Source organism: Desulfuromonas sp. (assembly GCA_002869615.1).
Taxonomy (GTDB): domain Bacteria; phylum Desulfobacterota; class Desulfuromonadia; order Desulfuromonadales; family UBA2294; genus BM707.
This window is the reverse complement of sequence record PKUH01000091.1, coordinates 1-56,573: the sequence shown is the minus strand read 5'-3', so window position 1 is coordinate 56,573 and position 56,573 is coordinate 1. Positions and strand designations below refer to the sequence as shown.

60 protein-coding genes are annotated in these 56,573 nt (G+C 52.2%); 41 read left to right on the top strand and 19 right to left on the bottom strand.

What is annotated here, in order from left to right:
- Positions 1-192: 192 nt before the first annotated feature.
- From C0623_08945 to C0623_08935, 3 genes are all read right to left on the bottom strand, one after another.
- Positions 193-783 (bottom strand): DNA-binding response regulator, encoded by a 591-nt coding sequence (locus C0623_08945; GenBank protein PLX99615.1) that lies wholly within the window; start codon positions 781-783, stop codon positions 193-195.
- Between the two features lie 186 nt (positions 784-969).
- Complete coding sequence (locus tag C0623_08940) at positions 970-2,229, bottom strand: MFS transporter (protein ID PLX99614.1); 1,260 nt, start codon at positions 2,227-2,229, stop codon at positions 970-972.
- Entirely contained in the window at positions 2,199-3,011 is an 813-nt protein-coding gene (locus tag C0623_08935; GenBank protein ID PLX99675.1) for a zinc ABC transporter substrate-binding protein, read from the bottom strand. The genes C0623_08940 and C0623_08935 overlap by 31 nt, the downstream gene beginning before the upstream one ends.
- 206 nt (positions 3,012-3,217) lie before the next feature.
- Here C0623_08935 and C0623_08930 point away from each other — a divergent pair, with 206 nt between their 5' ends.
- Together C0623_08930 and C0623_08925 are read left to right on the top strand one after the other, a co-directional pair.
- Positions 3,218-3,952, top strand: coding sequence for a zinc ABC transporter ATP-binding protein ZnuC (locus tag C0623_08930; protein PLX99613.1), 735 nt, complete (start codon positions 3,218-3,220; stop codon positions 3,950-3,952).
- 15 nt (positions 3,953-3,967) lie between these two features.
- A complete protein-coding gene (locus C0623_08925) occupies positions 3,968-4,762 on the top strand; it encodes a hypothetical protein (GenBank protein ID PLX99612.1) in 795 nt (264 codons plus the stop codon).
- Between the two features lie 11 nt (positions 4,763-4,773).
- Here the strand turns inward: C0623_08925 and C0623_08920 are convergent, their stop codons facing one another.
- Positions 4,774-5,844, bottom strand: coding sequence for a sensor domain-containing diguanylate cyclase (locus C0623_08920; GenBank protein PLX99611.1), 1,071 nt, complete (start codon positions 5,842-5,844; stop codon positions 4,774-4,776).
- A 129-nt stretch (positions 5,845-5,973) separates the two neighbouring features.
- On the opposite strand from C0623_08920, the gene C0623_08915 reads away from it, so the two are divergent.
- The gene (locus C0623_08915) at positions 5,974-6,552 is read left to right on the top strand and encodes a flavodoxin family protein (GenBank protein ID PLX99610.1); all 579 of its coding nucleotides are present in this window, start codon (positions 5,974-5,976) and stop codon (positions 6,550-6,552) included.
- A gap of 210 nt (positions 6,553-6,762) precedes the next feature.
- On the opposite strand, the gene C0623_08910 is transcribed toward C0623_08915, so the two are convergent.
- Together C0623_08910 and C0623_08905 are read right to left on the bottom strand one after the other, a co-directional pair.
- Positions 6,763-7,143: a hypothetical protein gene (locus C0623_08910; GenBank protein ID PLX99609.1), complete on the bottom strand. Its 381-nt coding sequence runs from the start codon at positions 7,141-7,143 to the stop codon at positions 6,763-6,765.
- Between the two features lie 18 nt (positions 7,144-7,161).
- Positions 7,162-7,404, bottom strand: coding sequence for a hypothetical protein (locus C0623_08905; protein PLX99608.1), 243 nt, complete (start codon positions 7,402-7,404; stop codon positions 7,162-7,164).
- A 232-nt stretch (positions 7,405-7,636) separates the two neighbouring features.
- Between C0623_08905 and C0623_08900 the strand changes: the two genes are divergently transcribed.
- On the top strand, positions 7,637-8,122 hold the full coding sequence (locus C0623_08900) for a hypothetical protein (protein ID PLX99607.1): 486 nt from the start codon (positions 7,637-7,639) through the stop codon (positions 8,120-8,122).
- 72 nt (positions 8,123-8,194) lie between these two features.
- Positions 8,195-8,632, top strand: coding sequence for a hypothetical protein (locus tag C0623_08895; protein ID PLX99606.1), 438 nt, complete (start codon positions 8,195-8,197; stop codon positions 8,630-8,632).
- A gap of 38 nt (positions 8,633-8,670) precedes the next feature.
- On the opposite strand, the gene C0623_08890 is transcribed toward C0623_08895, so the two are convergent.
- Positions 8,671-10,197 (bottom strand): hypothetical protein, encoded by a 1,527-nt coding sequence (locus C0623_08890; protein PLX99605.1) that lies wholly within the window; start codon positions 10,195-10,197, stop codon positions 8,671-8,673.
- Positions 10,198-10,297: 100 nt separating this feature from the next.
- On the opposite strand from C0623_08890, the gene C0623_08885 reads away from it, so the two are divergent.
- From C0623_08885 to C0623_08855, 7 genes are all read left to right on the top strand, one after another.
- A complete protein-coding gene (locus C0623_08885) occupies positions 10,298-11,686 on the top strand; it encodes a sigma-54-dependent Fis family transcriptional regulator (GenBank protein ID PLX99674.1) in 1,389 nt (462 codons plus the stop codon).
- Between the two features lie 231 nt (positions 11,687-11,917).
- Positions 11,918-12,364, top strand: coding sequence for a molecular chaperone (locus tag C0623_08880; protein ID PLX99604.1), 447 nt, complete (start codon positions 11,918-11,920; stop codon positions 12,362-12,364).
- Between the two features lie 33 nt (positions 12,365-12,397).
- Positions 12,398-12,790: a hypothetical protein gene (locus tag C0623_08875; GenBank protein ID PLX99603.1), complete on the top strand. Its 393-nt coding sequence runs from the start codon at positions 12,398-12,400 to the stop codon at positions 12,788-12,790.
- Between the two features lie 74 nt (positions 12,791-12,864).
- Complete coding sequence (gene clpB, locus C0623_08870; protein ID PLX99602.1) at positions 12,865-15,492, top strand: ATP-dependent chaperone ClpB; 2,628 nt, start codon at positions 12,865-12,867, stop codon at positions 15,490-15,492.
- Positions 15,493-15,575: 83 nt separating this feature from the next.
- Positions 15,576-15,851 (top strand): thioredoxin family protein, encoded by a 276-nt coding sequence (locus tag C0623_08865; GenBank protein ID PLX99601.1) that lies wholly within the window; start codon positions 15,576-15,578, stop codon positions 15,849-15,851.
- 108 nt (positions 15,852-15,959) lie between these two features.
- Entirely contained in the window at positions 15,960-17,318 is a 1,359-nt protein-coding gene (locus tag C0623_08860) for a hypothetical protein (GenBank protein PLX99600.1), read from the top strand.
- Positions 17,319-17,587: 269 nt separating this feature from the next.
- A complete protein-coding gene (locus C0623_08855; GenBank protein ID PLX99599.1) occupies positions 17,588-17,791 on the top strand; it encodes a hypothetical protein in 204 nt (67 codons plus the stop codon).
- Positions 17,792-17,934: 143 nt separating this feature from the next.
- On the opposite strand, the gene C0623_08850 is transcribed toward C0623_08855, so the two are convergent.
- The 6 genes from C0623_08850 to C0623_08825 all read right to left on the bottom strand — a co-directional run bounded on the left by C0623_08850 (position 17,935) and on the right by C0623_08825 (position 25,496).
- Positions 17,935-20,835, bottom strand: a complete 2,901-nt coding sequence (locus C0623_08850; protein PLX99598.1) for a hypothetical protein — start codon at positions 20,833-20,835, stop codon at positions 17,935-17,937.
- Positions 20,836-21,188: 353 nt separating this feature from the next.
- Positions 21,189-21,404, bottom strand: a complete 216-nt coding sequence (locus tag C0623_08845) for a hypothetical protein (GenBank protein PLX99597.1) — start codon at positions 21,402-21,404, stop codon at positions 21,189-21,191.
- Between the two features lie 22 nt (positions 21,405-21,426).
- Positions 21,427-21,639, bottom strand: coding sequence for a hypothetical protein (locus C0623_08840; protein ID PLX99596.1), 213 nt, complete (start codon positions 21,637-21,639; stop codon positions 21,427-21,429).
- 185 nt (positions 21,640-21,824) lie between these two features.
- A complete protein-coding gene (locus C0623_08835) occupies positions 21,825-23,690 on the bottom strand; it encodes a hypothetical protein (GenBank protein PLX99595.1) in 1,866 nt (621 codons plus the stop codon).
- A 99-nt stretch (positions 23,691-23,789) separates the two neighbouring features.
- A complete protein-coding gene (locus tag C0623_08830; protein ID PLX99594.1) occupies positions 23,790-24,917 on the bottom strand; it encodes a hypothetical protein in 1,128 nt (375 codons plus the stop codon).
- 3 nt (positions 24,918-24,920) lie between these two features.
- Positions 24,921-25,496: a hypothetical protein gene (locus tag C0623_08825; GenBank protein ID PLX99593.1), complete on the bottom strand. Its 576-nt coding sequence runs from the start codon at positions 25,494-25,496 to the stop codon at positions 24,921-24,923.
- Between the two features lie 210 nt (positions 25,497-25,706).
- Here C0623_08825 and glmU point away from each other — a divergent pair, with 210 nt between their 5' ends.
- The 18 genes from glmU (at position 25,707) to C0623_08735 (ending at position 40,818) form a co-directional block, all read left to right on the top strand.
- Complete coding sequence (gene glmU, locus C0623_08820) at positions 25,707-27,035, top strand: bifunctional UDP-N-acetylglucosamine diphosphorylase/glucosamine-1-phosphate N-acetyltransferase GlmU (GenBank protein PLX99592.1); 1,329 nt, start codon at positions 25,707-25,709, stop codon at positions 27,033-27,035.
- A gap of 112 nt (positions 27,036-27,147) precedes the next feature.
- A complete protein-coding gene (gene glmS / locus C0623_08815) occupies positions 27,148-28,977 on the top strand; it encodes a glutamine--fructose-6-phosphate transaminase (isomerizing) (GenBank protein PLX99591.1) in 1,830 nt (609 codons plus the stop codon).
- 242 nt (positions 28,978-29,219) lie between these two features.
- Positions 29,220-29,720 (top strand): GNAT family N-acetyltransferase, encoded by a 501-nt coding sequence (locus C0623_08810; GenBank protein ID PLX99673.1) that lies wholly within the window; start codon positions 29,220-29,222, stop codon positions 29,718-29,720.
- A gap of 2 nt (positions 29,721-29,722) precedes the next feature.
- Positions 29,723-30,844: an acetylornithine deacetylase gene (locus C0623_08805; GenBank protein PLX99590.1), complete on the top strand. Its 1,122-nt coding sequence runs from the start codon at positions 29,723-29,725 to the stop codon at positions 30,842-30,844.
- A 242-nt stretch (positions 30,845-31,086) separates the two neighbouring features.
- Positions 31,087-31,929, top strand: coding sequence for a hypothetical protein (locus tag C0623_08800; GenBank protein ID PLX99589.1), 843 nt, complete (start codon positions 31,087-31,089; stop codon positions 31,927-31,929).
- Between the two features lie 6 nt (positions 31,930-31,935).
- The gene (locus tag C0623_08795) at positions 31,936-32,592 is read left to right on the top strand and encodes a hypothetical protein (GenBank protein PLX99588.1); all 657 of its coding nucleotides are present in this window, start codon (positions 31,936-31,938) and stop codon (positions 32,590-32,592) included.
- Positions 32,582-33,532 (top strand): MCE family protein, encoded by a 951-nt coding sequence (locus C0623_08790; GenBank protein PLX99587.1) that lies wholly within the window; start codon positions 32,582-32,584, stop codon positions 33,530-33,532. Before C0623_08795 ends, C0623_08790 begins: the two co-directional genes overlap by 11 nt.
- Positions 33,525-34,430, top strand: a complete 906-nt coding sequence (locus C0623_08785) for a hypothetical protein (protein PLX99586.1) — start codon at positions 33,525-33,527, stop codon at positions 34,428-34,430. Before C0623_08790 ends, C0623_08785 begins: the two co-directional genes overlap by 8 nt.
- 202 nt (positions 34,431-34,632) lie before the next feature.
- Positions 34,633-34,794 carry a hypothetical protein gene (locus C0623_08780; protein ID PLX99672.1) on the top strand — a complete coding sequence of 54 codons (162 nt, stop codon included), beginning with the start codon at positions 34,633-34,635 and terminating at the stop codon, positions 34,792-34,794.
- Between the two features lie 232 nt (positions 34,795-35,026).
- Positions 35,027-35,842: a ZIP family metal transporter gene (locus tag C0623_08775; protein PLX99585.1), complete on the top strand. Its 816-nt coding sequence runs from the start codon at positions 35,027-35,029 to the stop codon at positions 35,840-35,842.
- A 16-nt stretch (positions 35,843-35,858) separates the two neighbouring features.
- Complete coding sequence (locus C0623_08770; GenBank protein ID PLX99671.1) at positions 35,859-36,251, top strand: rhodanese; 393 nt, start codon at positions 35,859-35,861, stop codon at positions 36,249-36,251.
- A gap of 265 nt (positions 36,252-36,516) precedes the next feature.
- A complete protein-coding gene (locus tag C0623_08765) occupies positions 36,517-36,717 on the top strand; it encodes a cold-shock protein (protein PLX99584.1) in 201 nt (66 codons plus the stop codon).
- A 572-nt stretch (positions 36,718-37,289) separates the two neighbouring features.
- Positions 37,290-37,718, top strand: coding sequence for a hypothetical protein (locus C0623_08760; GenBank protein ID PLX99583.1), 429 nt, complete (start codon positions 37,290-37,292; stop codon positions 37,716-37,718).
- Positions 37,719-37,746: 28 nt separating this feature from the next.
- The gene (locus C0623_08755; GenBank protein PLX99582.1) at positions 37,747-38,121 is read left to right on the top strand and encodes a DUF423 domain-containing protein; all 375 of its coding nucleotides are present in this window, start codon (positions 37,747-37,749) and stop codon (positions 38,119-38,121) included.
- Positions 38,122-38,133: 12 nt separating this feature from the next.
- Positions 38,134-39,156 (top strand): low-specificity L-threonine aldolase, encoded by a 1,023-nt coding sequence (locus C0623_08750; protein ID PLX99581.1) that lies wholly within the window; start codon positions 38,134-38,136, stop codon positions 39,154-39,156.
- Positions 39,157-39,449: 293 nt separating this feature from the next.
- The gene (locus tag C0623_08745; protein ID PLX99580.1) at positions 39,450-39,899 is read left to right on the top strand and encodes a hypothetical protein; all 450 of its coding nucleotides are present in this window, start codon (positions 39,450-39,452) and stop codon (positions 39,897-39,899) included.
- Entirely contained in the window at positions 39,899-40,114 is a 216-nt protein-coding gene (locus C0623_08740; GenBank protein PLX99579.1) for an RND transporter, read from the top strand. The genes C0623_08745 and C0623_08740 overlap by 1 nt, the downstream gene beginning before the upstream one ends.
- Before the next feature lie 80 nt (positions 40,115-40,194).
- Complete coding sequence (locus C0623_08735; GenBank protein ID PLX99578.1) at positions 40,195-40,818, top strand: hypothetical protein; 624 nt, start codon at positions 40,195-40,197, stop codon at positions 40,816-40,818.
- A 1-nt stretch (position 40,819) separates the two neighbouring features.
- Here C0623_08735 and C0623_08730 read toward each other — a convergent pair whose 3' ends face one another.
- Positions 40,820-41,305 (bottom strand): YajQ family cyclic di-GMP-binding protein, encoded by a 486-nt coding sequence (locus tag C0623_08730; protein ID PLX99577.1) that lies wholly within the window; start codon positions 41,303-41,305, stop codon positions 40,820-40,822.
- Between the two features lie 478 nt (positions 41,306-41,783).
- On the opposite strand from C0623_08730, the gene C0623_08725 reads away from it, so the two are divergent.
- The 4 genes from C0623_08725 to C0623_08710 all read left to right on the top strand — a co-directional run bounded on the left by C0623_08725 (position 41,784) and on the right by C0623_08710 (position 44,444).
- Positions 41,784-42,416 (top strand): hypothetical protein, encoded by a 633-nt coding sequence (locus C0623_08725; protein ID PLX99576.1) that lies wholly within the window; start codon positions 41,784-41,786, stop codon positions 42,414-42,416.
- A 13-nt stretch (positions 42,417-42,429) separates the two neighbouring features.
- Positions 42,430-42,840, top strand: coding sequence for a hypothetical protein (locus C0623_08720; GenBank protein PLX99575.1), 411 nt, complete (start codon positions 42,430-42,432; stop codon positions 42,838-42,840).
- Between the two features lie 63 nt (positions 42,841-42,903).
- The gene (locus C0623_08715; GenBank protein ID PLX99574.1) at positions 42,904-44,025 is read left to right on the top strand and encodes a hypothetical protein; all 1,122 of its coding nucleotides are present in this window, start codon (positions 42,904-42,906) and stop codon (positions 44,023-44,025) included.
- A 17-nt stretch (positions 44,026-44,042) separates the two neighbouring features.
- Positions 44,043-44,444: a DUF2177 domain-containing protein gene (locus tag C0623_08710; GenBank protein PLX99573.1), complete on the top strand. Its 402-nt coding sequence runs from the start codon at positions 44,043-44,045 to the stop codon at positions 44,442-44,444.
- 5 nt (positions 44,445-44,449) lie between these two features.
- Here C0623_08710 and C0623_08705 read toward each other — a convergent pair whose 3' ends face one another.
- The 4 genes from C0623_08705 to C0623_08690 are packed head-to-tail and all read right to left on the bottom strand — an operon-like array spanning position 44,450 to position 49,022.
- On the bottom strand, positions 44,450-44,992 hold the full coding sequence (locus tag C0623_08705) for a DUF2878 domain-containing protein (GenBank protein ID PLX99572.1): 543 nt from the start codon (positions 44,990-44,992) through the stop codon (positions 44,450-44,452).
- A gap of 4 nt (positions 44,993-44,996) precedes the next feature.
- A complete protein-coding gene (locus C0623_08700; GenBank protein ID PLX99571.1) occupies positions 44,997-46,967 on the bottom strand; it encodes a DUF1365 domain-containing protein in 1,971 nt (656 codons plus the stop codon).
- A complete protein-coding gene (locus C0623_08695; protein ID PLX99570.1) occupies positions 46,964-48,232 on the bottom strand; it encodes an amine oxidase in 1,269 nt (422 codons plus the stop codon). The genes C0623_08700 and C0623_08695 overlap by 4 nt, the downstream gene beginning before the upstream one ends.
- A gap of 1 nt (position 48,233) precedes the next feature.
- Complete coding sequence (locus C0623_08690) at positions 48,234-49,022, bottom strand: steroid 5-alpha reductase (protein PLX99569.1); 789 nt, start codon at positions 49,020-49,022, stop codon at positions 48,234-48,236.
- A 125-nt stretch (positions 49,023-49,147) separates the two neighbouring features.
- Here C0623_08690 and C0623_08685 point away from each other — a divergent pair, with 125 nt between their 5' ends.
- From C0623_08685 to C0623_08675, 3 genes are read left to right on the top strand one after another with little or no spacing between them, the layout of a single operon-like run.
- Complete coding sequence (locus C0623_08685; GenBank protein ID PLX99568.1) at positions 49,148-49,801, top strand: hypothetical protein; 654 nt, start codon at positions 49,148-49,150, stop codon at positions 49,799-49,801.
- A 36-nt stretch (positions 49,802-49,837) separates the two neighbouring features.
- The gene (locus tag C0623_08680; protein ID PLX99567.1) at positions 49,838-50,032 is read left to right on the top strand and encodes a hypothetical protein; all 195 of its coding nucleotides are present in this window, start codon (positions 49,838-49,840) and stop codon (positions 50,030-50,032) included.
- 9 nt (positions 50,033-50,041) lie between these two features.
- Complete coding sequence (locus C0623_08675) at positions 50,042-50,317, top strand: hypothetical protein (GenBank protein PLX99566.1); 276 nt, start codon at positions 50,042-50,044, stop codon at positions 50,315-50,317.
- A gap of 50 nt (positions 50,318-50,367) precedes the next feature.
- Here the strand turns inward: C0623_08675 and C0623_08670 are convergent, their stop codons facing one another.
- Positions 50,368-50,619, bottom strand: coding sequence for a hypothetical protein (locus tag C0623_08670; GenBank protein PLX99565.1), 252 nt, complete (start codon positions 50,617-50,619; stop codon positions 50,368-50,370).
- A gap of 181 nt (positions 50,620-50,800) precedes the next feature.
- Between C0623_08670 and C0623_08665 the strand changes: the two genes are divergently transcribed.
- From C0623_08665 to C0623_08650, 4 genes are all read left to right on the top strand, one after another.
- Positions 50,801-51,208: a pyridoxamine 5'-phosphate oxidase gene (locus C0623_08665; GenBank protein PLX99564.1), complete on the top strand. Its 408-nt coding sequence runs from the start codon at positions 50,801-50,803 to the stop codon at positions 51,206-51,208.
- Between the two features lie 30 nt (positions 51,209-51,238).
- Positions 51,239-51,901, top strand: coding sequence for a hemolysin D (locus C0623_08660; protein PLX99563.1), 663 nt, complete (start codon positions 51,239-51,241; stop codon positions 51,899-51,901).
- Between the two features lie 535 nt (positions 51,902-52,436).
- Entirely contained in the window at positions 52,437-54,146 is a 1,710-nt protein-coding gene (locus tag C0623_08655; protein PLX99670.1) for a chloride channel protein, read from the top strand.
- Positions 54,139-56,331, top strand: coding sequence for an ATP-dependent DNA helicase PcrA (locus C0623_08650; protein PLX99669.1), 2,193 nt, complete (start codon positions 54,139-54,141; stop codon positions 56,329-56,331). The genes C0623_08655 and C0623_08650 overlap by 8 nt, the downstream gene beginning before the upstream one ends.
- The last annotated feature ends 242 nt before the right edge of the window (positions 56,332-56,573 follow it).

The window sequence follows — 56,573 nt, the reverse complement described above, 5'->3', positions numbered from 1 at the left end:
CTGATGCCTGCCTCCAGCCAATCTGGAAACATGCAACTATTATTAGCAAGTATTAACCAACGGGAGTCGTCCACAATCGGTCGTTCGGATTAAATTCTGGTGTAATTGTCAGCGGTCGGGGATAACCCGATCGGATGAGATGATTAGATCAGGACGGTTACGGGTCGTAAGAAAGTATGAGATGAAGCTTTTCTAGAGATTATTCTTGGCCCAGAGGACAGCCTGGACTCGGCTGTTAACATCGATTTTATTGAATATATTGTGCAAATGGGTTTTGACGGTGTGTGGGCTGATAAATAATTTATCGGCAATAAGTTCATTCGATGCCCCGGTGGCCAGAAATTGGATAATCTCCATTTCACGGGCTGACAGTGGATTCTCTGCCGGTTCCGGCAGATCTCTTCCTATGTAACTCTCCTGCAAGCACTCAGACATGATGCGCCGTGATATCCATAACTCGCCTGAGTTGATGGCACAGATTCCATTCAGCAGGTCCTCTACGGAATCGTTCTGGTATAGGAGTCCGCGTACTCCGTGACGAAGGGCTTCTTTCTCAAGCTCATACGCGTGCACCATGTTGAAAAGGGCGAAGTAGTTGTGCGCGAGCGTTTTCCATGGACGGGAATTGAAAACGAAATCCAGATCGGTTCGATCAAGGTGCTGGGTATCGATCAGGATAATTTTTTGCCCGAGCGGAATGCCCTGGTTGCTGACTGGAACATCATCAAGGGTTTCTGCCTGGAACCCTTGCGCGGCCGTACTGGCTTCGATGAAGCGGGCCATGAGTTCTCTTTCGAAACGCAATGAACCAACGACATAGATGTGACGCCCGCGGTAGGGGCAACTGGCACATTTGCCGGTATTCTTCAATTCCACCTGAAACCTCACAGTTGTAAGAAACCAGCAATCGGATGCTTTGATTCAATGTTAGCACCGTCTAATGACAGCGCAAGGCCCGATCTGTAATATTTATGAGATTTTCTTGTTAAAGATTTTCCCGGCCAGGAACCAGATTGCCGCCAAAACCTGCAAGCCGACCATCACTCCGAAACCGGCTTGATATCCGGCAATGGCATACCCCCCACCGGCCTGTTCCGGCCAGAAGTCAATGATGACACCGATGCCCCACTGTGCGGAGAAAGCAGCCATGAAAACCATCAAGTTGAGGGTGGTGTTGACCCGGCCGATCAGCCGGGTTGGAAAATGCTGGGCCAAAACAGCGTAAGGAAGGATGCAGGCCGCCCCGAAAAAGCCGAACCAGAGCCAGTAGACAACCGTCAGGGAGGGGTGTGGAAAAAGCATCAGGATCTGTCCCCCGAGGAAGATGAGCATCCCGGTTGCGGCGACGATCTCCGGTTTGACGCCCCGCTTGATCAGGCGATCAGCGATTGCTCCCGACAACAGGTAGCCGAGAATCATCGCGATCGCGACGGTGGACAGAATACTGGCAACGCTACTACGATCATAACCGGCGACATCATGCAGCCAGGGACCGGACCAGAGCCCGTAGATCGAAAGATAGGCACCCTGCGCAGTAAATGCCCACGGTGCGATTCGCCAGAAGGTCGGGTTGGACAGGACCTTTCTGATTCCGTGCAACTGTTCGGAGAGTGTTTCACCACTTTGTGACCCCTCTTTTTCCGGAACAATCAGGAAAATTATCACCGCCGCAATCACGGTCATGATCGCAACGACGGTAAAGACGCCGCGCCAGTCGGTTATTGTCAGGGCCGCTTCGACCGGGGTTGTTGCGGCCAGGGCACCAAGGCCGCCGGAGATCATCTGGACGCCGTTGGCGAGAGGCAGTCGTTCCGGTGGGAACCAGATTGCAAAGGCTTTGAACGCCGCCATCAGGCAGGCCGAAACACCGAGGCCGATCAGGGCCCGACCGAACATCAGTCCGGAGAGTGAGTTTGACTGACTGAAAATAAAAGCACCGGCCGCCGCAACCAGCAACAGGGCGGCTTCGACCCGTCGTGGACCGAACCGATCGAGCAGCATGCCGAGGGGCAGTTGAAATAGGCCAAAGGAGAGCAGGTAGACCGAGGTCAGCAGGCCGAGACTGGCCGGGTCGAGGCCGATGTCGCTTGCCAGGTTCGGAGCAATAATAGCGTTGACGGTCCGGTAGAGGTAAGAGAGGAAGTAGCCGAGGGCGAAAGGGAGGAACACCCGTAGAAGATGGCTCAGGTTGCCGGGCTTCACTTGTTGTCCTTTGCCGGAGAGAGACAATTAACAAGACTGTCAGCCATTCTGACCATTAATTGAAAATAGAGTTCCGGGCCGGGTTCAAGGTCGGCGCCGAGTGGATCAAGAACACCAACCCTGACCGGGGTCCCCTCAGTCAGGGTCTCGACCAGTCGGGGTTCGAATTGTGGTTCGGTGAAAATGCAGCTGACCGATGAATTGATAATTCTGTTCCTTAATTGTGCCAGCCGCCGGGCTCCGGGGCGGCGATCAGGATCGACAGCCAATGCACCGATTGGCGTGAGCCGGAACGACTCTTCAAAGTACTGGTAGGCATCGTGGAACACAATATAATTTCTATTTGATAAAGATTCGAGCAGGGTTGTCAATCTTTTGGCAAGTGCGTCAATTCGGGCAATCAGGGCTGCATGGTTAGCGCGATAGATGCGACTGTTTTTCGGGTCAAGATTGAGTAACCGGGCAAGCACCGCATCAGCAATTGTTCTGGCATTATCGGGGCTCAGCCAGATGTGTGGATCCTTCTGGGCGTGGGCGTGTGAATGTTCGTTTTTCTCCGGCTCTTCCCAGGCACCACCCTCTCGGGCCGGCAAGATTTTTAGACGGTCGACATCGGTGAGCAGAGTCAGAACCGAGTCTCTGCGGGCGCGACTTTTGAGTGGCCTGTCGAGAAACGTTTCGAGTTCAGGTCCGATCCAGACAATCAATGCGGCGTTTTGCAGCGTTCGCATTTCGGAGGGACGCATGTTGTAGCCATGCGGCGACCCGCTGGCCGAAACAATCAATTCCGGCTGTCCGACCCCTCTCATGAGGCTACTGACCAGAGAATGTACCGGTTTGATGCTTACGGCGACCAGGGCCTCGGCTTGGGTGAGACGCGGCAACAGAAGAGTGCTGCTGAAAAGAATCAGCAACAGAAGCCGCCGCTTATGATAAAATCGTCGTATTTTCAAAATGTTTACCCCGCTGATCAGCCAGTTTTTGGATTCAGCATTATGCCACGGATTTTTGCAATATGACAGTTGCCGCTGAAAAAAAGAGTCTGCTGCGGACTGAAGGCATTTCGGTTGTATTTCAGCAGCGGCGGGTTCTGCACGAGGTTGATCTGCAGATCGAATCAGGTGAGGTCGTGACAATTATCGGGCCGAACGGCGCCGGTAAGACCACCCTGGTTCGGGTTGCTCTCGGTCTTCTGAAGCCGACATCAGGCAGCATTCATCTCGATCCCGTGATCAGGGTCGGTTATCTGCCGCAACGATTTGAGGTTGAGCCGACTTTGCCGATCAATGTTGACCGTTTCCTCAAGTTGACCGGTGTTAGCGATGGTCAGCGGATCCAGCAGGCGCTCGAAGAAGTTAATGCCGGTCGGTTGCTGAAGACTTCCTTGCAAAGCCTGTCGGGCGGCGAGCAACAGCGGGTTCTGCTGGCCCGGGCCCTGTTGCGTAATCCGGATCTCCTGGTCCTCGATGAGCCGGCCCAGGGGGTTGACCTGCATGGCCAGGTCGAATTCTTTTCACTCCTGGAAAAGCTTCGCTCTGAGCGGGGTTGCTCGGTGTTGATGGTGTCACACGATCTGCACCTGGTGATGGCCGCGACCGATCGGGTTATCTGTCTTAATACGCATGTCTGTTGCAAGGGGACGCCGGAAATGGTGACCCGGAATCCGGCTTTCATTGAGCTTTTCGGTGAGGAGGCAGCAAAGAATCTCGCTATTTATGCCCATGATCGGGGCCATCGGCACGAGTTGTGACCCCGGAGAGATCGCATGTTTGAAGATTTTTTTGTCCGGGCACTGCTCGGCGGAGTACTGATTGCAATTGTTGCGGCACCATTTGGCGTCTTTGTTGTGTGGCGCCGTCTCGCCTATTTTGGTGATACGCTCGCCCATTCGGCCCTGCTCGGTGTCGCTCTCGGCTATCTTCTGCATATCAACCTGAACTTTGGGGTGATCCTGGTTTGTCTGCTGGTCGCCTGCATGCTTTATCTCTTTCAGCAACAAAAAACGCTCGCCGTGGATACGGTACTCGGCATCCTGTCGCACAGCAGTTTATCGCTGGGCCTGGTTGTGCTGGCGCTGTTTGAAACGGTGCGGATTGACCTGATGGGATACCTGTTTGGTGATATTCTGGCGATCGGCAAAAGTGATCTGATCTGGATTGTTATCTGCGGCGGCATCGCCCTGGTGCTACTTTTCGTAATCTGGAAGCCGCTTTTGCTGATTTCGATTCATGAAGATCTGGCCCGGGTCGAGGGTGTCCGGGTCGACCTGGTCAAGCTGGCGTATGTCTGCCTGCTGGCCGTGCTGGTTGCCGTCATGATGAAAATTGTTGGTCTGGTTCTGGTGACCTCGCTCTTCATCATTCCGGCAGCGACGGCGCGCAAGTTGTCGCGCACACCCGAGATGATGGCGCTGCTGGCCGTTCTGTTCGGTAGCGTGGGGGTTGTCGCCGGTCTTTTCGGCTCCTACCTGCTCGATACGCCAGCTGGCCCCTCGATTGTCCTGGCAGCGACGGGTCTATTCGTTCTGGTGTTTATTGTTCCGGGCAATGAGCAGGCCTAGATGGTCGCAGGTCAGGCGCCGGCAACGCCATTGCGACCATTTTCCTTGACCGCGTACATAGCCTTGTCGGCGAGGCGGACCAGTTCGTTTTTATCGTCGGCGTCAACCGGGAAGGTTGCTACACCAAAACTGGCCGTCAGGTTGATCGGGGTTTCATCGTCGGCCTTGAAGGGGTTCTCGCGGATGATATCGAGAAGATCGCCGGCCATCTTGATTGCTCCCTCCTTGTCGGTGTTGGGGAGAAGCATGACAAATTCATCGCCGCCGTAACGGGCTGCGAGATTGACGCGACGGGTGTACTTTTTAACCAGGGCTCCGATTTCACTGAGAATACGGCTGCCGACAAGATGGCCGTGGGTATCGTTGACCGTTTTGAAGTAGTCGAGATCGAAAAAAACGATAGAGAGGAAGGTACCGTAACGTCGGGCCCGTTCAAGTTCGTAATCGATCAGTTCGTTGAAATGGCGTGAATTATAAAGCTCGGTCAGATCATCGGTGATAATCAGTTCATTGATCTTCTCAAAGTAGAGAGCGTTCTCGATGGCAATGGCAACATAATCAGAAATCGTTGTCAGAATCGGCAGATCATTTTTGGTAAAGGTCCCTTCCTCTTCGGAATTGATCAGCTCGATGACGCCGAGAATCCGGTTTTTGCTTTTCAGGGGAACGCAGATGATTGATTTGGTGCTGTAGGAGGTCGCTTCGTCGACCTGGGAAGAAAAGCGGCTGTCTTCATTGACATTCGGAATCAGCAGCGGCTCGCCATGTTCGGCGACCCAGCCGGCAATCCCTTCGCCCTTCTTCAGGCGTAGCCCCTTCAACCTCTCGGCGGCCGGTGAGACCGCGATCTCAAAGGTCATTTCGCCGGTTTTTTCATCAACAAGAAGCAGTGACCAGAGCTTCGAATGGAGCAGAAGACTGACCTTCTCCATGACAACGTTGAGGACATCCTCACGACTCAGGGTCGAAGTCAACGCCTTGCCGATTTCGACCAGGGTCGATAATTCTTCATTCCGGCGCTGGAGAGTGCCGAGAAGCTCCCTGTCTGTTTCTGCCATCATCTTTTGTTTGTCACTATTCATTGAAGGTATGATTGGCTAATGCATTCAAATAGGCTAATATTACAGTAAAATTGAGCAATTTACGAGAAAAAAGCAAGTTGCGTTACCGTATTTGGTATTGAATTAACAGGCACATACAGGGAGGTTGAAATGAAAGTCGTTGCATTTAATGGTTCTGCCCGCAAAAAGGGCAACACGTCAATTCTAGTGGGCAAGACATTTACGGAGCTCGAAAAAGAGGGGATCGAAACTGAAGAGGTGTCACTGGCCGGCAGCAAAATTCAAGGCTGCATCGCCTGCTACCGTTGTTTTGCAAGCAAGGACAAGCAGTGTGCGGTCAGCGGCGACATTGCCAATAGCTGTATCGATAAAATGGTTGAGGCCGATGGGATTATTCTTGCCTCTCCGACCTACTTTGCTGATATGACGCCGGAAATGAAGGCGCTCATTGATCGGTCCGGCATGGTTGCCCGGGCTAATGACAACATGTTGCGACGCAAGGTCGGAGCCGCGATTGTTGCCGTTCGCCGGGGCGGAGCGATCAATGCTTTTGACTCGCTGAATCATTTCTTCCTGATTGGTGAGATGATTGTACCCGGCTCGACCTATTGGAATATTGGCATCGGTCGTGAGATTGGTGATGTCGAAAAAGATGAGGAAGGGGTTCAGACCATGCAGGCGCTGGGGCGAAATATGGCATGGCTGCTCAAGGCGTTGCAGGGGGTGTGAAGACTGTACATTTGCACAGGTGCCGATCAATATTTCGGCATCAAATAAATACGGGTCGCCACGTGGTTACGGGCGACCCGTTTTGTTATATTACGATCAACAAGACTTCTTCTTCCAACCTTTTAACGCTCCTTTCATTTGGCGCGCTTTGCAGATCCCTCCTCTGCGGCGCGTCTTTTTTTGTCCGGATCATTCCGTCGGTACTCTGCGCTATTGCATGCTGTCGAGAATCTCCAGTATTGACTCCGGCTCGGGACGGTCGGTGTGATCGGGATAGGCCTTCGCATCACGGATTATGCCGTCCATATCGATAATGAACCGGGCCGGCAGCGGCAACTCCCACGCCGAATTGCTGTTGAATTTCTCAAGGTCGATGCCGAATTCCCGATAAATATCCTGAAGCTCCTTCGGCAGTTGCCAGGCCAGGTTGAATTTCCGGGCTGCATTGTTGTCCTGGTCGTGCAGAAGGTTGAAGCGGATATGGTTCTTCTGAACGATTTCCATCAGGTATTCCGGCTTCTGGGGTGAGGCTGCGACCAGGGTCGCGTTGCGATTGCGAATCTCTTCAATAATGTCCTGCAGAGCTGACAGCTCCGCTTTGCAGTAAGGTCACCAGCCGCCGCGATAAAAGTGCAGAACAAGTGGCCCCCGGCTGAGGATTTTTTTTGCATCGACCATGTCGCCATAAATATTCGGCAGTATGATCTCCGGTGCCGGACTGCCGGCTTGCGGTATTTTGTCAGCCAGTCCGGATGCGGCCAGATCATCTTTGCAGCGTTTCATGACCTCTGCGATCTCTTCCGGCGGGTTGGATTTTGCTTTGATTGCAGTCAGATGCTCTTGCAGGTACATGTTGATCACCTTTTTGTTGAGATTGTAAGAACCAAGCGTTCATCGATATTATATTTACAGTCGCGTAGCTGCGCAGAGATTTTTTGCACGCTTGCGCATTCATTAAAATGAGGATAACTGATTTATCGTAAGCGTCAACCGCTTTGGAATCACTTCACAGTTCAGTTTGGAAAATGTTAAGATATCTCTCGCTTTGAATAACCAGTGAATTCTTTAATCGGGTTGGGCAACTATGCACCGGGTTTTACTCTATAGATATCTGCCGTTGGTCCTTCTGGTTTTTTTCGTTTGCGGCTGTGCCGCACCCAAGTCAATTGCGCCGGCCGGCAGTGCGGAAAAATCGGTTGAACAGGCAAAGAAAATTGATAAAAAAAAGGCTGCGAAGAAAAAAGTTGCAAACAGCAAAAAACGCAAATCGGCAGTGGCCGAGAAAAAGAAAAAATCCCAAGAGGAACTGCCGGCGGCTGGGACAGTGTCAAGTATAGAGGAAGGCCCTGCTGTAGTCGGGCGAATGATGTATCACTACGATTATTATCCGGCGACCGAAGTCTATTTTGATACAATCCGGCATCTCTATTTTTATCAGGATAAAGGACGGTGGATGATGTCAGTTGCCTTGCCGGTTGCGTTTCAGACGGAAGGCACAAGCGTTCGCCTCAAATTGAAGACCAGTAAGCCCTATACGTTGCACCGGGAACATCGTAAACTCTATCCGTAGCAAGGATGCGGATCGTTCTTTAATTCGGTGCTCTCAAGCCCGATTGTTTAAAGTGGAAACAGGAGGTCGCTTATGCGAGTTGGATTGTGGAAACCGGTCGTTTTGGTTGTGGCGGCATCGTTTGTTGTCTCCGGATGTCTCCTGCCACCCGGGCCGCACCGGAGCGCCAGGGTTGTTGCTTCGCCACCGACGCCCGCCAAGTCGGGGCCGCCTGCGCATGCCAAGGCTTATGGTCACCGCAGCCGGTTTACTTATCATTATTACCCGGATGCCCGGGTCTATTTTGATACTGGCCGGGGGGCCTATTTCTTTCTCAGAAACGGTGTCTGGGAAATGTCGGCATCATTGCCGACACAGCTGCGAATTGATCTCGGCGCCAGGGTGACGTTGGATATGGATCTCGATCGACCTTATCTCAGGTTTGAAGAGCACAAGAAGAAATATCCGGGGAAAAAGAAGAAGCATAAGGTGAAAGGTAAGAAGAAAAAAAAGCATGAAAAGGATGATTGATCTGAGGCGGGACCGTCATGCGCTCCAGTTTTTTTCGGCTATTTGGTTACGGAGAAAGGCTGACCGTTCAGTGTCATTTTACGATTTTTGAATTCGAACAGGGCGCGATAGCTTTTCCCTTCGTCGACCAGGGCTCCCTGGCGAACCAGCTTCTCGATTTGTTCGGTTGCGGCCTCCGCTGTCATTTTTTCAAACTTTTCATCATCAACATCCCCGAGTTGCCCGGCTTCTCGAGCCGAATGCATTTGTCCTTTGATTGATGAAGAGAAGAGGTTAAGCAGCAGCGGCTTGCTGATCTGAATATCGGTATTGGCCAGAATCGCCCCGAGCAGGTCGTTTATACTGTTGATCCTGGCTCCGGGCTGATTCTCAAAAACCACTTTCCCCTTGCTCCAGAATTCACCGTTCGGGCTGCTCATGTTGAGATAGTTGAGTCTGATCTCGGGCGATTTTTTGATCAACTCCGGCAACGCTTCGGTGTAAATGGCAAAAACCTCGGCGGCTATTTTCTCTTCCGAGACGCTGGCGACATGACTTTGAATTGTTTGCAGCTTTTTTTGAACTTCAAGGATCGTTGCGGCATCGAGGCCGGCGAAGTCAAGCTCGAGCCCGAGCGGGCCATAGATCTGACCGGTCGAATTGATCTTTTCAATACCGATAGCGATGGAGTATGAGACGTTTTCGTTGTTCAGGCTGGCGGAATTGCGAAACTGAAAGTCGCTGAGTTCGGTCCGGCTCCGGCCGCTGCTGATACTGATGGCTTCGGTATCCAACGTTATGTTACCGAGAAGCAGCCCGCCAAAATCCTCAAAAATTCGATAAGTCGAATGGATTTTTTCAGTTTCGACCCGGCCGGTCTCGCTGGAAATCCTGATTTTTGGAATGACTGTTTCGCCGTTGATTTTTTTGATTGATTTGTCAATGGTTGCCTGACCGGTCAGGCCCTGCCATTCGAATGCAAGTTCGTTTTTGCCGCTGCCGAATGTTTTTGCAAATCCCGGGATGTGGTAGGTTGATGTTCCGTTGCCGGCAAAATCGAAGCGGGCCAGTTCAATCGAATCGTAAAGTTCGGGACAATTTTCGAACAGATTACCGATCAGGCCGCTCGGCGGGTTGTCATGATCGACCATCGTTTCGACCAGCGCCGACATCGGCGCGTAGTGGAACTCTCCATCGCTGCTCTTGCCGATCGGGAAAGGGCCGTGCCATATATTGTGACGCAGGTGGATTTGCTCAATGGTGCCACCAACGCTGGCAAGCGAGATAGTTGTTTTGACGGTTGAGCGGAACAGCTGGCGATCGTAATCAGTGATCGAAATCTGCATCTGTCCCAGGTCGGCAACACGATCAAGGATCTTCGGTAGCTCCGCTTCAATGACCCGTCCGACCTGAAAGCTGCCAGCAGTTACCACGGCGCCAATGAAAATCAGAATCAAAATGATTTTTTTCACGAAATCCTCACTTTGGATGGAGCCAGTTTTGCCACCCTTGCCTCTACCGAATAATAGAGAGGGAAATAAAAGTGTCAACAGATTTCTCGAAAATAAGAAAACATCGGATGGCAAGCTCTTGAACTTGTAATATTAAGAGGTTACATTGGAGGGAGTTTCGGTAAGGGGATTTTTTATGAACCAACCTGGTCATGCTCAAAGTTTGCCGGCCCTGATGCCGGACCTCGTCGCGGTCCGGCATCAGGGCGGTCTCTGGAAGATTCGACAGGTGTCTGAACTTTTGGCGACCGCCCTCGGGCAGACCCGGGATGATCTGGTCGGGGCCTCGTTGCGGGATTCCTTCCGGCGGGTTGCGCCGCCGCTTTGGGATCTTGCTGACGAGGTCGTTGCCTCCGAGAAGACCCTTGATGATGTTCCGGTTCGGTTTGATGTGTCCGATACCGACCTGTTGCTCGAGGTCGCTCCCGGCGGACTCTCCGATGATTATAAGAGCCCCCTGGTGGCGTTCCGGTTTTACCGCCGGCAGGCCGGCGGGGTTCGCGATGAAGTCCCCTCGCAGCGTTTCGGCCTGGTTGGCGGCAGTCCGGGGATTCTTGAAGTTTTTCGCAAAATTGGTCTTTATGCCGCTTCTGATGCCGCGGTGCTGGTCACCGGTGAAACCGGAACCGGCAAGGAGCTGGTTGCCAGGGCTCTGCACGACCAGGGTGAACGGCGGGCCGGACCGTTTGTTGCCGTTAATTGTTCTGCTATTTCGGATGAACTTCTTGAGTCGGAGCTGTTCGGGCATGAAAAGGGTGCCTTTACCGGTGCCCTGAAGGCGCATCGCGGCCGTTTCGAGCGGGCCGATGGCGGGACGATTTTTCTTGACGAAATCGGCGACATGCCGATTGCGACCCAGGTCAAGTTGCTGCGGGTTATCGAAACCGGAAAGATAGAGAGAGTCGGTTCCGAAAAGGAGCTGCCGGTCGATGTCAGGATCATCTGCGCGACCAATGTTCCCCTTGAAAGTGCAGTCGGGGCAGGGCGCTTTCGTTCCGATCTTTATCATCGGGTCGCCGTTTTGCGCATTCATCTGCCCCCATTGCGTCAACGCATGGATGATCTGGTCCCGCTGATTGAGCATTTCCTGTTCCTGTTCAATCAGAAGTATCACAAACAGATAAAGCGCCTGACTCCCGAGGCGGTGACCTTGCTTCAGTCTTATCTCTGGCCCGGCAATGTGCGTGAGCTGCGCAATGTTCTTGAGCGGGTTTTTGTCGAAGCCGATGCCGAGGTGATCGGTGCCCGGGCCTTTGCCGAATGGGTCCGGGAACGCCAGGACTTCAGTCCCGGTGACTGGGGAGTGGCGACCGAAATCCGCACAACGCCGCCGCCGGTTATAGCTGATTATGATCCTCGGCACGACCATGTTGAGGAACGAACGATACTCTCTTCTGCCGCCCGGCAGACCACTCAGCCGGCCAACCTGACGGCCGAAGCTATCCATTCGGCCTATCGTCAAGCCAATGGCAACCTGGCCGCAACCGCCCGCCTGCTCGGCGTGCATCGGGCGACCCTCTATCGCTACCTGCGTAAGCTGCAGCTGTCTCGCGAAGATTTGTAAACAGTAAACTTTTTTTGCAAGCCTCCCTTCCTTGCCGTAGTGTCGCAAGTGAATTAAGTGTCGCAAGTGTGCGACGCTTGTGACGTCTCATGTTTTTGTGAAAAATCAGCACTCATTCTCTATCTACCTGAATTTACGGATTATTCTTGTGAGAAGCAGTTGGCATGCCTTGTGATGTATACAGAGACAAAAGCGAAATTAAACAAACCATCACATCAAGGAGGTAACGTTATGACTAACTGGAATCTTTTTAGAGAAATGGACGTTTTGCGCAAGGAAATGGATGAGTTGTTCCGCGGCGTTGGCAGTAGCCCCTTGGAAACTGCTTTTTTGCCGGGGGTCGGAACTCAACGTTATCCTAAAATCAACCTGAGTGAAGATGCCGACAGCTACTATCTTGAGGCGTTGCTTCCCGGGGTTGAAGAGAAAGATATCGACCTGAGTGTTGCCGGCAATACCCTGACCCTTTCCGGTGAGCGGACTGAAGAAAAAAACGGCGATGGCCGAACCTGGCATCGACGTGAACGGGGCAGCGGCAAGTTCCTGCGGACCATCGAGCTTCCCTCTGATATCAATGGCAAAAAGGTTTCTGCCGAATACAGGAACGGTCTGCTGATCGTCACCATGGCCAAGGCTGAGTCGGCCAAGCCAAAAAAGATATCGATTGTCAGCCATTAAATGGAATTAAGGAAAAAGGAAAGGAGAAACATCATGAGTGAGAAATCAATGACCGTTCAAAATGAAAATAATGTTGTCAAGGAATCGACACGTGATCAGCAATATATCAACCCGGCTGTTGATATATTTGAAACCGAAGATGTCTTGACCCTGATTGCCGATATGCCGGGGGTAACCAAAGATCAACTTGAAATTGATATTGATCAGGGGATTTTAAGTATCGAGGCTGCTGCTGATCACGGCATAAAAGGAGAAGCCCTCTACCGTGAATTCCGCCCGAGTGGATACTATCGTCAATTTCGTCTGCTTGAAGACTTTGACGCGAGCAAGGCTGATGCCGAACTGAAGAATGGCGTGCTGACCTTGCGCCTGCCAAAAGCGGAAGCGGCCAAACCGAGAAAAATTGCGGTCAAATCGGTTCATTAAAGTAATAGAAAAAGGGCCGCCGGTCATTGCCAAGCGGCCCTTTTCTATTAGAATTAACATTAGAGAGGATTAACATGGACTTCAACAAGTTGACCCAGAAAAGCCAGGAAGCCTTTCAGAGCGCTCAGGAGATTTGTATGCGTCGCGGCCATCTTGAGGTTGATGGCGAACATCTGCTGTTGGCGCTCGTGCAGCAGGAAAACGGATTGATCCCGCGCCTGCTGCAGAAACTCGATGTCGATCCGACGGCCCTGGCCAAGCAGGTCGAACAGGCGCTCGACAAGATACCATCGGTTTCCGGTCCGGGTGTTGAGGCCGGTAAGATTTATGTCAGCCAACGCCTCAACCGACTGTTGATCGAGGCTCAGGAAGAGGCGAAGCAACTCAAGGATGAGTATGTCAGTGTCGAACACCTGCTGCTGGCGCTTGTTGACGAGGCCGGCAAAACGGTCTCCGGTCGCTTGTTGAAGGAACAGGCTGTCAGCAAGAATGTCCTGCTTAAAGCTCTGTCGGACGTTCGCGGGCATCAGCGGGTGACCAGCGCCGATCCTGAATCGACCTATGAAGCTCTTGAAAAATACGGACGTGATCTGGTCAATGAAGTGCGCAAAGGCAAGCTCGACCCGGTGATCGGCCGCGACGAGGAGATTCGCCGGGTTATCCGTATCCTTTCGCGAAAAACCAAGAACAACCCGGTGCTGATCGGTGAACCGGGGGTTGGTAAAACAGCCATCGTTGAAGGCCTGGCGCATCGGATTGTCCGTGGGGATGTGCCGGAAGGGCTGAAAAACAAGACCGTCTATGCCCTCGACATGGGGGCGCTGGTTGCCGGTGCCAAATACCGTGGCGAGTTTGAGGAGCGACTCAAGGCGGTTCTGAACGAGGTTCGTGAAAGTGATGGCCGGATTCTGCTCTTTATCGACGAACTTCACACGATTGTCGGCGCTGGCAAGGCGGAAGGCTCAATGGATGCCGGAAACATGCTCAAGCCGATGCTGGCCCGTGGAGAACTGCACTGTATCGGAGCGACGACTCTCGACGAATATCGCAAGTATATAGAAAAGGATGCGGCGCTGGAAAGACGCTTCCAGCCAGTGCTGGTCGATCAGCCAACGGTTGAGGATACGGTCAGTATTCTGCGCGGACTCAAGGAACGGTTCGAGGTCCATCACGGGGTGCGGATCCAGGATAGCGCCATCGTTTCGGCGGCGACGCTTTCGAACCGATATATCTCCGATCGCTTCCTGCCGGACAAGGCAATCGATCTGGTCGATGAGGCGTGCGCCATGATCCGGACCGAGATCGACTCGATGCCGCAGGAGCTTGATGGCGCCACCCGGCGCATTATGCAGCTTGAGATCGAAGAGGCGGCGCTGAAAAAAGAGAAGGATCGGGCGAGTAAACAGCGGCTTGAGACCTTACGCAAGGAGTTGGCCGATCTCCGGGCCGATACCGATGTATTGAAGACGCAATGGGAAAACGAGAAGAAATCAATCAGGAAACTCCAGGATCTGCGGGAAGAGATCGAGCAGGTTCGCCAGGAGATCGAAATCGCCGAACGTGATTATGATCTCAACCGGGCTGCTGAACTCAAACACGGTCGCCTGCCGCAGCTTGAACAGCAACTGCACGATTCCGAAGAGAGTGAGGATATCGAAAAGGCGACCAGGCTGGTCCGTGAAGAAGTGAGCGAGGATGAGATCGCTGAAATCATCTCCCGCTGGACCGGCATTCCGGTCAGTCGTCTGGTCGAGGGCGAACGGGAGAAGCTACTCAAACTCGATACCATCCTGCATCAACGGGTTATCGGGCAGGACGAGGCGGTGCAGCTGGTTGCCGATGCCGTGATCCGGGCCCGCGCCGGCATCAAGGATCCGAAGCGGCCGATCGGTTCGTTTATCTTCCTTGGTCCGACCGGTGTTGGCAAAACCGAACTGGCGCGGACACTGGCCGAATCATTGTTTGACTCTGAGGAGAACATGGTCCGGATCGACATGTCGGAATATATGGAAAAACATGCGGTCAGTCGCCTGATCGGGGCCCCTCCCGGCTACGTCGGTTTTGAGGAAGGCGGACAGTTGACCGAAGCTGTTCGGCGCAAGCCGTATTCGGTGATCCTGTTTGACGAAATCGAAAAAGCGCATCCCGAAGTGTTTAACGTGCTTTTACAGATTCTTGATGACGGCAGAGTGACCGACGCCCAGGGGCGAACCGTCGATTTTAAAAACACGGTGATCATCATGACCTCGAACATCGGCTCCGAATTCCTTCACGAAGGAATCGGCGATGATGGCAATATCAAGGAGGGTGCTCGCATCAGTGTAATGAATGGTCTGCGCAATCACTTTCGACCTGAATTCCTCAACCGGGTTGACGATGTCGTCTTGTTCAAGCCGCTGTCACGCCAGGAGATTGTCAACATTGTCGATCTTCAGGTTAGGGAACTGTCTGCCCGGCTGAAGCATCAGCAGCTCAAGCTGGAGTTGAGCAGTGAAGCAAAAAGATTCATCGCCGAAGCGGCTTACGATCCGGTCTATGGGGCCCGTCCCCTCAAACGCTATATTCAACATCAGCTCGAAACCCGGATTGGCCGCGCCATTGTTGCCGGCGAGGTCGCAGAGGGGGCAGTGGTCCGGGTTGTGGTTGACCAGGATGAACTGTCAGTCAGAATAGAAAACAGTCCCGAACGTGCGGCTGTTTGAAAAAAGGTGCAAATATCAGGAAAATGAGGTAAAATATTACCGAAAAGGTAATAAATCTTCTGGAGGCAGAACAGGAGAGAACCATGCGTATTGATATTATTTGCCGACCTGATAGCAATCAAAAATGCTATCTGGCTCTGAACAATGTTCGGACAGCGTTGGAAGCATTATCGATTGAAGCGGAAGTTCATCTCTATCGGGATCGAAAAAAAATGATTGATAACCGGGTTTATGTCACCCCGGCTGTGCTGATCGATGACGATCTGCGAATTTCTGGCCGCGTGCCGGAAGTCGTAGAGATCTGTGAAATGATCCGGGCCCGGCCGCATTACCGGCAGCGCCTTAAAGACGTCGCCTGAATCGATTCATAAATCGATACTTAAGCCCCCTTGCAAGGGGGCTTTACTTTTTCCTTCGGGTCGGTTAACTTCCTAGTACACTCCAAGCCAGATAGACCGTATTGAACTATGTCGAAAATTCTCCTTGTTGATGATGTCGAACTATTCCTCGAGCTTGAAAAATCACTGCTTGTTGAACTCGGGCATGAGATTTTTACGGCGATGTCAGGGGAAGAAGTTCTCGAGCGGATCGATTCGATTTCGCCGGACCTGATTCTGCTTGATCTCTATATGAGCGGCATCGACGGCGATGAAGTCTGTCGACGTCTGCGTAAAACTGCAAAGTGGAAAGCTCTGCCGATTGTTATGGTTACCGCCGCCGGACGGCGTAATGAAGTTGAAAAATGCCTGCAGTCCGGCTGCGATGATTATGTCACCAAACCTGTCAGCAAGCAGGAACTGATTGAAAAGGTTCAACGCCTCCTCGGCAAGGTCAAGGCCCGCAAAGCGCCGCGCGAGACAGTTGGCTTGCCGGTTCACCTTGAATGCGAAGCCTGGTCGGGCACCGTCTGGGCCCGCGATATCTCCCGCAACGGCATCTTCCTCGAAACAACCATCGAATTCAAAATTAATGATATCGTCAACGTCACCCTTGATCTTCCAGGTGACCGGCAGATGCTTCTGATCGGCAAGGTTGCCCGGCTGGCGACCGAGGATGAAGGGGGCTGCGGAATTTATATCGTTCATCATGAACCCGAGGGTGAGCCCTTTGCGACAGTTGTCGATGCGGTGACCGGTTCGTCCGGCAGCGGACCAGTCGAAATGCGGGATGAGTTAAAGAAGCTGCAGGATCAGAAGCAACGCCTGGAGTCCGACGGCGAGCATCTGCGCACCCGGATACGAGAGCTCGAAGAGGAGAACCTCGAATTTGCCAACCAGCTGGTTAAGATAGAGGATGTCAATAACAACCTGACCAATCTCTATGTTGCTTCGTCCCGCCTGCACTCGGTTCTGAACCAGGATCAGGTGGTCGCTATCATCAAGGAAATTATCATCAACTTTGTCGGCGCGGAAAAATTTGCATTACTCATGCGGCCGAAAGATACGGCCGGGCTCGATTTTTTGACCGGCGAAGGGTTCGACGAAGAAGAGTTCCCGCAGAATATAACGATTGAAGAGAATGAAATCTTCAGGAAGGTAATTGAGGAGAAGGATATTTACCTGATTGCCGGGTCGGTGATCGAGGGGTCGGATGATCCGCTCAAGCCGCTGGCCGCGATCCCCCTGGTTATCCATGGTGAAGTGACCGGCCTGCTGGTCATCTACCGGCTTCTGGTGCAAAAAGAAAAATTCGAAGCGATTGACTACCAGCTTTTTTCGATGATGGCCGAGCATGCGGCGACCGCCATTTTCTCTTCCAGCCTGTACGAGGAGTCGGAGCGGAAACGTGAAACCTACCGCGGCGTGATGGATCTGCTGCTTAAATAGAATTATCAGACATTGTGCAACAGACGGAGTCAGTTGAGACTGATCCCGTCTGTTGTTTTTCTGCCTTAAAAATCCTTAGTTGATCTAAGAAAAAGTTGCGAGAGGGTATATCCCCTAGGTCAGTATAGTTGTCGGGCAACTTGCGAAACTCATCGTCCGAGATGGCCGAAAGGTTTGATTCGGCACGCCGCCTGGTCGCATCTGTGCGGCTTCTGTAGTTTCAGCTTCTTCAAAACCTGGATGTTAATTTACTTGTTACTGATTATGATATGCCGAAAATGAATGGCATAGAGCTAGTGAAAACTGTTCGCCAAATGAAGGGGAAGAACTTTCTTCCGATCCTTCTGCTTTCATCAAATAAGGATGATAAACATAAAAAAGAAGCGAAGGGTCTGGGGGTCGCCGGATGGCTGGATAAGGTTTCTGATATGCAGAAATTGCCGAAGATGGTCAGACTGTTAATAGGCGCTTGATCCATGATGTTCAAAGTCTGGCTGCACCGGTTTTTCCCTACTCTACGTTCAGGAATTTTTGAACTGAAAAACTGACGATATGCAGGGGTTTCTCATGTAATTCTGCAATTTAAAAATGTCAAAAACATCCTGGCAGTGGTGGCTTATGAGAGAGGCTCTTTGGCAGGAAGGCATATCTTCATTTTTGTAAATTCACCTTCAATACTTTCTATATCGAAAACACCGTGATGCATGTTAACGATTTCGGAGACTATGGACAGGCCCAACCCGGAACCATCGACTGACGGTTTGGTTGTGTAAAAAGCATCTTTTGCCTTGGACAAGGTCTCCTGATTCATTCCGATACCGTTATCAAAAACTTCTACGCAAACAATCTCTTTGCCATCTTTTATTGCAGATGAACAAATGATCTTGATAGTTTTATCGTCCTTGATGTGCTCTTTAACTTTAAGTGCATAACAAGCGTTTTCCAGGAAATTAATGATGATTTGGATGAGATTCTGAGAATTCGCCTTGACTTCCGGCAACCCGTCGGGAATCTCGGTTTCCAAGATAATGTCTTGATTCTTGATTTTACTAGAGCTCAGAGTCAAGGCACTTTCAATGACTTCTTTGATTTGCACCTCTTGCATTTCTTTACGACTATCCTTGGAATAATGCAGTAAGTTTTTTGTGATTTTAGCTATACGGGCACCTTCGATTTCTATTCTTTTTGCCAGATCTATAACGTCATCGTTATTGCCCGCCTTCGATTTAATCAGGGCGGCACAGTTAATCACCCCGTTCACCGGGTTGTTGATTTCGTGTGCCACACCCGCAACGATCGTTCCTAATGCGACAAGTTGTGATGAACGTCTTTGCTCTTCCATCATCTTTTTATGCTCGGTAACATCATGAAAGAAACCAAGCAACACTTCCTGATCTTTCAAATGCAGCTTTGAAGCAACAATTTCAACATCCAAAATCCGGCCATCTTTGGTAGCCAACTGATCTTCCAGGGCCTTCCCATCCATGTCGGACTTGTGTGCCTCAAAGTTTTCAGAGTGTTCACCCTCACCGGGTTTCGCATGATGGAATTTTGATTGATGTTGGCCTATGATCTCTTCATAAGAGAAGCCGACAAGTTCCGAAAATTGTTTATTGCACGCTAGAATCTCGCCGCTTTCTGCATCAGCAACGGCAGTTGGATGAGGAGAACCTTCAAATAAAACGCGATAGTATTCTCTTTGGTCCTCTAAAGAATCCTGAACTCTTTTGCGGTCAATCAAGATTTGAACATTATCTAAAAAAGCCTTGAGCTGATCTATGTCATCCTGGGTATAGTCACCATCCTTGTTCGCTGTCGCAGCGACGGCGACAACTTTTCCGGAACTGAGTACTGGAATAGACAAAACTCTTTCCAGGGCAACATGCCCCTCAGGCGTTCCTGTTTTAAACTCACACTCTTGCTGATAATCATTTAAAACAAAAGGCTTCTTTGTACGAACCGCATTACCCCATATTCCGGATTGATCAATAGGAAATTTAATCGGTTGATTATGGATTTCACAGTCCTGCATGGCTTCATTCGACCAACTGTAAATGGTCATCACCTCTTCGTCCTGATCCAGGAAACCATAAAAACCGTAAGGGCTATAAGTCATCTTGACTATTTCTTGAAGCACGTTGTTGCAAATTTTTTGAAAGCTTTCACTGGTCAGCTTTGAAATATTCCACAAAGACTCTAGTCGACTTCTGGTTTGCTCCAATGCAATTTCCAGTTGTTTTTCTTTGTCGATTTTTTCTATTGAACCAATATAAAGAGGCGTGGATTCTTCAGTGCCAATAAGCTTGGTCGCATTCACACTGGCCCAAAACAGATGTCCGTCCCTGTGGATGCATTGCTTCTCGATTTTATAGCTTGACGTGACCCCTTCGGCCAAGTCCTTGAAAAGCCTTGCTTCCTCCTCGTGAAATTCCGGTGATGTTAAGTCAGCGAATGTTAATTGAGTCATTTCTTGTGATGAATAGCCGATTATGTCGGTGAAAGACTGATTGATTTTCAGGAATTTCCCACTGTCGTCACATAAGGCCATACCGATTGACAACTCATTAAAAATACGGCGGAAACGCTCTTCACTGAGCCGTGACTCTTTTTCGGCATTTTTGCGATCAGTAATCTCCTGAAATGCGGCGACAAAATGATCTGGTTGATACTGGTAAGCAACACAATCATACCAACGGTCATTATGTTGAAGGTATTGTTCAAAACGGATAGTCTTTCCTTCTCTGGCAACCTCTCCGAAGGTACCGATCCAGTCAAACGGGTCTTTTTCAATTCCGGGGAATGCCTCCGTGACCGTTTTGCCGCGTGGATCGACACCGGTAAGTTCCAGGTATTGCTCGTTTGCATCAATAAAGTAATAATCAACTGCTTTGCCGGTCTCATCATAGATCATGGAATGATAGGCAACGCCAATGGGACCATTTTCGAATAACGCTTTGAATTTCCACTCTGCTTCACGTAAGTGCTTTTCTGTTTTCTCTCGCTGCTTGAGAGACCATCCTTGTTCGGCGATCAGCCGGGTCATACTATGGATAAAATACAAATCTGTTCTGATTTTTTCTTCAGGTATAATCGGGACTTTACGCATGGCGGACAGATACGACTCTTCATCAAAGCCATACTTTCGCGCTTGATTTATAAAGTATTCTTCATCGGCCGGCTCTGTGAAAAGTTGCCCGACAAAAACATTACCCAGATGTTCGTGATCGATAACAATCGGCATGGCCGCGTCAATGAGCCCCATTGGGCAACGGTAGACAGCTAGGGCATCACCGTCATTAAGCTTGTTTTCAATATATCGATCACTATCTTTGCACTGTTTTTCAATGGCGGGATTTAATCTATGGAATTGGGTACAAATGTCCTGCCAGGACGTAGCGGTGAGAATGTTGCCTTGTTTGTCAATAATAGCAGAAGGAACTTTCTGGATTTCCTCCAGGCTGGCAAGAATGTCATTTAGTCTGGAGACATCAAGTATTTCTTTAAGAGAAAAAGACATCTGCCGACCCCCATCAAAAACTGTTCTTAATATGCAGGTATTTTATTTGTCAGAATATTCAAAAAAATTGAATCTGCCAATCCCGCCAAAACCTGCCACGGGCCAACAAATTGACACACCTTACGGTTGGTTCAAATCGTCAAAATAAAAAACCACACTGATTCCAGAGTGGTTTTAACAATCGTGCAAGCCCTCTGGCTCCAGATTCTTACAAACATACATAAATAAGTAGTGGCATTGTACTTGAAATAAAAAGAACGGTCAAACAGGGGATTTTATTTCCATAAACCTTCAACCTGGAAGGGCTGGAGCTTCTGCTGGTCGTGACTTGTAAGAACTGAGCCCTCCCTGAATTATTCAACTCCAGGGCTATTATCATCCAGGGCATTACGGGTTATAGCGGCGAGTTGATTTATGTCGATCGGTTTCATGCAGAATTCCCGGATACCGATTCTTTTTAATTCTTCTTTTGAAACCTTATTCGAGTCGCCACTGCAGAGAATAACCGGGATATCCGGCCTGATTTTCAACAGTTCTTCGGCCAAAGCCGATCCAGTCATCTCGGGCATCGTCTGGTCAGTAATAACCAGATCAAAATTCTCCGGTTTTGGTCACGATCATGTACTCGTAGATTTCAGGCACTTTACCCTGGAGAAGGTTATCCCACTGCTCGGTAAAGTAGAGGTTTCGATACAATTCTGAGCTTCCCGAGCGTGCCATATCTGTACTTGTCAGCTTGGCATTTTCTTCAGCCAATTCTTTTACTTTGAGCTCAAGCTCTTCGTAAGAGAGTTTGTCTTTCATTGAGAATCTCCTGAATACCCTCTATTTCATAGCTACATCTGGATAAAATAAAAAACAATAGAAAGCGCAGTATTTTGATCTTAAAAGACGGTCAAGTTAATGGTTGCCTTACTCGATTTCTGCTAATTCTAACCTGAGGCTGAAAGACCGCAGGGGCTCTAGCCCTGTGTTGTGGCAATTTTTATTCAGTCAACCGGCAAGAGTAATCCTTCGGCAACTGCAAAACTGACGATCTCTTCGCCGGCCTTTTGCGAAACGGCACCGGAAAAAATCTCCTCGGGGGTTCGGGCCCCATCACAATTTTCGAGCAGGGTCAGAAAATCCTCTTCAAGGGACTCGCAGAAGACATCGTCACCCCGTCGATAAAAAAGTGCGGTCGAACCGACCGGCCGGAACAGTTCGGAAAACTCCTCAAGATCGATCTCTTCCATTTCCAGCAAATCGACTATTTCGTAGGTAAAGGGCACCAGGCGAAGATGCGGCGAGCGCACCCAGATCTGGTGCCAGCAGTCACTGCTGGCAAGTTCTTCCGCTGGCGGCAGCAACTCATGCTCAAGCAGGGTTTCAGCGTAATGGAAATGGTAGCGGATCAGGTCGAGTGCAGCCGGAAACAACGCTTCGCGCCGATTGCGCATCAGTAAAAACTGGACGTAACCTTCCTGCATCGGCAGGATCTCTTCCGGGAGCCAGCTTTCGATATCGGTCAGGACCGAGCGATATATCCCCTGGTGCAACAACATCCAGTCGGCAAAGCCCTCGAGGAACGGAACCGGTTCCTTCCCGGTGATGTCAAGGATGGCACTAAAGAAGCCGACGGATCGGCCGAGATTGTAGAACAGGTTGGTCGCCGCGGCCAGAAGAGTCGCTTTTTCCAGCATATCCGGCGTCCAGGTTTCGCTGCTGCTGATCTCGTATGGCGGGGTGCTGGCGGCAAGCAGGTCGAAATCGTTCTTGTGTTGATAGAGCGGGGTCCCGGGCAGAACCGACAGCGGGAAAATATCGACCTGGTTCGGCTGCAGTGACAGGGCCGATTCAAGAGAGCTGCGGAACCCCGAAAGGTCATCGGTCGGCAGGCCGTAAATCAGGTCGACGCCGAATGTGACGCCGGCTTCAGACAGTATCTGCAGCCGTTCGAGGCAGAGATCGATATTGATTGCGCGGTGGATAGCCCGCAGCACCTGCGGATGGAAAGACTGCAAGCCGATCTGGATCGAACAGGGGAGTAACGCCAGCATCTGGATCATTTCTTCGTCGAGATAGTCGGCCTTGGCTTCGAGATGAAAATGGATATCGGGAACGGTTCCGGCTAGCAGCTGCAGCAGCTCCTTGCCCCGTTCTGGCGGGAAGTTGAAAGTTGAATCAAGAACCCAGATCCGGGCAACCCCGACCTTGTGGAAGAGTTCGAGTTCGGCGGCGAGCCTTGCGTACGGTAGTTTCTCGACCGTTTTGCTGCCGCGGCTGTCAAAACAGTAACTGCAGTCGAACCGGCAGCCGCGAGCCACTTCCCAGAGCAGCCCGCTGCCGGCTTGTGGTGTAAGGGTTCCGGTCAGCCATGGTGATTGCAAAGATTCCGGATCAGATGGCGCCCGATCCGGACCATCGACGATCTCGTGACCCTGCGGGCGGGATAATCCGGGGATCAGGCCGATGGTTTTTTTCTCGGCCAACTGGTCAACCAGTTCGACAAAGGTCGCTTCCCCTTCACCGCGGATTGCTGCATCGAGCTTCCCCTCGCGGATGACACCATGCGGATCGGCGGTCACTTCCGGTCCGCCGGCAATGACAGGAAGAGACGGTGCCTGTTGCTTTATCGTCTGACTGACTCCGAGCATGATGGAGCGGTTCCAGGTGTAAAGAGGCATCACGACGAGATCCGGCTTCGATTTCAGGATAGCCCGGATCATCCGTTCGGGCGGGTCGGAAGGGAAAAAATCGAGCAGGATGCATTCGAAATTGCGGCGATTGTGCAGCATCGCCGCCAGGCTGGCGGCGGCCAGCGGGGTTGCCTGGTGCGATTTTCGGACGTGCAATGTCGGGAAAACAATCTTCATGTTCACTCAGCCTTGCCGCTACGAGGTAGTTTGAACCTGAAAACAGAATCTGCAGGCGGCGCTGGCGCCAGCCGCACATCCAATTCGTACACTTCTACACTATAGCTCAATATCTACCGGTGGCGGACTATCTAGTCTTTCTGTCGATATTTTTACACCCTTTTTCCGGAAAATCGGCTCCAACTCGGCAAAACGGCTGCGCAGCTGGCTCAGGGTTGTCGTGTAGCCGTAGGCCATGATGTGGTTTCTGGCGTCCATGCTCATCGGGTTCTGGAAAAAAAGCATCGTTTCATCCCGTCCCGGTTCGAACAGGACTATTTCGACCTTGGGGTATTTGGCCCGGTAGTTTTCGACGGCGCTGGCGATATTCTCTTTCGCTTCAATGCGCCGGGACTGTTCCCAGGAGAAATTGAGGCCGAGGTCTGAAATACTTGAACAGCGCCCGTACGAGAGGTCAGGCAGGCACGCTTTCTCCGGGTCGTTGTCAATCGGAACACGCGGATTGATGACAATGATCAGTTCGGCGCCCTGCCTGATGGCGATGTCGAGATGTAAAACCTTACCGCTTGAGCCATCGATATAGTAGCTGTCGCCAATCTGGTATGGCCGGAAGAAGTAGGGGATTGCACAGGATGCGGTAATCGCCTGGCAGACATGAATGTCCCGGTGCCCCTCGCTGCCGAAAATCACCCGCTCACCCCGATCAAGGTCATAGGCAGGGATGAACAGCTCGGATTTCAAATCGTCAAAATGATCACGTACATTTTCCTGACGAAAAGCGTCGCAGAGGTATTTTTGCAGGGGATCGAGAGAAAACAGGCCGGCCGGGAATTGCTCCTGCAAAATATAGATAAAATCGTGCAGATTGAATCCCCATTTCTGTTTGCGGTGGTGCCGGATAATTTTAAACAGATTGCCGAACAGTTCGAAGCTGGCCATGACCGAGCTTTTGAAATCGAACGTATAGATATCCTGGCGTCGCCAGTTGAAAACCCGGCGTTCGTTTCGGGCAATGGTTTCGTACAGATCGGATGGGCGGATACGGTTGGCGACCAGGGTCGCTATGATCGAGCCGGCGCTGATGCCGAGATAGGTGTTAAAACGGTTGATGCTGAAGCTGCCGGAAAACATTTTATCGAGAGCTGTGAGCGTCCCGATTTCATAGGCCGCGCCCATAATACCGCCGCCGGCGAGGACAAGAGCTGTTTTCCGCTGCTTGCGGGTCATTGTCTATTTTTTTGCTTTCACCACGATGCGGGGTTTACCGTCCCGGGTTTCAACCTTGAAGGCGACCGGCCGATCGCCGAACTTTTCCCTGATCTTTGATTTTTGTTTTTCGAGCATCGACGCAACCTGTTGTTTGTCCGGAGCCTTGCCGCCGATATTGCAGCTTCTGCGGGCCGCCATCAGGTCATTGTACACCGAGTCAACCTGATTGCCGTCTGAAGAAGTTGTGCCGGGGTTGGTGCTTTCAGGTTTCACCTGGTTTTTGGTGCCGACAGGTTTCATCACCTGGCTGGCATTCCGGTGATATTTCCCCTCATCCATGAGCTTGAGGATCCGCTCCCAGTAGCTGTTGTAGCTATGGAATCGGGTTGCCAGGCCCTGATACTTGAAGCGGAGGTCGGTCTGCATGATTCGCCGGTTGGCAAATTGCCGAATCCGTTTGGTCAGATCCTCCCGGTCCTTCATCGGTTCTCTTTTCTCGATGCCAGAGAAATACTGCTCATAGGCGATTTCGAGCATTTTCATCTGATGCTCAATATCCTCGAGCTCGCGGCTGATCCGTTTTCTGTCGTCTTGCATTCTTCTTCCTCCGTGGATGAACTATACTTTACTTGAGAATACATTTTTTTGCAAAAATATTTCCGGGGTCAAGTAGCTGTAAACAGGCTTATTTCTTGACTGTTCAGGCTCCTTTGGCAATAATGGCGGCCGTAAAAGGAAGAGGAGGCTTTTTTGACAGAGAGCAGACAAATCGCAGCCGTTATCCTGGCCGCCGGGCAGGGGACACGTATGAAATCGACCTGCCCGAAGGTCCTGCATCAAATTTCAGGCAAACCTCTGGTTGCCTGGCCGGCCGAACTGAGTGAAACGCTCGGTTGTCATTCGACCTTACTTGTCGTCGGCCATGGCGCCGCAGAGGTTCAGTCGACGCTTGGCGATCATCGCTATAGCTATGTATTGCAGTCTGAACAACTCGGCACGGGACACGCACTCCTCTGTGCCCGCGAGGCCCTCGTCGGTTTTTCCGGGACCCTGCTGCTGTTGTGCGGCGATGTGCCGCTTCTGCAGCAAGAGACTCTCGAAGCCATGCTTGAAATGCACGCCGCCACAAAAGCTTCGGTGACTCTGTTGACAGCGGTTGTCGACGACCCGACCGGTTATGGTCGGATTGTCCGCGACGACGACGGTCGGGTCACGGCAATTGTCGAGCAGAAAGATGCAACGGCCGATCAGCTTTCGATCACTGAAATCAATGCCGGTATCTATGCCTTCGAAGCACCCTGGGTTTTCGAGGCGCTGTTGTCGGTCGGCAACAATAATGCCCAGAACGAGTATTATCTGACCGATATTGTCGAGGCCGCGAACCACCAGGGGCGAACCGTGGGCGCCATGATTGTCGATGCAGAGGAAGTGATGGGAATCAATGACCGGAGCCAGCTGGCCGAGGCGGCGGCGGTGATGCGCCAGCGCATCAATGAGCAGCTGATGCACGATGGCGTGACCCTTATTGATCCGGACAACAGTTACATCGACGCCGATGTGAAGATCGGCCCCGACAGCATTGTTTATCCCAACGTCCACCTGCGCGGGACGACCGTGATCGGGTCCGGGTGTACGATTGAGCCGGGCGTGGTGATGACCGATTGCCAGGTTGGCGACAATGTCCATATCAAGCCGGGCTCGGTCCTCGCCGAATCAAAAATCGGCAACGGGTCGGCTATCGGTCCGATGGCGCATCTGCGCCCCGGAACCGTTCTCGCCGGCGGCAACAAGATCGGGAATTTTGTCGAAACCAAGAAGGCCAACCTCGATACCGGCTCGCAGGCGAGCCATCTGACCTATATCGGCGATGCCGAGGTCGGGAAAAACGTCAATTTCGGCTGCGGGACCATTACCTGCAACTACGATGGCGTCAACAAGCATATCACCGAGATCGGTGATGACGTTTTCGTCGGCAGCGACGTCCAGTTTATCGCCCCGGTCAAGATCGGCAGCAACAGCCTGATCGGCGCCGGTTCAACCATCACCAAGGATGTGCCGGATGGTGCCCTGGCGATTGCCCGCAGCCTGCAGAAGAACATCGAGGGCTGGGTGAAGAAGAATAAAAAGAAAAAATGATAGTAGGCAGTATTCAGTAGTCAGTATTCAGTAGGTAGAAAAATAATGTATTCCGTTTCTTCTGATGACTGTCGACTGTATACTGACTTCTATTTTACGGAGAAAAATGTTTATGTGCGGAATTGTCGGATATATTGGCTCGCAGGAAGCGTCACCGATCATTTTTGCCGGTCTGCAGCGGCTTGAGTACCGCGGCTACGATTCAGCCGGCATCGCGACTCTGGACAATGGTGAAATCGCTATTCGTCGGGCCGAGGGGAAGCTGGTCAATCTCGATGCGGTGTTGCGCGACCGGCCTCTTTCAGGCTCGCTCGGGATCGGCCATACCCGCTGGGCAACCCACGGCCGGCCGTCGGAGACCAACGCTCATCCGCACAAGGCGAGCAAGTATGTTGTCGTTCACAATGGCATTATCGAGAACTATCTCGACCTGAAAGAGCGGCTGAGAGGACTCGGCCACCATTTCAGTTCCGATACCGATACCGAGATCATCGCTCACCTGATCGAACAGTATGGCAAGGAGGGGTGTGATTTCGAGGCGGCGGTGCGCAATGCCCTGCAGGACGTGCGCGGTGCATACGCGGTTGCCGTTGTCTGCGCCGATGAACCGGGCAAGATGGTTGCCGCCAAGCTCGGCTCGCCGCTGGTTGTCGGCCAGGGCGAAGGGGAATACTTTGTCGCTTCCGATATTCCGGCGATGCTCTCCCATACCCGCGAGATGATTTTCCTCGAAGATGGCGAAATGGTCGTTTTCTCCCGGAGTGGCATGCAGATCACCACCCTGGAGGGGAATCTTGTCGAGCGTCCGGCCAAGACCATTACCTGGTCGCCGCTGATGGCCGAGAAGGGGGGGTACAAGCACTTCATGCTCAAGGAGATCCATGAGCAACCGCGGGCAATTGCCGATACCATTGCCGGGCGGGTGCAGGAGGATGAAAGTGCGATCTATCTCGAGGACTTGAATCTTGCAGATGATGCGCTCAAGAAGTTTGAGAAAATATTCCTGGTTGCCTGCGGCACCTCCTGGCACGCCGCCCTGGTCGGCAAATTCATGATCGAACAGCACTGCCGGGTTCCGGTGGAGGTCGATATCGCCAGCGAGTTCCGCTACCGCAACCCGATCGTCAATGACAAAACCCTGACTATTGTCGTCAGCCAGTCGGGCGAAACCGCCGACACCCTCGCCGCCCTGCGCGAAGCCCGCGGCAAGGGGGGCAAGGTCATCTGTGTCTGCAATGTCGTCGAATCGTCGATCGCTCGCGAAAGTGACGGCATCATCTATACCCACGCCGGCCCGGAAATCGGTGTAGCCTCGACCAAGGCCTTTACTACCCAGCTCGTCGCCCTGTTTTTGTTCACGCTGCACCTCGGTCGCGTCCGCGGCATTATCACCGTTGACAACTGTCGGGACCTTGTCAACGAGCTGCTGACCCTGCCGCGCCTGATTGAACAGGTACTCACGCTTGACGGGGCGATTGAGGAGATGGCCAAAGATTATTTCCATGCCGCTGATTTTCTCTACCTCGGTCGCGGCAACCAGTATCCGGTGGCGCTCGAGGGGGCGCTCAAACTCAAGGAAATTTCCTACATCCATGCCGAGGGTTATCCGGCCGGTGAAATGAAACACGGCCCGATCGCCCTGATTGATGAACAGCTTCCGGTTGTTGTTGTCGTTCCGGAGAATGAAACGGCCGGCAAGGTTGTCTCCAACATGGAAGAGGTCCGGGCGCGCGGCGGCAAGGTTATTGCCGTGACGACCTCCGGTTTCAATGCGGTGATTGATCAGGCCGACGCCGTCATCGAGATCCCGCAGCTTACTGATGAACTGATGCCGGTTCTGGCTTCGATTCCGTTACAGCTGCTCGCTTACCATATCGCCGTATTCAAGGGGACCGACGTTGATCAGCCACGCAACCTGGCAAAGTCGGTGACCGTGGAATAAGTATCCTCTGTCATTAAATCTGAACGCGCACTGCTTTTAGATGTAACCTTTTTAGATGTAACCTTTTTAGATGTAACCTGAAGACGCCTGGAACCATGCCACGGAATCGAACAAGACGGGTTTCTGAAAAGGCAGGAATGGTTTCCGTATAAATGCGACCGTTCCTTTGGCAAATGCCGAAGACGATGGTTTTGCCAGGGCGGCAAAATATCCTGTTCATCATTTCATAAACGATGGGTGCTATGACAAAAAGCAAAGCGAGAGATGAACTATTAATTCGTGACATGACCATTGACGATTTGGCGGCTGTCTTCCATCTCGGCGAGCTGCTTTTCACCGCCGACTATTCTCCCAGCATGTATCGCACCTGGGATGAATACGAGATCACCACCCTGTTCAACTCCGACAGCGAACTCTGCATCGTTGCCGAACTGAATGATGAAATCGTCGGTTTTGCGCTTGGAACCACCGTTGAGAAACAGCACTCCTCCTGGAAATATGGCTATCTCGTCTGGATCGGGACGCGACCCGGGCTGCAGAAGGCCGGCGTCGGCAAGGCGCTGTTCAAGGAAATCAAGGAACGGATGGTCGAGCAGGGAGTCCGCATGGTGATCATCGATACCGATGCCGACAACAAGGCCGGGATCAATTTTTTCAAGAAACAGGGCTTTGATAATATCCAGAAACATGTCTACATGACCCTCAACCTTTCCCGCTCGCGCAAAAAAAAGAAAAAGGCCTGAGCATGAGCAATCGTCTGGAAGCTGTCTGGCAAGCGATCGATCCACAACGCCTGCGGCAAACTCTGATGGAGGCAATCGATATCTACTCTCCTTCCGGAAAGGAGGAGGATATCCAGATTTACTTCGAACAGCGTCTCGCTCCGGCCGGGATTGAGGTTCGGCGCCAGGTGGTCGAAGATGAACGCTTCAATCTGGTCGCAACCATGGGTGAGGGGGCGCCGGAACTCTACCTGGTCGGGCATGTCGATACGGTCGCCGCCTGGGATATCGATGAGTATGCAGCGGTAGAAGAGTGGGGTGTGGTCCGCGGCCTGGGCAGCGCCGACATGAAGGGAGGCTGTGCGGCAATGGTGGAAACCTGGCTCGCGCTGGCCACTCTGCCCGAGGAGCAGCGCCCTTCGCTCGGCCTGTTGCTGGTTGTCGGCGAGGAAGAGAACGGTGATGGCAGCATCCGCTTCCTTGAGGAGTGCTGCCCCGGGCGGGTCATCATCGGCGAACCAACCGCCATGCTTCCGGCCTTCAGCCACTTCGGCTACATGGAGATATCGCTGGCCACCCAGGGCCGGCGCATCCACTCGTCGCTTCCCGAACTGGGGCACAATGCGATTGAAGCGATGCTGCGAGTTCTCCTGCAGCTTCAGAACGCTCCGATGTTTGATCGGGAGACGTCAAAGCTGGTTTACTCGATCCGCGAAATGAGTTCGTCGCGCGCCGGTTTTGTCGTACCTGATCGATGCGATGCAATGATTGACCTGCACCTCTCACCCGAAGTCGATCCGGGCCTGATCCGCCAGGAGCTCGAAAAACACCTGGTCAAGGCGCGCCGATCAATCAAGGGGCTCGATCTGGAACTTGACTTTTCCTACGAATCAGGCGGTTATCAACTCGACCTGGATGAGAAAATCATCGCCATTTTTGAAGATGTCTATCAGCGGCTCAATCTGCCGTTGGAGTTCGTACCGTTCCGTTCTCACTCGGACGGGAACCTGTTTTACGAAGCCGGGAGCAAACCGCTTATTCTTGGCCCCGGTTCACTGGAAACAGCCCATACCGCCGACGAACAGACCAGCCTGGCCGAGGTAGAGGCGGCGGCACGGGTCTATGCCGCCTTGGCCATGGGTTAACGGCTACGGCGCCTTTTCTTTTCGTTTATAGCTGACATGAGGCTGTGACTGTCGAGATTCTTTTCTTATTATTTCTTTTGGAAAAATTAAATAGCGCCATCGTCATAAGAGGCATTAAGCTTGTCATGTTTATGTTAAAAAAAAGGTGTTCTCATGCGTCGAATCTCTTTCCTGATCTGATCTCTGAACCATTTTTTGCTTTTCATTGATGTATTGTTTTGGCTACTCTGGGAAAATCGAGTATGGATGTGCTCATAGTTTTCTCTCTGGACCAGAGTTTTCCCCGGATTGGTTTTCTTATGCAGCGCCTGATTTTTTTGCTTGGACAATGGGGCCTCCAGCAGGCAGCCCTGCTTAATGACCTCATGGTCCTTTCATTTTCAACATTCAAAACCCTGCCGTTACTTGTGGGGAGGCACCATAGCGTCTCCCGCCGGATTGTTTGGAAACAAGTCTATTTTACGGGCTACGAGTCGCTGAAAATTATCGTGCCCACGGCATTATTTCTCGGAACGGCGATTATCGTTCAAGTCAAGGGATTGCTCGGTAGTACCAACATTACCATGATCGGCAAAATACTTATCTGGACGATCTTGCGTGAACTGGGACCTTTATTGACCGCCATTATTATTGTCGCGCGCAGTGGTGCTGCGGTGACTGCCGAACTTGGAACGATGGAAGTGAATCGGGAAATCAAGTCCCTTGAAGTCATGGGGATTGATCCCCATGAATATCTTTTCCTGCCGCGACTGCTTGCTTTTTCGTTATCCTGCATGGTGTTGACGATCTATTTTGAAATTGTCGCTATTCTCGGTGGCTTCTTTGTCGCCAATCTTTTCATGAATGTTCCGTTTGAATCCTTCTCGCAAGGTTTGTATTCCGCGTTGAGGTTTCAAGATGTTGCTGTCAGCCTGATGAAGGGTTTATTGTTTGGCGGATTGATGAGTCTGATCTGTATTCAGCAGGGTATGTCCGTAGGGAGGGTATCAACCATGATACCGCGAGCGTCTTCGCGCGGTGTCATTTATAGTTTATTCGCAATTTTTTTTCTGAATGGGGTCATCAGCCTGGCGGCATTTTATTAAACTTAAATGGCAATAATTTCTTTCGAAAATATTGGCCTCGGCTCGATCACTCTCAACTTCAAGCTTGAAGAAGGAATGAGCCTTGCGTTGTCCGGTGTTGAGGAGGTCGGCACTCAAAAAGTCCTCGATACAATACTCGGGTTCTCTCTTCCCGTTTCAGGGCAACTTCTTGTCACCGGTGAAGACTCATCCCGGTTTTCACAAAAACAGTGGCGGCAGTTTCGGGGAACAGTTGGAGTTGTATCGGAAAGCTTCGGCCTGGTGGCGAACCTCAAGGTATGGGAAAATGTTTTGCTGCCGGTCTCGTTTCATTCGGGAATCAGCTCGATTGATGAGCAAAAAGAGGTGGTTGCAAAAGCCCTCGATTTGTCCGGTTTTGGCGGAGACCCGTTGGCTGCAGCAGGTGCTTTATCTCGCTTTGAACGGAAGCAGGTGCTGCTGGCCAGAGCTTTTGCGATTCGCCCCGTACTGATGATTTATGATCATTATCTGAACGGACATTCGTATAACGAAAAGCAGGATCTCATTCGTACTGCGAATCATTACGTCACACAAAACGCAGACATCTCCTGCCTGTATTTTGTCGATGACGCAGAAGGTATAGCGGCACTCGATCATTTGCATGCCTTTGTAGAGAATCAGGAGGGAAACTATGTACGCTGAGTCCGATCGCCGTTTTCAAAACCTGGAAATGAAGGTTGGTGTATTCCTTGCCCTGTCTCTAATCGGGTTAATTGTTGTTCTGATCTACCTGGGTTTTGAAAATGACGTTTTTACAAGTCGGTATAAACTGGTGTTTACGGTAGACCGGGGTACGGGGTTTTCGGTCGGAATGCCGGTGAAATTGTCAGGCTTTCGTATCGGCAGAATAGACGATATCCGCCTCAACGATGATGCGAGGGTCGATATCAGCATGGATATTGATCGTGAATATAGTCGCTGGATTCGTCAGGATTCAGTTGCCAGGTTGGGTACGGAAGGCCTGGTGGGCGATGCCATTCTCGAAGTGACCGCCGGCAGCAAAAACTCGCCGGAGTTAATTGATGGCGATCGTATTCACTTTGAACCTTCGAAATCACTCGAGCAACATGTCAGCGATATTGCTGAAAAAATTCAACCTGTTTTGCTCGAAGTCAGGGATATTATCGGATACATTGATGATCCGGCTGGCGACTTCAAGCAGTCTTTGCAGAACATCAACAATCTGACGGGGGAGCTCCGGGGTACGCGTGGACGTGTCGATAATCTTCTGGATGCAACGTCCACCGATATTGCGGCACTCCTCAGGCAGGCCGACCATACGTTCAACTCCCTTGATCAAACCTTGAAGCGGGTCGACACCATTCTCGGTTCTGCCGAAGGTGATGTGCCGCAAATTCTTGAAAAGGTCAACACGACACTCGGTAATCTCGAGAAAATATCGACTGATCTGCGCTCGGCCTCGGACAAGGTGGTGCCCCGCTTGCCGGGTATCGTCGAGAGGGCCGACAAGGCCATCGACGGGGCAGGGACGTTGGTTGATTCAGCCAACAATATGTGGTTGTTCAGTTCCGATGCACCGGCACCTGAACCTCAGATTTTCAAGAGTGACAGTCATGATTAATCGCATATCTTCCATCATCCTGATTTTGTTTCTTGCCGGTTGTGCTGGCGGACAGGCGATTAAAACCCCACCGCATGAACAAGCCGCACTCGATGTCCATCTGCGTGGTACCCGTCAACTGCAATCGGGAGAACTCGAAGCTGCCCGAATGAACCTTGTTGCAGCGTATAAACTGTTTGCTGCTGTTGAACATCGCGTCGGAAGTAGCGCAACACTGATCAATCTCGCTTCGCTGGAAAGACGTTCCGGGAATTATCGGGAATCAGCGCTCTACCTTTCGCAAGCAGATAGCCTTGCCGTAACCACGCACCAGGGGCAAATAGCCTATGAACAGGCCCTGCTTGCGTTGGCGTCAACGGATCTTGCCAGCGCAGAGCGCTCCGCCCGGGAGGTCCTGAATGCGGATCCATCACTGAGGGGAGCAGCGCACAATCTCATTGCCAGAATTCACTTTATTTCTCAAGACTATGAAGTGGCACGCAAGCATGTCGATCAGGCTTTGAATACTCTGCCTGATGCTGATCTGCAGGAGCGTGCCAACGCTTATCGGTTGCGCGGCAAGATCGATCAGGTGCAAGCAATTCATGATGCCGGCGTGTCTTTTCTCGAAAAAGCGTTAAAGATGGACCAGCAGCTAAAGCGGGCCGATAAAATTGCCCTTGACCTGAAGTTGTTGGCCGACAGTCATCGAGCCCTCGAAAACTGGAAAAAGGAGTTGAACTACTTGCGGCGGCTTTATCTTGTTGAGATGAATTCGGGAGAAAACGAAAAAGGGTCAGCCACACTTGAGCTCATGGCCACACGCCTTGAGGCTCGTGGACTCGAAGAGCAAGCAAACGAACTGCGCACAAATGCTGTTACCTTCAATAAACTTGGTGTTATGCCAACGCTTTGGTGATAGTTCTGAACCTGGAAATCATTCATGTCTGCCATGATGCTTTTGCCATTCTTGAAATTGCATGAGAGATAAGAAGCACCCCCGATCCGAAGATTAAGGGAAGTGTCTTGTGAATAACAAATCCTCCGGGACCGTTTTGATTCATCTCGAAAAAGGGGTCGATGTCCCTTACGATCAGATTGCTCCGGAAACGCTGCGGAATATGATCAAGGAGTTTGTGACCAGAGATGGTGCGGATTGGGGGGATCCCGGTGGCGCTCTCGACGATAAGATTGCTCAGGTTCTCACGCAACTTAAAAACAACCAGGTTAAAGTTGTCTTTGACCTGGAATCAGAGACGGCGAATATTGTACCCTGCCTCTAACCTGTCGCCCCCCCCCCAAGATATATTTGAGTTTCGTTGAGGGCCAACTATACTGACAAAAGCGCTGTTATGTTATCCATGGACTTGCCGACGACTTATTGAAAGCCTGGATCCGATTGCCCAACAATATTTGACGGAGACAAGAATCATTTCCTGTGGGTCATTCTGACCGTTTTTGCTATACTGGCCCGGACTTTTTTGAACCGGCCATTCTCAGTGGAGGACCTTTCTAATGTGGGATGCTTTTCTGGAATTACATCCGGTTGTCCAGGCGTTGTTGGCAACTCTGTTCACCTGGGGGATGACCGCCGCCGGGGCTGCTCTGGTTTTCCTGAAAAAAGATTTGAAGCCGAAGTATCTCGACGCAACGCTTGGCTTTGCTGCCGGCGTGATGATCGCTGCAAGTTTCTGGTCTTTGCTCAATCCCGGGATCGAGATGGCTGAACAGATGGGGCAGATCCCATGGTTAACTGCTGTGATTGGGTTTATGGCGGGGGGGATTTTTATGCGCCTCATTGATATCTTCCTGCCACATCTGCATCCGGGCCTGAAAATTGATCAGAAGGAAGGGGTCAAGACCTCCTGGCAACGGAGCACTCTTTTGGTTCTGGCGATCACCCTGCACAATTTTCCGGAAGGTCTGGCCGTCGGTGTCGCCTTCGGGGCAGTTGCTGCCGGACTCCCTTCAGCCACAATCGGTGCTGCTATTGCCCTGGCGATCGGCATCGGTATTCAGAACTTTCCGGAAGGATCAGCCGTGTCGATGCCGCTGCGGCGGGAAGGTATGGGCCGCGGCAAAAGTTTCATGCTCGGCCAGGCCTCCGGCATTGTCGAGCCGATTGCCGGAGTCATCGGCGCCATGTTTGTTCTCGTTATGCAGCCGATCCTGCCCTATGCCCTCTGTTTTGCCGCCGGAGCGATGATTTTTGTTGTCGTTGAGGAGTTGATTCCTGAGTCGCAACGGATACAGGCAAATATTGATTTTGTGACGATGTCGACGATGGTCGGTTTCTCAGTTATGATGCTGCTTGATGTGGCCCTGGGATAGGGGAGATACTATGAAACTGAAAAAGGGTTACAAGGATCTGGTGGCGGCAGCCGAGGCGGAGGTTGAAACGCTCTCTATCGAGCAAGCTCTGGCTCTGCACGGATCGGATGATGTCCTCTTCATTGATCTGCGTGATGTTCGCGAGCTCTGGCACGATGGCAAGATAGCGGGGGCCAGGCATGTGCCGCGCGGCATGCTCGAATTCTGGATCGATCCGGAGAGCCCCTACCATAAGCCCCTTTTCACCGAAGATAAAAAATTCATTTTCTACTGCAACCTTGGCTGGCGTTCGGCTCTGGCCGCCCAGGTTTCACGGCAGATGGGGTTGAAGAATGTCTGTCACATCGATGGTGGCTTCGATAGCTGGACCAGGGCCGGCGGGGCGGTTGAAGAAGTCGAAAAGAGGTAGCCTTCCAAAGGCCGCTTATCAAGAAGCGGCCTGGTGTTTAGAAAAACTTTCGTAGAATCAATATTTTTCTTGCTTTCTATGGAGTGTTTCGTGTTAGAGTGCTGACTTAACAACTTGTGTCAGTGTTCAAATGTTTCGTTTTTAGACAATGTGTCATTAAAAAACAGGCTGCGCAGACAAGAAGTTTGCACAGCTTTTTTATTTGAATATTTGAAGATTGCACAAAAAGAAAATGTCTCTGTAGAGACAAAAAAGGATTAAGAAAATGGCTGAAGGTACAATCAAGTGGTTCAATGACAGCAAGGGTTTCGGTTTCATCGAGCAGGACAGCGGTCCGGACGTATTCGTTAACTTCTCCGCTATCCAGGGTGACGGATTCAAGTCCCTCTCCGAAGGCGAGCGCGTCACTTTCGACGTGACTGACGGTCCGAAAGGTCCGCAGGCTGCCAACGTGGTGAAGCAGTAATTTATTGCTGAAACCATAAAATGAGTACGAAAAGAGCCCGGCGCCAAAACGCCGGGCTCTTTTTTATTTCGCCGGGCGATTGACGTATCCTGTATACTAGGATCATGGAAAAGTGCCTGCCGAAAAAGAAGCATCCCTGCAGGGATTGTGTTGATTGTCTCTGGTGCGCTGACACTCGTTGCCGCCTGTGTCTGAAGACGGCCTGTCATGAGAAGTTGTCATTCCGTGAGCAGATCGAATTATACGAGGCAATCAACAGCAAGCCTGAGCAAAAGAAATAGTGCTATCCACAGTGAAAGGCCCGCCACAGACTGCGCGGGCCTTCTTTTATTATAGGTATTGTCCCTGTCACGGGGTCTGGCCGGTCCTCAATGACCACCGGCGTGTCATCCAACTACTCAACTGATCAGAATCTGTTTCGATAAATGACCTCCTTGTTGAGAGTTAACGTAAACGGCAACGTTGCTTACTAGTATTATACCGAAGAAATCGGAAAATTCCTCCCGGACGTTAACTTTATCGATGCAATCTGTTACGATGAGAAAATTTTTCAGGAACCAAGAGGAGGATTCATGACCCCGTTGGACAAGGCGCTCAAAACGCTGCACGAAGACCCCGAAAATGTTGACAATCGAAACCATTTTTACAGCCTGTTTCTCCAGACAAGTTTTTATGTCCCGACCTTTGATCAGGAGAGCGGAGATATCAACAAGGGGGAGGGCGAAGTTGAAGACCCCGAAAAAGCGCTGCCCCTGATCATGGAGGCGGAGGGCAATAATTTCATGATGCTTTTTGATCATGAGGATCGGGTGGTTGACTGGGCGGAAGAGGGTGTCAAGTGTGTCACTCTTCCCGGTTACGTCGCGGTTGCCATGGCAACCAAGGATCTTCACCTGGCGATTAATGTCGGGACCGATTATGCCAAGCAGTTTGTGCCGGAAGAGATTGCCTGGCTCAAGTCGGTTGTCGAGAAAAGCAAGCTGGCCGATGCAAATGATTGATTGCAGCCTCGACTGAACGGGAGGGATCATGAAGTTTTTTGTCGTATTCGGTAGTCTCAGCGCTTTTTTCGGGGTCGCGCTGGGAGCGTTTGGCGCGCATGGCCTGAAAGCACGGGTGTCACCGGAAATGCTGGCAACCTGGAACACCGGTGTCCACTATCATTTGATTCATGCTCTCGGGTTGCTGCTGATCGGCATTCTCTGCCAGATGCTGCCTGATGTTGCCCTGATCCGGGTCTCGGGATGGTTCATCATTGTCGGCACTCTACTTTTTTCCGGTTCTCTTTACCTGCTCGTCTTGTCGAATGTCCGCGCCCTCGGAATGATCACACCGCTCGGCGGAATTGCCTTTCTCGTCGGCTGGGCCCTGCTTGCTGCCGCTATCTGGCAGAAAGCCTCCTAGGATGTTAGCTGGATGAAGATAATTGACCTGCGCAGTGATACGGTGACCAGGCCAACCGCGGCGATGCGCGCGGTGATGGCGCAGGCCGATGTCGGCGATGATGTCTATGGCGAAGATCCGACGGTCAACCGGCTGCAGAAGGTAGCGGCGGAAATGGCGGGGAAAGCGGCCGGCCTGTTTGTGCCGAGCGGCACAATGAGCAACCTGATCGCCCTGCTCAGTCACTGTCAGCGCGGGGATGAGTATATCGTTGGCCAGCAGGCGCATACCTATAAATACGAGGGCGGTGGTGCTGCCGTTCTCGGCAGTATTCAGCCGCAACCGCTCGATTTCGAAGCGGATGGTTCTCTTGATCTGCACCAGGTAAAATCGGCAATCAAACCGAACGACAGCCATTTTGCCAGAACGTCCCTGCTCTGCCTCGAGAACAGCCAGGCCGGTAAGGTTCTGCCTCTCGATTACCAGGCCCGGGCGGCAGCCTTTTGCAATGAGCATAAACTTGCCCTGCATCTTGACGGGGCCCGCGTTGCCAATGCGGCGGTGGCGCAGATGGCCTCTCTGGAGGATATTTGTCGGCATTACGATACGGTATCGATCTGCCTGTCAAAGGGGCTTGGCGCGCCGGTCGGTTCGGTCCTGGTCGGTTCCGGGGATTTTATCTGTGAGGCGCATCGCTGGCGCAAAGTCTGTGGGGGTGGAATGCGTCAGGCCGGAATCCTGGCGGCGGCCGGGCTGTTCGCCCTTGAAAATCAGTTTGCTCGATTGGCCGACGATCATGAAAAAGCGCAGCACCTTGCCGCTGGTCTCGGCCGGATTGATCAGCTCAGGATTGATCCGGCCTCCGGCCAGAGCAACATGGTCTTTATTGACTGTGGTCAGGATATGCAGGCCGATCTGGCCACATTTCTTAAGCAGCGGGGGATTCTGGTCGGTGGCTACGACCGGCTCCGGCTGGTGACCCACATTAATATTACGGTTGCAGATGTTGCAACGGTTATCTCGGCATTTGAAGATTATTTCATAAACCGCGTCTGACCGGATCTCCCGGTCTGAAAATAGATCTTTGAGATTTTCCCTCGTCCCTGTATTCTATTCTTGTTTATTCGCCATGCGGAGTTGTCATTAACGCTCCCGGAATCAGATCGGAGATCCAATGGAATTTTTTATTGCCTGGATACTGTTCGGCTGTGCTTCATTCTCGCTTGCCAAAAGCAAGAACTTCAATCCTTACCTCTGGGCTGTTATCGGCCTGCTGATCGGCCCCTTTGCTCTGCTCGCCATCGGTATCAAGAAGTCTGCTCCCGGCCCGGAAACCGATTACGACTGAAATGATCCTGCTCGATATTTTCAAACGTAAAAAGAAGCTGACGCCGCTGTTCAAGAAGTGCTGGCAGCGGATCGGTGACGAGATTATCTATCCCGCTGTGGTCGAGGACGACCCGCCGCAGAAAATTGTTTATTACGGGCTTCTGAGTTACGCGACCATCTATGAGGTGGCCGTTGCGGTCGGAATGGAGCCCAGCACCGGGCACTACCTGGCCCGGATGCAGGTCGGGAAATTCAAGCTTGGTGCAGATGTGACCCGAATCGTCGAGGCGACTTTTTCCGGTTTGGAGAGAGCAGACGATATCGCCTACGCCGATCTTTTTCACAACCGGGTCGGCCGGATGGTCGAGATGATATGCGATGATGGCGGCGATATCACACCGCTGTTACAGGAGCTGGCGAATGCCTACAAGCCGGTGACGCTGACGACGACAACCCCGAAAGACAATTAATGACATTTCTTCGAAAAATTCCCTACCCGCCACTTTTCCTTGCGGCGCTCCTGCTTGGTCTGGCACCCTTCAAGCCGGAGCCGCATCTGGTCGAAAAATTGCGCATGTTGCTTAATGGAATACTGACCCGTCCGATCGATATATTCGATCTGCTCTTCCACGCAAGCCCGCTCCTTATTCTGGCATTAAAGTTCCTGGCGCATAAAAAACAGTAAATTCCAGGGTTGGTCTCGGCTTTCCCGGGCCGCAAGTTACAGTATACTTATGAAGAAACGTCCCCGTTCCGGAGCGCGTTATGGCAACCAGAATTGGACTGATCAGTGATATCCACGCGACGCCGGAACCTCTGCGCGAAGCACTCGGAGCTCTTGCCAATGCAGAGGTTGCGACAATCCTCTGCGCCGGTGATATTGCCGGGTATGGCCCTGACCTTGAATCTACGGTTGAACTTCTGGTCGGCAGTGATGTTCGTTCGATTCTGGGAAACCACGATCTCTGGTGGCTGGCAGATCAGCAGAGTGAAAAGGGCGGCCCGGTTGCCGATTACATGGATCAATTGCCGCTGGTCGCTGAACTGGAGATAGAAGGCTGTCGGATTGTTATGGTCCATGGATCACCCCCCGCTTCGGTGATGGAGGGGATCAAGCTACTCGACGAGGATGGCGAGATGGTCGATGAACTGCGTGACCACTGGCGTGGCCAGCTTGAGGGTTTTGCTGCCGACGTTCTCGTGGTTGGACACACCCACCAGGTTTACAGCGAAAAGATGGCCGGAATACTGGTCGTCAATCCCGGGAGCACCCTGTTCAATCACACCTGCGCCATCCTCACCCTGCCGGAGATGGAGGTCACGTTTCTGCCGATCGGCGGCAGCAAGCCTGAGCCGGCCTGGAACTGGGGAATGCAGTACCGACGCTAGATCAACTTCTCATGTTGACAAATTGCAGGTCGAGGCCGAAATCCTTCGCCTTGAGCAGCTGAATGACCGTCTGCAGATCATCAACCTTTTTGCCGGTCACCCGGACCTGGTCATCCATGATCTGAGCCTGCACCTTGAGTTTGCTGTTCTTGATCTCCTTGACGAGTTCTTTGCCCTTTTCCTTGCTGACTCCCTGGACAATCCCGATCTGCTGGCGTACGGCATTGTGCGAAGCATTCTCCTTCTTGCCATAGTCGAGACATTTGGAGGAAACCTTGCGCTGGACCAGTTTACCAATCAGGATGTCGATAATGGCTTTAAGCTTGTAGTCGTCGGCGGCAAGAATGGTAATTGCTTCATTGGCAAACTCTATTTCGTTATGCGTTCCTTTAAAATCGTAGCGTTGACTGACTTCCTTGCGGGTCTGGTTAATTGCGTTGTCGACTTCCTGCATGTCGACCTTGGAGGCGATATCGAAACTCGGCATATCGGGTCATCCTTTCAGTATTTAAGGTGCGCTTCATTTAACAGAAAACAGGATAAAAGGCAAGCTGGACCTCGCGGGATGAGGCGCCGGCATCGCGGCAGTAAAGAAAGGAAGGCAGCGGTAATAGCAAGCCGCAGGTTTTGGCGGAGAGAAGGGAAATCGATATGACTACTTCCAGGATTATTTCCAATCTGAGAGAAAAATAATGCTGTTGTGACTCGCTTTTCGCGGATGATTTGCTATTATTTAGCTAACTTCTTCATATACAGGCAAGGGAGGATGACAGTATGAACGTCTCTGAGCCGCCGGGTCATTCGCCCGACATAGGATTTTTTTGAACAGGCTGAAGAAAGGCCTGACGTGATCCCCCCGAAGGGGATACTTAACAAGATTTAACTCATTTCGAAAAACCCCGACAGAGTAAACTGTGCGGGGTTTTTCATTTGCACCCGTCCCCGCTTCTCCATAGAATCGTTGCATGGACCCGGTTTGGCTTAATTTTATATCTTTCCTTGCCGTTTATTCTTTGGCTATTGTCAGCCCCGGCCCGAATTTTATTCTCGTTGTCAACACGACCCTGGCCGGCTCCCGCAAAAGAGGCCTCTATACCGCCCTCGGTGTTGCCACCGGCAGCGGCCTGTTCGGTTTCGCCGGGTTGCTCGGATTGCTCGTTATTGTCAATGCGTTACCGCACTTTTCCATGCTGATCAGGCTGCTTGGTGGGGGGTATTTGATCTGGCTTGGATTGAAAATGGTCCGAAACAGCTTCAGAAAGGGCGGGGTCGTTGCGGAAGGAACTCCGGCCATTGTCAGCGAAGCACCATACAGGTCGTGGCAGACCGGACTTCTGACTAATCTGACCAATCCCAAGGCGTGGGCTTTCTATCTGGCACTTTTTACCGTTGTCATCACTCCGGGGTTCAATCTCCTGCACAAAGCGTTGCTCAATCTGTCGATGTTTCTGATATCGTTTTCCTGGTATGCTCTGGTTGTCGGCATGATATCGAGTCACCGGTTCGGGCCGCTGTTGCAGAAAGGCCAACGCGGCATCGAGCTTGTCCTTGGTGTTCTGCTGCTGGCACTGGGTGGTCGGATGTTTTTGAGCATATAAAAGAGAGGCCAGAATGAAGCTGCTGATGATTTATGCCGAGCACTTTGCTTACACGCCGGCGCAAAAAGCGATCGAAGACCAGCCCGACTCTGATCAGCCTGCTGAAATTATCGAGGCGGTTATCGGCTTTATTCATGCCGAGGCCGCAGATGAAGAAGATGCGGCCAGGGTCGAGAAGAAACTTATCAAGAACCTCAAGTGGGGCGCCCGCAAGAACAATACACAGAAAATTGTCCTGCATTCGTTTTCGCACCTTGCCGAAACCAAGGCCAACCCCGATTTTACCGGGGCTCTGCTCGACCGATCGGCTCAGCGCCTGGTGAATGCCGGTTACGAGGTCTCGCAGACCCCTTTCGGCTACTTTCTCGACCTCGACCTGCAGGCGCCGGGGCGATCGACAGCCCGGATATTTGTCTCGATTTGATCGATTGACATCGCCCCGTACTGTGTAAGATTTGTGTAATATGGTTCGGGTCAAGGAGTTGTGATGAAAAAAAATTATACCCTGCTGTTGTCGGCTCTTTTTCTGTTATTGCTCTTCGGGTGCGGTGGTGACTCGGGATCCAGTGGTGTGGTTCTGGCCGGTGATACCGGAACCCTGGCCGGTGACGGGACCCAGGCCTTCCAGGACAGCATCGACGGTACCGGCGCCACTGCCCAGTTCAATTTTCCGCGGGGTTTGGCCACCGACGGAGATTATCTCTACCTGGCCGAGAGTACTGGCCGGCGGGTCCGTCGCATCGATCCGATGACCGGAGAAACGGTCAATTTTGCTGGTGATGGCACTGCCGGTAGCCAGGACAGCACCGATGGCACTGGCATGACCGCCAGTTTTGCAGAGCCCAGCCAGATTGTTTATCTAGGGAACCATCTTTACCTGGCCGACTCCGCGGCGCATAATATCCGCAAGATTCATGTTCCGACTGGCGAGACATCCACTATTGCCGGTACTGGTGTTGCCGGCTATCAAGACAGTACAGACGGCACTGGCGCGACCGCGCAATTCAACCGACCAACCGGAATAACCCACGATGAATCATTCCTTTATGTCGCGGATCAGGACAATTGTTATATTCGGCGCGTTCAGCCGTTGACCGGGGAAACGACAACTTTGTCTGGTAATGGTGTCTGTAGCGATCAGGAAAGCACTGATGGCACCGGCGCAACAGCCGGATTTAATGCACCGATTCAGGTTTACCAGGCAAGGCCGCCGATCGGAACTTTCCTTTATGTCGGGACTTATTCACGGATTTTCAAGGTGAACAAGAATACCGGTGCAGCCACCTTTTTCGCCGGGAACGGCACACCAGCGTTTCAGGATAGTACCGACGGTACCGGAGCGACGGCCCGGTTCAATCTGATTCTCGGATTGTGTAGTGACGGATATTTCCTCTATGTTGGTGATGCCAGCAACAACCGGGTTCGCAAGGTCGATCTTGGTACCGGCAACACGACAACTCTGGCCGGCGACGGAACCGCGGCCTTCCAGGACAGCACCGACGGCACCGGCGCCACCGCCCGTTTCAGCAGTCCACGCGCCTGCGTCAACTATGGCGGCAGCTTGTTTGTCGCCGATGGCGGCAATCACCGGGTCAGGATGATTGATTGATTAAAAGGAGATGACTGATGGGCTACTATATTAAACTCTACCTGTTGACTATTCCGGTTTTTTTCGCGATCGATATGATCTGGCTCGGCTTTGTCGCGCGCCCTTTCTACAAAAAACATCTCGGCTATATTCTCAGCCCTGAAGTCAACTGGACGGCAGCGTTCGCGTTCTACCTGATGTATATTGTCGGAATTATCTTTTTCGCGGTGCGGCCGGCCCTGGAAATGGACTCGCTGGGTCGGGCGGTGATGCTCGGAGCCTTCTTTGGATTTATTACCTATGCGACCTATGATCTGACCAACCTTGCGACTTTGAAGGACTGGCCGCTGACGGTGGTAATTGTCGATATTGCCTGGGGCACCGTTCTTTGCGCCCTGGTCGCGAGCGGCAGCTTTCTGATCGGGCGCTGGCTGCAGTAGCAGTGTTATTTCTGAAAACGGTATCGTCCGGGCAACCGGGACGGTGCAAACTTGCCACTGAGGAAAACCAGGAACGGGGTGACGACGGCCCAGCAGACAGCGAGGCTGACGATGCTCATGGTGATTTCCGCTGGAAATGTTGCGGCGCCGAGGCGGACTCCGGCGTAATAGGCGAGCGGTCCTCCGATTCCTCCGAAGAGGGCCGCCAGAAGGTAGCTTTTTCGTAGCCAGTTGAGAGCGAAATGGAACAAGGTCGCAAACTGGGCCCAGATGACGAAGATCCAGAGCGGCAGCCAGAGCGGCCATGCCGGATCGGTTTTAAAGGCGAAGATCCCGAAAGCCTGCTGTCCCGTATCGACAACGATACCGATCAACATTGCTGCCAGCATCAGCTTTATTTCCGGTTTGCGGTCCTCGACCAGGGCGACGTGCAAAACACTTAGCGCCAGTGCCGCCAGACCGCCACTGAGCGGGTATCCCCAGGCCGCGCCGAGGACGCAACAGAACCAGCCGACCTGGTAGAGGGTGATGTTGACCAGAGTCGCCATCTTTTCAACCTTCCGGTTTCTCGAGGATTATCTGGGCCAGATCTATTTTGCCGCTGTTAAACCCGCCCTCGCAGTAGGCGAAGTAGTACTCCCATTTCCGGATGAAGGTGTCGTCAAAACCCAGCGCTTTTATTTTCGATTGCTTCTTCATGAAGACATCACGCCAGATTGCCAGGGTTCGGGCATAGTGTCGGGCGAAGTTTTCGAGGTCGACCCATTTCAGTGAAGTTTCCCGGCTTGTAATCTCCTGCATGACCGCAACCGAGGGAAGGTGCCCGCCCGGGAAAATGTGCTTGCGAATCCAGTCGGAACTTCGCCGGTAGGCATCGTAGTTGTCATCATCGATGGTGATGACCTGGATCACCGCTCGCCCACCCGGCTCAAGGGCTCTTTCGCAGGCTTCAAAATAAGGTTTTAGGCCGGCGTGACCGACCGCCTCGAGCATTTCGATTGAAACAATTTTCGAAAATGTTCCCTCGATATGGCGGTAGTCGCAGATTTTAATCTCGATTTTATCTTCAAGCCCTGCTTCGGTGACGCGCGCGCGCGCAAGTTTTAGCTGCTCCTCAGACACGGTGATGCCGGTGACCCGGCAGCCGGTCTGTCGTACTGCCTCAATGGCAAACCCACCCCAGCCGCAGCCGATCTCCAGAACGTGGTCGTCGGCTGATATCTTGGCCTTTTCAATGATCCGGTGCAGCTTGTTGAGCTGCATCTGAGCCAGATCGTCACCATCCGTATCGGCGATACCGCAAGAGTAGGTCATGGTGGGATCAAGGAAAGTGGCGAAAAAATCGTTGCTCAGGTCATAATGCTCGCGAATATTTCGCGAGCTTCCGCGCACCGTGTTCGGGCGCTGCAGATGCCGGATGAAGTTAATGGTTCGGCCAACCAGGGCAGTCGTCAAGCTCTTGTCGTCGAGCGCGTCCTCGTTTTCGGCCAGCAGGGTCAGAAGTTCCGCCAGATCGGGTGTCGACCAGTTGGCATACATGTAGGCTTCACCGAAACCGATATCTCCGGAGACCATGGCTCTCCGGAAAAAGATATTGTCAAGTATGTCGATCTGAGCATTTCTGCCGCTATCGGCATTACCAAATTGCCGTTGTGTTCCATCCGGCAAATTCATCGTCAGTTCGCCTTTTTGCAGATTGCTGAAAAAGTTCATGACCAGGCGTTTGCCGATTTTTTCGATCATGGTAGGAGGTGCTGTTCGGATCGTCATCGGGTCGGCCGGGCTTGGTCGGTTATACACGGGTAGTCTCCTTTGCCAGTAGAGTCTTGCCGCCTGCCAAAGGATACGTGGCATGGTCAGGGCGGCACAGAGTGGATGGCTGACCAGGTTTCGCAACAGGTTCGAGCTGGTAAAAGGTCGGGCCTTTCCGGTCAGCCTGGCGATGAGCTTTACTTCTTCATCAATACTGTATTTAAAGGTAATGTCAACTGTCTCGCCGGCCGGTGAAAAGATAAATTCATAGGTCCCGGTTCGCGGGAAAAACGGCGAAACATGGAAGACCTTATTGCCATGAAAATGGTAGTTGTTATTCGAAGTGCTCATTTCAGGTTGCTTGAGCAGATAGATATGGCTGTCACCAAAAGTGTTGTTGACCTGGGTCACGATGCAGACGAGCTGATTTTTTTTGTCATAGCAATAAAAAAAACTGACAGGATTAAAGATGTAGTTAAGGTATCGGGCCGCGGTAATTAATTCGACCCGTTGGACCGGAGTCGTGACTCCCTGATTCTCCAGGAGTTGGTCAAGTTTGGCCCGGATACTGCCGGTGTCTGATGTCAGGTAGTCGCGATCATGAAGTGATACAGGGCGGATACGGTTGTAGCCGAACAGGGGTGTCGCCGCATCAAGATCGGCCAGGTCATCAAGGTCGAAACCATAAAAGTAAAAGGGGTAGCGGAAGCGATGTTCAACCGGTGCCATGCGGGCATGCGTGACTTCGCCGGTGTATATTCGCGAATTCATAAAGTGATTCCCATCGATTTGCCGACATGAACAGACGACAAAACAGCATCTTCATGAAAGCCGTGACCAAAATAACTGCCACAGTACCAGGTGTTTCTCTGGCCGTTGAGGAGCGGAAGTTTCTCCTGGGTGTCGACCGAGGAAAAACTGTATAGCGGGTGATGATAGTCGATTTCCCGAATGACCGTGCCCGGGTTGAATTCATCCTGTCGGTTCAGTGTTACGCAGTAGTGAGAGTTTGATTTTAATCCCTGGAGCCGGTTCATGTAATAGGTCACATACACCGGCCGTTCCTGACCGTCGGTGACATCCCGTCTGAAGTTCCAGGCGCACCAGGCCCGTTTTAGTGGCGGCAGCATCGATGAGTCTGTATGCAGGACGGTCCGATTGTGTTGGTACTGCCACGGCCCGAGGAGATCTTTTTCCTCCTGGCTCGGATCAGCAAGGAGCTGGAGGGCCTGGTCCGCATGGGTCGCGATAACCACCCTGTCGAAGTGTTTTTCCGGTCCGTTTTTGAAACAGATTCGAATGCCATTCTCATCGCGGAATATTTTTTCGATGGCTGCGGTGAGACGAATATCTCCTTTGAATATGTTTTTGAATTCCTTGACATACGCCTGACTGCCGCCAACCACGGTTTTCCAGACCGGTCGATTCTTCAGTGAAAGCAGGCCATGGTTGCGAAAGAAGTCGAGAAAAGATCGGGCCGGAAAATCACCAATCTGGGTCAGCGGGGTTGACCAGATGGCCGCTGCCATCGGGGCCAGGTAATTGTCGGTCAGGTAGTCGGAGTATTGATGTCGGTTGAGATAGTCTGTGAGGGTTTCAGCTCTGATCGAGTAATTTTCAAGATCGAGTTGCGCCTGGCGGCAAAATCTTGCAATTTCGAGCAGAAATTTCAAAAACCGGGGATTGATCGCGTTGCGACGCTGGGCAAACAGCCCGTTGAGGTTTGAACCGCCGTAGATCAGGCCGGTTTTGCGGCAGTCGAGGCTGAAAGACATTTCCGAGACGCGCGTTTCGACCCCGAGTCGTGACAAAAACGTTTCAAAGTTGGGGTAGGTCTGATCGTTGAGGACAATAAAGCCGGTATCGACCGGAAGTCCAGCATCCGGGCCATCGGGGATTTCGATGGTGTTGGTGTGGCCGCCGAGATAGTCATTCTTCTCAAACAGGGTAACGTTATATTCTTTTTGTAAAAGATATGCGGCAACAATGCCGGCTACCCCCCCGCCAACCACGGCCACTGACTGATTCGATGACATATCACCCCTCCGGAATAGTTATTTCGGGTTTTGGAAACCACGGGAAAAAAGCATTGGTTTTTTTGCGGTATGCCTTGAACTCCGGGTCCCCCTCGTATTTTTTTTCCAGCATCGGGATGCCGGAGACCTTGAGCAGTAAAAATGCGATCAGCAGGGGGCTGATAATGCCATAAACTCCATTTTCTGCTGACAGGCCGATCAGGAACACACCCCACCATAAGGTTGCTTCACCAAAGTAATTCGGGTGTCTTGTATACTGCCAGATGCCGTAACGCATAATCCGTCCCTTGTTTTCAGGTTTGCGTTTGAATATCAAAAGCTGCCAGTCGCCGATGGCTTCGAACAGGAAGCCGAGCAGCCAGATTGTGATCCCGAGAAAATCGAGCAGGGTCAACGGGCCGCCCGGTGCCCTGATGACGAGCAATACAGGAGTCGATATTAAAAGAATGACAGCACCCTGAAGCATGAAGATCTGAAGATAACTTCGCCAGACGAATGTCTTCCCCCAGTCTTCGCGCCACTTGGCGTAACGGAAGTCTTCACCGTGGCCTTTCTTGCGCAGAAAAAGGTGTATGGCCAAGCGGCATCCCCAGAGTGTAAGGACGGCAAGAATAAGCAATTGTCTCTGATGGGATAAGCCAAAATGGATGGCAGCCCCCCAGCAACCGACAAGAAAAACGAGACCGTAAAAGATATCGACGATGCTGTTGTCTTTTATGGCCATGGCGATCACGAAAATGAGGGTCATGGTTACAAAAATGAGTAAAGTCGTAAAGCTGAAAATTGCCATAAACTTCAACCTGTTCGAAAGGTGTTAACCTGCTGACAATATTAAACTTAATGATATCGTGAAACATCGTCAGTGCAAATCATAAAAAACGCCAGGTTCTGGCTTCGTTTTAAAGTCGCTGGCAAATGCAACCGTATTTGTTATATTTGCGAAAAGGAAATATCATGAATAGAATAAATTATCTGAATCAGGTCCTTCTGGTTTTCCGCTGGTTGGTTGTTGGCTCCCTGTTATTGCAAGGGCTGATAATGGCCAGAAATGCCACGGCGGAGACGATTGAGGTCGAAGGTGTCGCGTTTCCGGTTTCTTACCAGTCGGGTGAAGTCAAGCTGGAGCTTCGGGGTGCGGCTGTGCTGCGTTGGGCAAGACTTGTCGATCTTTACGCCGGTGCTTTTTACCTGCCGGCAGGGGTTGATGCCAGCAAATGGGGCAGCGATGTGGACAAGCATCTCGAGCTTTGTTACTTCAGGGAAATTCCGGCAAAAGGTTTTATCGAGGCTTCCCAGGATCACCTGCAGGATAATCTTCCCGCTGATCGGCTTGGCGGTCTCCAGGCGCGACTGAACGATTTGTACAAGCTCTTCAAAGATGTCGGGCCGGGCGATCGCTACATTTTGGCCTACACCCCGGATGTTGGAACTGTTCTCAAGCTCAATGGTGAACCGCTCGGGACTATTCCGGGGGCTGACTTTGCTGAGGCCTATTTCGGGATCTGGTTGGGTGAAAGCCCGTTGAACAAAAGGTTTCGTGATCAGGTTCTCGGTATTTCTTCATCCTGAATATCTTGTTTTTGCCAACTCAAGAGGAGATGGAAAATGAAAAAGATGATTCGCGCAGTCGGCGTTGTCGCGGCAACTTTACTGGCATCGAACGCCGGAGCACTTCAGATTGGTGATGCCGCACCGGGGTTCTCGGCACAGTCGACGGACGGTGAGATCACGTTGAGCCGTTTCCTCGAAAAAGGGCCGGTCGTTCTGGCGCTCTATTATGCCGACTTTACCTCCGGCTGAACCAGTGAAATGCAGGCTTTCCAAAATGACATTGATCGTTTTGAAAAGCTCAATGCCCAGGTGCTGGGTGTCAGTTCCGATTCGGTGGAAACACATCAGGAATTTGCCAAGTCTCTCGATTTGTCGTTTCCGCTGCTTTCCGACGATGGCAGCATCCGTAAATTCTACGGTGGCGGCCGCATCACCTATATTATTGATCAGGCCGGGATAATTCAATTTGTGCAAAAAGGGATGCCTGACAACGACAGGTTGATTTCGGTTCTTGAAAATCTGAAATCCTACTGAGGAGCCAAACAAAAAGCCCGCTTGGATGGCGGGCTTTTTGCGGTATGGGGTTAATGATAGACTGCGGTTCCGAGATCAATCAGCTTGCGAAGTTGGTGAACCGTGTGTTCGCTACCGACAGCGACCAGCCGTCCGTCGATCAATAAGCTTGGCAGGTTGCGATACTGAAGCTTCGCAAGTTTTTTCGGATCCATAACCGAAACGACTTCGGCGTTCAGGTTGAGATCTGTGAGGGCTTGATAAACTTTTGCCCGCATCAGGTCACATTGTTCATCAGCCTGGCACAAGATTTCGATTTTCATCTCTTTTCTCCATTCTGGCTGACGGCGTATAATTATCTTACCTGTCGGCTCTTGCCCGATGTAACGTGCATTGGCACGTTTTTATTCTGTTCTTCTTGCTGAAAAGAGTCGAGATGCTGAATCTTCCGCAAAATATGATAAAGCTTAGCTGGACAGTCGTGAATATCGAAAGGAAAGAACTATGTTACTAAAAGATTATTTTGAGCAGATGAATGGGACTGGAGTTTTGGCGACCGCAGATGCCAATGGCATCGTCAATTCAGCGATCTATGCGAAGCCGCATGTTACGGAAAATGGGCAACTGGTTTTTCTGATGCGGGAACGAACAAGTTACAGCAATATCCGGAACAATCCGGCAGCAAGTTTCATGTTTATCGAAAGCGGCGCCGGTTACAAAGGGCTTCGCCTGCGTCTGCAGAAGGTTGGCGAAGAGGTCAATGAACAATTGTTGGCCGAGATGACCCGGAGCTGGATCAGTCGCGATGAAGATGTTGCTCTCGGGCCAAAGCATCTGGTTGTTTTTGCAGTCGAGCAGGCTCGTAACCTGGTTGGCGATGGTGAACCGGGACTCACCTGGAATCCGGAATAATAAAACAACCAAACAACCGGGATCTCAGCCTTGGCGAAGAAGAATAAGAGCTTAATCGACTACTCTCTTGCCGAAGAGCGGTTCAATCGCATCAGCCATGCTCTTGCCGTACTGATCGGTCTGCTGGCGGCTGCATGGCTGATCGTCGCTGCCAGCCAAAGCGGTGATCCCTACCGTATTGTCGGCAGCGTCGTTTTCGGTGTTTCGTTAGTCTCCTTTTACACGGTTTCGACCCTGTATCATTCAGTTCGTTCGGATCGATTGCGCCTGCTTTTCCGCAAGCTCGACCATGTCGGTATCTACCTGTTAATCGCTGGCACCTATACGCCGATTACCCTGGTGACATTACGCGATGGTCGGGGCTGGATGCTGTTCGGTATTGTCTGGACTCTGGCTCTGGCCGGGATAGTTTTCAAGGCTTTTATGGTTCAACGGATACCATTCCTGGCGCCGGTTCTGTATATTGCGCTCGGCTGGATAATCGTTATTGATCTGGAGGGCCTTCTCGAAGGGATGCCGAGGAAGGGTGTCGAATGGCTGGTCGCCGGCGGGGTCACGTACACTGTCGGAATTGTTTTTTATGCCATCAATAAAATTCCACATCATCACGGCATCTGGCACCTTTTCGTAATCGGTGGCAGTCTCTGTCATTATCTCTGTATCCTATGGTACGTCATCCCCCTTCAAGCATGAGATTATGACCAGGGTGAAAGCTGCTGCAAGCAATCTGTTTCAATGTCTGGTCGGTGAGCGCAGGCCAATCAGGCGACGAATGTTGTCAATGGTATGACCGGTGCCGACGGCAATGGGTTGGCCATCGATCACCATGCCGGCTTTGGCGTTGGCCTTCAGCTGGTGCTGCACTGACCGGTCCATCACTATTCGACTTCGGCCTCCATCTGCTGTAAGCAAGCGCATGTTCGACATGTGCTTTCAGCAGATCACAGTAAATCTCCATGGTACAGACGATATCAATTTCCATCTTTTCAGCCTCTCTTCGGATCAGGTACCTCTGGATTTTATCACTATAGGCGGCGTTCGGATCGAGTCCGGCCGATTTTTCTGGTTTCACCTGTTTACATTCGGGGTGTTTAGCGCTAACGTATGGCTCCGATGGCGTGATCATGGTGTCGCGCATAAACACTGATTCTTCGGGAGCTTCAATTCAATGCTGGCCCGCCTGCAATACGCATTTTTCAACCGGTTTCACCTTAGCGAAAACACCTTCATGATTGTCATGGCGGTCGTCATCGGACTGCTCGCCGGGCTGGGCAATTATGCCTTTAGCCAGACCATCGAGTTCTTTCACTGGCTGGTCTTCGAACAGGGCCTCGATTTTTTCCATATCTCGCTTGATCACTGGAGCCTGTCCCGCATCTGGACGATCTTCTTTCCGGCGATCGGTGGCCTGCTGTTGATTCCATTCGGCATCTGGTTCAAGAAGGATATGAGCTTCAGCTTTCCGAAGTTCCTGGAAAAGGTGAATCTGCGTGGTGCCAAGCTGCCGTTACGGACCATCTTTACCCGCGGCATGGCATCAGCGATTACCCTTGGCACCGGCGGTTCGGCCGGGCAGGAGGGGCCGATCGCCCAGATCGGCGGTGCGATTGGCAGCCAGTTCGGCCAGGCTTGTCGCATCGGCGGCGACCGGCTCAAGATCCTCGTCGCCTGTGGTGTCGCCGGCGGGGTTGCTGCGACTTTTAATGCGCCAATTGCCGGGGTCTTCTTCGCCCAGGAGATTGTTCTGCTCGCCAGTTTTGAACTGTCGAGCTTTACTTCAATTGTCGTAGCCAGCGGCATGGCGACGGTCGTCTCCCGGGCGCTGCTCGGCGACATCTCTGAACTCTATGCGCCGCAATATGTTTTGAGCTCGTTCTGGGAGCTGCCACTTTATGTCATCCTCGGCCTGATCATTGGGGCGCTCGCGGCCTTCTTTATCGATATCCACTTCAAAATCAAGGATGCTTTCGCCGCCATCGAAATACCGCGCCTGGCCAAGCCGGTAATTGGTGGCCTGCTGGTCGGCCTGGTCGGGCTCTTCTTTCCGCAGGTCTTCGGCAACGGTTATGAATTTATGCAGACAGTTCTGCTCGGCGAAGGGGTCTGGTGGATGCTGCTGGCCCTGATTGTCGTCAAGATGATTGCGACGTCGTTGACTCTCGGGTCCGGTCTGCAGGGCGGGCTGTTCGCCCCCTGTCTTTATCTCGGCGCAGTGACTGGAGGGGCTTTCGGCAAGCTGGCGCAGATGATTTTCCCGGCGATGTCGCTTTCAGCCGGCGCCTATGCGGTTGTCGGCATGGGGGCGTTTCTGGCGGCAGCAACCCACGCTCCGATGACCGCTATTTTCATGTTGTTTGAAATCACCGACTCTTACGAGGTGATTGTACCGATCATGCTCAGTTGCGTGATCGGTACTGCCGTTTGCCGGCACTTCAAAAAAGAGAGTCTCGATACGGTTGAGCTGGCCAAGGCCGGGATCGATCTTGAGTCGGGCAAGGAACGCAACATCATGAAATCGATCCGGGTCGGCGATGTAATGAATACAAAACCGGAAACAATCCCCGAGCATATGACCCTCGGCCAGTTCGCTGATTTTATTGCCACGACCCGCCACACGAATTTTCCACTGGTTAACGCCAAAAAGGAGATGACCGGAATCATCTCGGTCCAGGATTTCATGGGGGTGGTTTTTGAAAAGGATCTGATGGACCTGATCGTCGTCAAGGAGCTGGCGACCCTGGATGTCATTACGGTGACGGCTGCGGATGATCTTGATGCGGCGATGAAGAAGATCGGTTACCGCAACATCGAACAGCTGCCTGTGGTCAAGCAGGAGAATGGCAATAAATTGATCGGCATTGTTTCCCGGCGTGACATGGTCTCGGCGTACAATAAAGAGCTGATGAGCCGGACCCTGGAAGAGGATGGCGATGAATGACCTGTTGACCGGGCTCAATCCTCCCCAGCAGGAGGCGGTTCAATCCTGTGACGGCCCACTGCTGATTCTCGCCGGCGCCGGCTCCGGCAAAACCAGGGCCCTGACCCGGAGGGTTGCCTGGCTGATTCGCGAAAACGGTGTTGCCCCGCGTCAGATACTGGCGGTTACCTTCACCAATAAGGCGGCCGGCGAGATGCGCGAACGGGTTGCGGAACTGCTCGGTTCAGCTGAAGGGCTCTGGGTCTCGACCTTCCATTCGGCCTGTGTTCGCATCCTGCGCCAGGATATACAGCGTATCGGCTACGATTCGCATTTCACCATCTACGACGATCAGGACCAGGAGCGCCTCCTCAAAAATTTACTCAAGGATATGCATGTTCCGGAAAAGTCGCTGAAGCCGCGGGCCGCAGCCATAGCTATCGACTCGGCCAAGAACAAGGGGCTTTATCCCGATGCGATGCCGCGCAATGATCACTACGCAAAGCTGATCGCCTCGGTTTACGAACAGTATCAACAGCGGCTGCAGGAATCGAATGCGCTCGATTTCAATGACCTGCTTTTGTTGACCCTGCGCCTGTTTGAGGAGGTTCCCGAGGCGCTGCAGTACTGGCAGGATCGTTTCCGCTATGTTCTGGTTGACGAATTCCAGGATACCAACAAGGTCCAGTACCGCCTGGTCCGGCTGCTGGCCGAGCAACACCGCAACCTCTGCGTGGTCGGTGACGACGACCAGTCGATTTACAGCTGGCGGGGTGCCGAGGTCGGCAATATCCTTGGTTTCGAGGCCGATTTTCCCGACTGCAAGATTATCCGCCTTGAACAGAACTACCGCTCGTCGCAGACCATTCTCGGCGCCGCTCAGGCGGTGGTCGACAAAAATATAGGGCGCAAAGGAAAAGAGCTCTGGACCGAGAACCCGAAGGGTGAGGAACTGACCATTGAGGCCTGTCCCGATGATGTCGAAGAGGGGCGTTTTGTCGCCCGGGAAATCAAGCGGCTGCAGCGGTCCGGACGGCATCTGCGCGATATCGCCATCTTTTACCGAACCAACGCCCAGTCGCGGGTTCTCGAGGAGTCATTACGGAGTCACAATCTGCCGTATGTGATGTTCGGCGGCGTTAAGTTTTATTCCCGCCTCGAGGTCAAGGACGTTCTCGCCTATCTTCGATTGCTGGTCAATCCGGCTGATTCTGTTTCGGCGCAACGGGTTATCAATGTTCCGGGGCGTGGTATCGGCGCCGTAACGGTCGATAAAATTGCGGCCTTTACGGCCGAAGCCGGCGGCTTTTTTTCCGCCTGTAAAGTTGCTCTCGAGAAAGAAGCGCTACCGGTTGCGGCGGCAAAAAAAGTCGCTGTTTTTGTAGCGCTGATTGAAGATTTTGCTTCGCGGCTGGAAACGCAGGATTTCCCGCAACTGACGGCCGACCTGATTGAAGAGACCGGTTATGGCCCGCAGCTGCGGGCCGAGAAGACGGAAGAGGCCCGCAACCGGCTCGACAACCTCGAGCAGCTGCTGGCCGGAATGGAGGAGCATGCGGCCACCGCCGGTTCGCTTTCCGGGTACCTGGAGCAGATATCGCTGATTACCGACCTCGACTCCTATGATCCGTCGCTTGACCGGGTGACTCTGATGACCCTGCATGCCGCCAAAGGGCTCGAGTTTCCGGTCGTATTCATGGCCGGAATGGAAGAGGGGATTTTTCCACATTCAAGGGCCGGATACGGCGGTGATGAGTTCGAAGAGGAACGGCGACTCTGTTACGTCGGCATGACCCGGGCGATGGACAAGCTCTATCTGACCCATGCCCGCCGCCGTCGAATCTACGGATCCTACCAGTATAATCCGCCGTCGGTTTTTCTTGCCGACATTCCGCGCACGCATCTGCAGAAGCCGGCGGCCGATGGGATGCAGCATGCGGCCAGCAACAACCTCGCCTCGGTATTCGAATCAATCGGCGAGCAAGTGGCAATAGATGAGCCGGACGATTTTGTTGATGATGTCCGGGTTGTTCCGGATGCAGAAGAGGGGCTGCGGATCGGCATGAACGTTCGCCATGTCAAGTTCGGTGTCGGCGTTGTCCGGCGGATCGAGGTGCAGGGGGACAACCAGAAGGTGATCGTCTATTTTCAACGCATCGGTCCGAAAAAACTCCTCCTCAAGTTTGCCGGACTTGAGCCGGCCTAGGTTAGAAGTTGAAGCGTTGCTCCTTTGCTGGCAAATTCGTGTGCATGCGCCCACACTGTGCTGGTAACCAGGGGCACTACCTGTACTTAAGTTAAGTCGGGACACTACCCGAATCTCAGGGAAGTGTCCCCCTGTAGACAGAAGACAAGAAGAACCGCCGGGTCCCGGCCCGGCAGCCGGGTTCATTTCTTTATTGAGCGATAAAGAAACGAACCAAAGAAACCGCTCCCTTGCCGGGGGCT

Bases quoted from the DNA above. Each gene is read 5' to 3' on its own strand.
- C0623_08945 (PLX99615.1), bottom strand. From the start codon at position 783: ATGGCCCGCTTCATCGAAGCCAGTACGGCCGCGCAAGGGTTCCAGGCA.
- C0623_08935 (PLX99675.1), bottom strand. From the start codon at position 3,011: ATGAGAGGGGTCGGACAGCCGGAATTGATTGTTTCGGCCAGCGGGTCG.
- C0623_08930 (PLX99613.1), top strand. From the start codon at position 3,218: ATGACAGTTGCCGCTGAAAAAAAGAGTCTGCTGCGGACTGAAGGCATT.
- C0623_08925 (PLX99612.1), top strand. From the start codon at position 3,968: ATGTTTGAAGATTTTTTTGTCCGGGCACTGCTCGGCGGAGTACTGATT.
- C0623_08920 (PLX99611.1), bottom strand. From the start codon at position 5,844: ATGAATAGTGACAAACAAAAGATGATGGCAGAAACAGACAGGGAGCTT.
- C0623_08915 (PLX99610.1), top strand. From the start codon at position 5,974: ATGAAAGTCGTTGCATTTAATGGTTCTGCCCGCAAAAAGGGCAACACG.
- C0623_08905 (PLX99608.1), bottom strand. From the start codon at position 7,404: ATGTACCTGCAAGAGCATCTGACTGCAATCAAAGCAAAATCCAACCCG.
- C0623_08900 (PLX99607.1), top strand. From the start codon at position 7,637: ATGCACCGGGTTTTACTCTATAGATATCTGCCGTTGGTCCTTCTGGTT.
- C0623_08895 (PLX99606.1), top strand. From the start codon at position 8,195: ATGCGAGTTGGATTGTGGAAACCGGTCGTTTTGGTTGTGGCGGCATCG.
- C0623_08885 (PLX99674.1), top strand. From the start codon at position 10,298: ATGCCGGACCTCGTCGCGGTCCGGCATCAGGGCGGTCTCTGGAAGATT.
- C0623_08880 (PLX99604.1), top strand. From the start codon at position 11,918: ATGACTAACTGGAATCTTTTTAGAGAAATGGACGTTTTGCGCAAGGAA.
- C0623_08875 (PLX99603.1), top strand. From the start codon at position 12,398: ATGAGTGAGAAATCAATGACCGTTCAAAATGAAAATAATGTTGTCAAG.
- clpB (PLX99602.1), top strand. From the start codon at position 12,865: ATGGACTTCAACAAGTTGACCCAGAAAAGCCAGGAAGCCTTTCAGAGC.
- C0623_08865 (PLX99601.1), top strand. From the start codon at position 15,576: ATGCGTATTGATATTATTTGCCGACCTGATAGCAATCAAAAATGCTAT.
- C0623_08860 (PLX99600.1), top strand. From the start codon at position 15,960: ATGTCGAAAATTCTCCTTGTTGATGATGTCGAACTATTCCTCGAGCTT.
- C0623_08855 (PLX99599.1), top strand. From the start codon at position 17,588: ATGCCGAAAATGAATGGCATAGAGCTAGTGAAAACTGTTCGCCAAATG.
- C0623_08850 (PLX99598.1), bottom strand. From the start codon at position 20,835: ATGTCTTTTTCTCTTAAAGAAATACTTGATGTCTCCAGACTAAATGAC.
- C0623_08845 (PLX99597.1), bottom strand. From the start codon at position 21,404: ATGCCCGAGATGACTGGATCGGCTTTGGCCGAAGAACTGTTGAAAATC.
- C0623_08840 (PLX99596.1), bottom strand. From the start codon at position 21,639: ATGAAAGACAAACTCTCTTACGAAGAGCTTGAGCTCAAAGTAAAAGAA.
- C0623_08835 (PLX99595.1), bottom strand. From the start codon at position 23,690: ATGAAGATTGTTTTCCCGACATTGCACGTCCGAAAATCGCACCAGGCA.
- C0623_08830 (PLX99594.1), bottom strand. From the start codon at position 24,917: ATGACCCGCAAGCAGCGGAAAACAGCTCTTGTCCTCGCCGGCGGCGGT.
- C0623_08825 (PLX99593.1), bottom strand. From the start codon at position 25,496: ATGCAAGACGACAGAAAACGGATCAGCCGCGAGCTCGAGGATATTGAG.
- glmU (PLX99592.1), top strand. From the start codon at position 25,707: ATGAAATCGACCTGCCCGAAGGTCCTGCATCAAATTTCAGGCAAACCT.
- glmS (PLX99591.1), top strand. From the start codon at position 27,148: ATGTGCGGAATTGTCGGATATATTGGCTCGCAGGAAGCGTCACCGATC.
- C0623_08810 (PLX99673.1), top strand. From the start codon at position 29,220: ATGACAAAAAGCAAAGCGAGAGATGAACTATTAATTCGTGACATGACC.
- C0623_08805 (PLX99590.1), top strand. From the start codon at position 29,723: ATGAGCAATCGTCTGGAAGCTGTCTGGCAAGCGATCGATCCACAACGC.
- C0623_08800 (PLX99589.1), top strand. From the start codon at position 31,087: ATGGATGTGCTCATAGTTTTCTCTCTGGACCAGAGTTTTCCCCGGATT.
- C0623_08795 (PLX99588.1), top strand. From the start codon at position 31,936: ATGGCAATAATTTCTTTCGAAAATATTGGCCTCGGCTCGATCACTCTC.
- C0623_08790 (PLX99587.1), top strand. From the start codon at position 32,582: ATGTACGCTGAGTCCGATCGCCGTTTTCAAAACCTGGAAATGAAGGTT.
- C0623_08785 (PLX99586.1), top strand. From the start codon at position 33,525: ATGATTAATCGCATATCTTCCATCATCCTGATTTTGTTTCTTGCCGGT.
- C0623_08780 (PLX99672.1), top strand. From the start codon at position 34,633: ATGATCAAGGAGTTTGTGACCAGAGATGGTGCGGATTGGGGGGATCCC.
- C0623_08775 (PLX99585.1), top strand. From the start codon at position 35,027: ATGTGGGATGCTTTTCTGGAATTACATCCGGTTGTCCAGGCGTTGTTG.
- C0623_08765 (PLX99584.1), top strand. From the start codon at position 36,517: ATGGCTGAAGGTACAATCAAGTGGTTCAATGACAGCAAGGGTTTCGGT.
- C0623_08760 (PLX99583.1), top strand. From the start codon at position 37,290: ATGACCCCGTTGGACAAGGCGCTCAAAACGCTGCACGAAGACCCCGAA.
- C0623_08755 (PLX99582.1), top strand. From the start codon at position 37,747: ATGAAGTTTTTTGTCGTATTCGGTAGTCTCAGCGCTTTTTTCGGGGTC.
- C0623_08750 (PLX99581.1), top strand. From the start codon at position 38,134: ATGAAGATAATTGACCTGCGCAGTGATACGGTGACCAGGCCAACCGCG.
- C0623_08745 (PLX99580.1), top strand. From the start codon at position 39,450: ATGATCCTGCTCGATATTTTCAAACGTAAAAAGAAGCTGACGCCGCTG.
- C0623_08740 (PLX99579.1), top strand. From the start codon at position 39,899: ATGACATTTCTTCGAAAAATTCCCTACCCGCCACTTTTCCTTGCGGCG.
- C0623_08735 (PLX99578.1), top strand. From the start codon at position 40,195: ATGGCAACCAGAATTGGACTGATCAGTGATATCCACGCGACGCCGGAA.
- C0623_08730 (PLX99577.1), bottom strand. From the start codon at position 41,305: ATGCCGAGTTTCGATATCGCCTCCAAGGTCGACATGCAGGAAGTCGAC.
- C0623_08725 (PLX99576.1), top strand. From the start codon at position 41,784: ATGGACCCGGTTTGGCTTAATTTTATATCTTTCCTTGCCGTTTATTCT.
- C0623_08720 (PLX99575.1), top strand. From the start codon at position 42,430: ATGAAGCTGCTGATGATTTATGCCGAGCACTTTGCTTACACGCCGGCG.
- C0623_08715 (PLX99574.1), top strand. From the start codon at position 42,904: ATGAAAAAAAATTATACCCTGCTGTTGTCGGCTCTTTTTCTGTTATTG.
- C0623_08710 (PLX99573.1), top strand. From the start codon at position 44,043: ATGGGCTACTATATTAAACTCTACCTGTTGACTATTCCGGTTTTTTTC.
- C0623_08705 (PLX99572.1), bottom strand. From the start codon at position 44,992: ATGGCGACTCTGGTCAACATCACCCTCTACCAGGTCGGCTGGTTCTGT.
- C0623_08700 (PLX99571.1), bottom strand. From the start codon at position 46,967: ATGAATTCGCGAATATACACCGGCGAAGTCACGCATGCCCGCATGGCA.
- C0623_08695 (PLX99570.1), bottom strand. From the start codon at position 48,232: ATGTCATCGAATCAGTCAGTGGCCGTGGTTGGCGGGGGGGTAGCCGGC.
- C0623_08690 (PLX99569.1), bottom strand. From the start codon at position 49,022: ATGGCAATTTTCAGCTTTACGACTTTACTCATTTTTGTAACCATGACC.
- C0623_08685 (PLX99568.1), top strand. From the start codon at position 49,148: ATGCAACCGTATTTGTTATATTTGCGAAAAGGAAATATCATGAATAGA.
- C0623_08680 (PLX99567.1), top strand. From the start codon at position 49,838: ATGAAAAAGATGATTCGCGCAGTCGGCGTTGTCGCGGCAACTTTACTG.
- C0623_08675 (PLX99566.1), top strand. From the start codon at position 50,042: ATGCAGGCTTTCCAAAATGACATTGATCGTTTTGAAAAGCTCAATGCC.
- C0623_08670 (PLX99565.1), bottom strand. From the start codon at position 50,619: ATGAAAATCGAAATCTTGTGCCAGGCTGATGAACAATGTGACCTGATG.
- C0623_08665 (PLX99564.1), top strand. From the start codon at position 50,801: ATGTTACTAAAAGATTATTTTGAGCAGATGAATGGGACTGGAGTTTTG.
- C0623_08655 (PLX99670.1), top strand. From the start codon at position 52,437: ATGATTGTCATGGCGGTCGTCATCGGACTGCTCGCCGGGCTGGGCAAT.
- C0623_08650 (PLX99669.1), top strand. From the start codon at position 54,139: ATGAATGACCTGTTGACCGGGCTCAATCCTCCCCAGCAGGAGGCGGTT.